At 56.0% G+C, this 55,726-nt stretch carries 47 protein-coding genes; 34 read left to right on the top strand and 13 right to left on the bottom strand.

What is annotated here, in order from left to right:
* Nucleotides 1-649 precede the first annotated feature (649 nt).
* The 16 genes from rpsH (at nucleotide 650) to lpdA (ending at nucleotide 10,998) form a co-directional block, all read left to right on the top strand.
* Nucleotides 650-1,051: a 30S ribosomal protein S8 gene (gene rpsH / locus QZR17_RS05485; RefSeq protein ID WP_025081669.1), complete on the top strand. Its 402-nt coding sequence runs from the start codon at nucleotides 650-652 to the stop codon at nucleotides 1,049-1,051.
* A gap of 29 nt (nucleotides 1,052-1,080) precedes the next feature.
* Nucleotides 1,081-1,638 carry a 50S ribosomal protein L6 gene (gene rplF, locus QZR17_RS05480; protein WP_070465508.1) on the top strand — a complete coding sequence of 186 codons (558 nt, stop codon included), beginning with the start codon at nucleotides 1,081-1,083 and terminating at the stop codon, nucleotides 1,636-1,638.
* Between the two features lie 42 nt (nucleotides 1,639-1,680).
* Nucleotides 1,681-2,025 (top strand): 50S ribosomal protein L18, encoded by a 345-nt coding sequence (gene rplR / locus QZR17_RS05475; RefSeq protein WP_070465505.1) that lies wholly within the window; start codon nucleotides 1,681-1,683, stop codon nucleotides 2,023-2,025.
* Nucleotides 2,026-2,057: 32 nt separating this feature from the next.
* Nucleotides 2,058-2,564, top strand: a complete 507-nt coding sequence (gene rpsE / locus QZR17_RS05470) for a 30S ribosomal protein S5 (RefSeq protein ID WP_296164942.1) — start codon at nucleotides 2,058-2,060, stop codon at nucleotides 2,562-2,564.
* Between the two features lie 53 nt (nucleotides 2,565-2,617).
* A complete protein-coding gene (rpmD, locus tag QZR17_RS05465; protein WP_296164943.1) occupies nucleotides 2,618-2,788 on the top strand; it encodes a 50S ribosomal protein L30 in 171 nt (56 codons plus the stop codon).
* Between the two features lie 150 nt (nucleotides 2,789-2,938).
* Nucleotides 2,939-3,394: a 50S ribosomal protein L15 gene (gene rplO, locus QZR17_RS05460; RefSeq protein ID WP_297128674.1), complete on the top strand. Its 456-nt coding sequence runs from the start codon at nucleotides 2,939-2,941 to the stop codon at nucleotides 3,392-3,394.
* 39 nt (nucleotides 3,395-3,433) lie between these two features.
* Entirely contained in the window at nucleotides 3,434-4,762 is a 1,329-nt protein-coding gene (gene secY / locus QZR17_RS05455; protein WP_297128671.1) for a preprotein translocase subunit SecY, read from the top strand.
* Nucleotides 4,763-4,799: 37 nt separating this feature from the next.
* Complete coding sequence (map, locus tag QZR17_RS05450; protein WP_297128667.1) at nucleotides 4,800-5,600, top strand: type I methionyl aminopeptidase; 801 nt, start codon at nucleotides 4,800-4,802, stop codon at nucleotides 5,598-5,600.
* 77 nt (nucleotides 5,601-5,677) lie between these two features.
* The gene (infA, locus tag QZR17_RS05445) at nucleotides 5,678-5,896 is read left to right on the top strand and encodes a translation initiation factor IF-1 (RefSeq protein WP_070465486.1); all 219 of its coding nucleotides are present in this window, start codon (nucleotides 5,678-5,680) and stop codon (nucleotides 5,894-5,896) included.
* A gap of 152 nt (nucleotides 5,897-6,048) precedes the next feature.
* Nucleotides 6,049-6,165, top strand: a complete 117-nt coding sequence (gene rpmJ / locus QZR17_RS05440; RefSeq protein WP_018106937.1) for a 50S ribosomal protein L36 — start codon at nucleotides 6,049-6,051, stop codon at nucleotides 6,163-6,165.
* Nucleotides 6,166-6,282: 117 nt separating this feature from the next.
* Complete coding sequence (rpsM, locus tag QZR17_RS05435) at nucleotides 6,283-6,663, top strand: 30S ribosomal protein S13 (protein ID WP_070465484.1); 381 nt, start codon at nucleotides 6,283-6,285, stop codon at nucleotides 6,661-6,663.
* An 18-nt stretch (nucleotides 6,664-6,681) separates the two neighbouring features.
* The gene (gene rpsK / locus QZR17_RS05430; RefSeq protein ID WP_018106935.1) at nucleotides 6,682-7,068 is read left to right on the top strand and encodes a 30S ribosomal protein S11; all 387 of its coding nucleotides are present in this window, start codon (nucleotides 6,682-6,684) and stop codon (nucleotides 7,066-7,068) included.
* Between the two features lie 251 nt (nucleotides 7,069-7,319).
* On the top strand, nucleotides 7,320-7,919 hold the full coding sequence (gene rpsD / locus QZR17_RS05425; protein ID WP_070465481.1) for a 30S ribosomal protein S4: 600 nt from the start codon (nucleotides 7,320-7,322) through the stop codon (nucleotides 7,917-7,919).
* A gap of 43 nt (nucleotides 7,920-7,962) precedes the next feature.
* On the top strand, nucleotides 7,963-8,958 hold the full coding sequence (locus QZR17_RS05420) for a DNA-directed RNA polymerase subunit alpha (protein WP_296164101.1): 996 nt from the start codon (nucleotides 7,963-7,965) through the stop codon (nucleotides 8,956-8,958).
* 8 nt (nucleotides 8,959-8,966) lie between these two features.
* The gene (rplQ, locus tag QZR17_RS05415) at nucleotides 8,967-9,479 is read left to right on the top strand and encodes a 50S ribosomal protein L17 (RefSeq protein ID WP_297128663.1); all 513 of its coding nucleotides are present in this window, start codon (nucleotides 8,967-8,969) and stop codon (nucleotides 9,477-9,479) included.
* Nucleotides 9,480-9,624: 145 nt separating this feature from the next.
* Nucleotides 9,625-10,998 carry a dihydrolipoyl dehydrogenase gene (gene lpdA / locus QZR17_RS05410; protein WP_297128661.1) on the top strand — a complete coding sequence of 458 codons (1,374 nt, stop codon included), beginning with the start codon at nucleotides 9,625-9,627 and terminating at the stop codon, nucleotides 10,996-10,998.
* A gap of 81 nt (nucleotides 10,999-11,079) precedes the next feature.
* Here the strand turns inward: lpdA and QZR17_RS05405 are convergent, their stop codons facing one another.
* A complete protein-coding gene (locus QZR17_RS05405; protein WP_297128658.1) occupies nucleotides 11,080-12,606 on the bottom strand; it encodes a calcineurin-like phosphoesterase family protein in 1,527 nt (508 codons plus the stop codon).
* Between the two features lie 286 nt (nucleotides 12,607-12,892).
* Here QZR17_RS05405 and QZR17_RS05400 point away from each other — a divergent pair, with 286 nt between their 5' ends.
* Nucleotides 12,893-16,069, top strand: a complete 3,177-nt coding sequence (locus QZR17_RS05400) for a carboxypeptidase-like regulatory domain-containing protein (RefSeq protein WP_307983355.1) — start codon at nucleotides 12,893-12,895, stop codon at nucleotides 16,067-16,069.
* Between the two features lie 791 nt (nucleotides 16,070-16,860).
* Here the strand turns inward: QZR17_RS05400 and QZR17_RS05395 are convergent.
* Both QZR17_RS05395 and QZR17_RS05390 read right to left on the bottom strand, forming a co-directional pair.
* The gene (locus QZR17_RS05395; protein ID WP_297128653.1) at nucleotides 16,861-19,158 is read right to left on the bottom strand and encodes a TonB-dependent receptor; all 2,298 of its coding nucleotides are present in this window, start codon (nucleotides 19,156-19,158) and stop codon (nucleotides 16,861-16,863) included.
* 67 nt (nucleotides 19,159-19,225) lie between these two features.
* On the bottom strand, nucleotides 19,226-19,672 hold the full coding sequence (locus QZR17_RS05390; protein ID WP_297128650.1) for a type I restriction enzyme HsdR N-terminal domain-containing protein: 447 nt from the start codon (nucleotides 19,670-19,672) through the stop codon (nucleotides 19,226-19,228).
* A 37-nt stretch (nucleotides 19,673-19,709) separates the two neighbouring features.
* On the opposite strand from QZR17_RS05390, the gene holA reads away from it, so the two are divergent.
* Nucleotides 19,710-20,759 carry a DNA polymerase III subunit delta gene (holA, locus tag QZR17_RS05385; protein WP_297128648.1) on the top strand — a complete coding sequence of 350 codons (1,050 nt, stop codon included), beginning with the start codon at nucleotides 19,710-19,712 and terminating at the stop codon, nucleotides 20,757-20,759.
* A 34-nt stretch (nucleotides 20,760-20,793) separates the two neighbouring features.
* A complete protein-coding gene (locus QZR17_RS05380) occupies nucleotides 20,794-21,396 on the top strand; it encodes an NUDIX domain-containing protein (protein ID WP_297128645.1) in 603 nt (200 codons plus the stop codon).
* Nucleotides 21,397-21,414: 18 nt separating this feature from the next.
* Here QZR17_RS05380 and QZR17_RS05375 read toward each other — a convergent pair whose 3' ends face one another.
* The gene (locus QZR17_RS05375; protein WP_297128642.1) at nucleotides 21,415-21,732 is read right to left on the bottom strand and encodes a DUF4298 domain-containing protein; all 318 of its coding nucleotides are present in this window, start codon (nucleotides 21,730-21,732) and stop codon (nucleotides 21,415-21,417) included.
* Nucleotides 21,733-21,831: 99 nt separating this feature from the next.
* Here QZR17_RS05375 and QZR17_RS05370 point away from each other — a divergent pair, with 99 nt between their 5' ends.
* The 15 genes from QZR17_RS05370 (at nucleotide 21,832) to QZR17_RS05300 (ending at nucleotide 45,240) form a co-directional block, all read left to right on the top strand.
* Nucleotides 21,832-22,566, top strand: a complete 735-nt coding sequence (locus QZR17_RS05370; protein ID WP_297128640.1) for a tRNA threonylcarbamoyladenosine dehydratase — start codon at nucleotides 21,832-21,834, stop codon at nucleotides 22,564-22,566.
* The gene (locus tag QZR17_RS05365; protein ID WP_297128637.1) at nucleotides 22,563-23,270 is read left to right on the top strand and encodes an ABC transporter ATP-binding protein; all 708 of its coding nucleotides are present in this window, start codon (nucleotides 22,563-22,565) and stop codon (nucleotides 23,268-23,270) included. Before QZR17_RS05370 ends, QZR17_RS05365 begins: the two co-directional genes overlap by 4 nt.
* The gene (locus tag QZR17_RS05360) at nucleotides 23,254-23,934 is read left to right on the top strand and encodes a helix-hairpin-helix domain-containing protein (protein WP_297128635.1); all 681 of its coding nucleotides are present in this window, start codon (nucleotides 23,254-23,256) and stop codon (nucleotides 23,932-23,934) included. The genes QZR17_RS05365 and QZR17_RS05360 overlap by 17 nt, the downstream gene beginning before the upstream one ends.
* A gap of 142 nt (nucleotides 23,935-24,076) precedes the next feature.
* A complete protein-coding gene (locus tag QZR17_RS05355) occupies nucleotides 24,077-25,498 on the top strand; it encodes a C69 family dipeptidase (RefSeq protein ID WP_297128631.1) in 1,422 nt (473 codons plus the stop codon).
* 259 nt (nucleotides 25,499-25,757) lie between these two features.
* Entirely contained in the window at nucleotides 25,758-27,140 is a 1,383-nt protein-coding gene (locus QZR17_RS05350) for a TolC family protein (protein WP_297128629.1), read from the top strand.
* A gap of 14 nt (nucleotides 27,141-27,154) precedes the next feature.
* Nucleotides 27,155-28,180, top strand: coding sequence for an HlyD family secretion protein (locus QZR17_RS05345; protein WP_297128626.1), 1,026 nt, complete (start codon nucleotides 27,155-27,157; stop codon nucleotides 28,178-28,180).
* A gap of 11 nt (nucleotides 28,181-28,191) precedes the next feature.
* Complete coding sequence (locus QZR17_RS05340) at nucleotides 28,192-29,361, top strand: ABC transporter permease (RefSeq protein WP_297128623.1); 1,170 nt, start codon at nucleotides 28,192-28,194, stop codon at nucleotides 29,359-29,361.
* The gene (locus QZR17_RS05335) at nucleotides 29,351-30,559 is read left to right on the top strand and encodes an ABC transporter permease (protein ID WP_297128619.1); all 1,209 of its coding nucleotides are present in this window, start codon (nucleotides 29,351-29,353) and stop codon (nucleotides 30,557-30,559) included. Before QZR17_RS05340 ends, QZR17_RS05335 begins: the two co-directional genes overlap by 11 nt.
* A gap of 919 nt (nucleotides 30,560-31,478) precedes the next feature.
* Entirely contained in the window at nucleotides 31,479-32,069 is a 591-nt protein-coding gene (locus QZR17_RS05330) for a DUF3575 domain-containing protein (protein ID WP_297128617.1), read from the top strand.
* A gap of 6 nt (nucleotides 32,070-32,075) precedes the next feature.
* Nucleotides 32,076-33,545: a DUF3868 domain-containing protein gene (locus tag QZR17_RS05325; RefSeq protein ID WP_297128615.1), complete on the top strand. Its 1,470-nt coding sequence runs from the start codon at nucleotides 32,076-32,078 to the stop codon at nucleotides 33,543-33,545.
* 49 nt (nucleotides 33,546-33,594) lie between these two features.
* Nucleotides 33,595-35,166 (top strand): Mfa1 family fimbria major subunit, encoded by a 1,572-nt coding sequence (locus QZR17_RS05320; RefSeq protein WP_297128610.1) that lies wholly within the window; start codon nucleotides 33,595-33,597, stop codon nucleotides 35,164-35,166.
* Nucleotides 35,167-35,317: 151 nt separating this feature from the next.
* Nucleotides 35,318-36,304 carry a FimB/Mfa2 family fimbrial subunit gene (locus QZR17_RS05315; protein WP_297128608.1) on the top strand — a complete coding sequence of 329 codons (987 nt, stop codon included), beginning with the start codon at nucleotides 35,318-35,320 and terminating at the stop codon, nucleotides 36,302-36,304.
* A gap of 5 nt (nucleotides 36,305-36,309) precedes the next feature.
* Nucleotides 36,310-38,946 (top strand): BACON domain-containing carbohydrate-binding protein, encoded by a 2,637-nt coding sequence (locus QZR17_RS05310; protein WP_297128606.1) that lies wholly within the window; start codon nucleotides 36,310-36,312, stop codon nucleotides 38,944-38,946.
* A 27-nt stretch (nucleotides 38,947-38,973) separates the two neighbouring features.
* On the top strand, nucleotides 38,974-42,102 hold the full coding sequence (locus QZR17_RS05305) for a hypothetical protein (protein WP_297128603.1): 3,129 nt from the start codon (nucleotides 38,974-38,976) through the stop codon (nucleotides 42,100-42,102).
* A 30-nt stretch (nucleotides 42,103-42,132) separates the two neighbouring features.
* On the top strand, nucleotides 42,133-45,240 hold the full coding sequence (locus QZR17_RS05300) for a BACON domain-containing carbohydrate-binding protein (protein WP_297128600.1): 3,108 nt from the start codon (nucleotides 42,133-42,135) through the stop codon (nucleotides 45,238-45,240).
* A 660-nt stretch (nucleotides 45,241-45,900) separates the two neighbouring features.
* Here QZR17_RS05300 and rny read toward each other — a convergent pair.
* The 9 genes from rny to pheT all read right to left on the bottom strand — a co-directional run bounded on the left by rny (nucleotide 45,901) and on the right by pheT (nucleotide 55,524).
* Nucleotides 45,901-47,511, bottom strand: coding sequence for a ribonuclease Y (gene rny / locus QZR17_RS05295; protein WP_297128598.1), 1,611 nt, complete (start codon nucleotides 47,509-47,511; stop codon nucleotides 45,901-45,903).
* 18 nt (nucleotides 47,512-47,529) lie between these two features.
* A complete protein-coding gene (locus tag QZR17_RS05290) occupies nucleotides 47,530-47,895 on the bottom strand; it encodes a cell division protein ZapA (RefSeq protein ID WP_297128595.1) in 366 nt (121 codons plus the stop codon).
* Nucleotides 47,896-47,946: 51 nt separating this feature from the next.
* Complete coding sequence (locus tag QZR17_RS05285; RefSeq protein ID WP_297128593.1) at nucleotides 47,947-48,270, bottom strand: hypothetical protein; 324 nt, start codon at nucleotides 48,268-48,270, stop codon at nucleotides 47,947-47,949.
* A 17-nt stretch (nucleotides 48,271-48,287) separates the two neighbouring features.
* Complete coding sequence (fabD, locus tag QZR17_RS05280; RefSeq protein ID WP_296164433.1) at nucleotides 48,288-49,172, bottom strand: ACP S-malonyltransferase; 885 nt, start codon at nucleotides 49,170-49,172, stop codon at nucleotides 48,288-48,290.
* 233 nt (nucleotides 49,173-49,405) lie between these two features.
* Nucleotides 49,406-50,407, bottom strand: a complete 1,002-nt coding sequence (locus QZR17_RS05275) for a D-alanine--D-alanine ligase (RefSeq protein ID WP_297128590.1) — start codon at nucleotides 50,405-50,407, stop codon at nucleotides 49,406-49,408.
* Nucleotides 50,408-50,419: 12 nt separating this feature from the next.
* On the bottom strand, nucleotides 50,420-51,493 hold the full coding sequence (locus QZR17_RS05270) for an RluA family pseudouridine synthase (protein ID WP_297128587.1): 1,074 nt from the start codon (nucleotides 51,491-51,493) through the stop codon (nucleotides 50,420-50,422).
* A gap of 42 nt (nucleotides 51,494-51,535) precedes the next feature.
* A complete protein-coding gene (locus tag QZR17_RS05265) occupies nucleotides 51,536-52,255 on the bottom strand; it encodes a PASTA domain-containing protein (RefSeq protein ID WP_297128585.1) in 720 nt (239 codons plus the stop codon).
* A 23-nt stretch (nucleotides 52,256-52,278) separates the two neighbouring features.
* Nucleotides 52,279-53,022, bottom strand: a complete 744-nt coding sequence (locus QZR17_RS05260) for a YebC/PmpR family DNA-binding transcriptional regulator (RefSeq protein WP_070466459.1) — start codon at nucleotides 53,020-53,022, stop codon at nucleotides 52,279-52,281.
* A 36-nt stretch (nucleotides 53,023-53,058) separates the two neighbouring features.
* On the bottom strand, nucleotides 53,059-55,524 hold the full coding sequence (pheT, locus tag QZR17_RS05255; protein WP_297128581.1) for a phenylalanine--tRNA ligase subunit beta: 2,466 nt from the start codon (nucleotides 55,522-55,524) through the stop codon (nucleotides 53,059-53,061).
* Nucleotides 55,525-55,726 lie beyond the last annotated feature (202 nt).

The raw sequence follows: 55,726 nt of genomic DNA, 5'->3' as shown, positions 1-55,726 counted from the left end.
AATCCCCCTTTCAACACCCTCACCCACCCAGCACATCAAAATGCGAATTAGCCGTTTCCAAGGGACTCATCCCCGGTGTCAAGAAGTCCAGCTGGTGATCCCCTCCCTGTAGGGAAGATCCGGTCTGCACCATAAAGACCCAGAGGGCCCCCTCAGTCACTACGACTGTGGGGGCCCTTTTCTTGTTTTTTGGGGGCGGACAGGTCATACGAGTCGGGCAGGTCAGGAAGGGTCGGCCGGGTAGGGCAGGCCAGGCGGGTCGATCAGGAGCTTCCCTAATACCGATATTAGTCGCGCCTAATATCGGTATTAGAGATCTCTAATATCGGTATTAGATTTCGCCCATAGCGAGGCCGGTAGGAGAGGTCTCATGAGCGCCTTAGGGAGACTTGCCCGGCGGTGCAGCGTATGCTTTCCCCATGATTTCTCTCTGAGAAAAGAGGGTGGGGATTGTACTATGTCGGTGATTTTGTGTATCTTTGCCTACTTTTCAGAGTGAAAAGGCTATACGAGGTCGGGTAACGCCTACTCCATCTATCCCCTGTGGGACGGCTGTTGACGGGCATATCCGGTGCTCTATTGTTAAATATTGTCCGCTTGTGATCCCCACTAACTCAGGACACGAGTGGATCAATTTAATGAGTTACTTATGACAGATCCAATTGCAGACTATCTGACAAGATTGCGCAATGCAATCTCTGCACGCCACCGCGTGGTGGAAATCCCTGCCAGCAACATGAAGAAGGAGATGACCAAGATCCTCTTTGAGAAGGGTTATATCCTTAATTACATGTTTGACGACGAGGATCCAAAGCATCAGGGCACGATCAAGATCGCCCTTAAGTACGATATGGCGACCAAGGCTCCGGCCATCAAGTCGCTACGTCGCGTCTCTCGCCCGGGTCTCCGCCGCTATGTCGGTGCGAACGACCTCCCCCGAGTCCTCAATGGTCTCGGCATCGCCATACTATCCACCTCCAAGGGGGTGATGACCAATAAGGATGCAGCTGATCTCCACATCGGAGGTGAGGTGATCTGCTACGTCTACTAATACCTAACTCTAAGAAGAAGATATACATCATGTCAAGAATCGGAAAGCTTCCCATAGCCATCCCGGCCGGAGTAGAGGTATCTATCAAGGACAACGTCGTCACCGTAAAGGGACCCAAGGGTACCCTGACCCAGGACTATGACTCCCGTCTCACCGTAGAGGTGAAGGATGGTGAGGTGCATGTCACCCGCGCTACGGACAGCATCGAGGAGCGTGCTCAGCACGGACTCGTACGCTCGCTGATCCACAATATGGTCGTCGGTGTATCCGAGGGCTACACCAGGACTATGGAGCTCATCGGAGTCGGCTTCCGTGCTGAGGCACAGGGTCAGCTCCTCACGCTCTCTCTCGGCTACTCTCACCCCATCTATCTGATGCTCGCTCCTGAGATCCAGGTGGAGGCTAAGATGGAGCGCAATAAGGCTCCTCTGGTCATCCTTTCCAGCTGTGACAAGCAGCTGCTTGGTCAGGTGTGCGCCAAGATCCGCTCCTTCCGTAAGCCGGAGCCTTACAAGGGTAAGGGTATCAAGTTTGTCGGTGAGACCATCCGTCGCAAGTCGGGTAAGGCAGCCGCTGCTTCTAAGTAATGCATGCGCCTAAGTCAAAACATCAAGTGAAGAGAGAGAAGTATGATTACTAAAAGAGAAAGAAGACTCAAGATCAAGAAGCGCGTCCGCAAGCACATCTCCGGCACGACCGAGAGACCGCGCCTGTCGGTATTCCGCAGTAATCGCCAGATATATGCTCAGGTGATCGACGATACTACCGGTAAGACTCTTGCTGCCAGCAGCTCCCTCAAGATCGCCGAGAAGGCGCCCAAGGGAGAGATCGCTAAGCAAGTCGGTAGCGACGTCGCCAAGAAGGCTATGGATGCCGGTGTCAAGACTGTCGTCTTCGACCGTAATGGTTACCTCTACCATGGTCGTGTCAAGGAGCTGGCTGATGCCGCTCGCGAGGCAGGGCTTGTCTTTTGAGATATCGATCACACGAACTATTGCATAAAGATATGAAGAGAGTAACCTCTACTAATAATATAGAGCTCGAGAATCGTCTCGTAGCCATCAATAGGGTCTCCAAGGTCACCAAGGGTGGACGGACGTTCTCCCTCGCTGCCATCGTCGTGGTAGGTGATGGTAAGGGTGTCATCGGCTACGGTCTCGGCCGCTCCAACGACACCTCCACCGCTATCACCAAGGGTACCGATGCTGCTAAGAAAAACCTCATCCAGGTGCCGGTCTTCAAGGGGACCATCCCTCACGAGGTGAGTGCCCGCTTTGCCGGTGCTGAGGTGCTCCTCCGCCCTGCATCTGAGGGTACCGGAGTGGTTGCCGGTGGTGCTATGCGTGCCGTACTCGACATGGTCGGAGTGACCGACGTCCTCTGCAAGAGCAACGGCTCATCCAATGCCCACAACGTCGTCAAGGCCACCATCCTCGCCCTCTCCAAGCTGAGCAGCCCCCTGGACATCGCCCGTACCCGTGGTATCTCCGTCGAGAAGGTATTCAAGGGCTGATCTGAGAGCGAGAAGTCTCTCGAGTACGATTATTACTAAGGAATAATAAGACGATGAAAATCAAGCAAACACGTAGTCGCATCCGCACTACCAAGGCGCAGAAGGACGCTCTTAATGCTCTGGGCCTCCGTAAGCTCAATCGCATCATCGACGTCGAGGATACGCCCGTCAATAGGGGCAATCTTCGCATCGTCCGTCACCTCATCGAGGTGGTGGAGGAGTGATCCGGTAGCTCTACGCGGAGAGGACCCCTTTACTCTCTCCCTCACAGATGCTCCCCACAGCGGGACGCCGGGGGACATAAGGAGTAGGGCGGAGCTCTCCACGATAGCGACACGTCTTTTAATCGATATATAAGTATTACAACATAAGTCATGGATTTATCATCCCTAAAACCGGCTGACGGAGCCACTAAGGCTCGCAAGCGCGTAGGCCGTGGTACCGGATCCGGTCTTGGAAATACCTCTACCCGTGGTACGAAGGGTGCCAAGAGCCGCTCAGGCTACTCTAAGAAGTTTGGCTTCGAGGGTGGTCAGAATCCTCTGCAGCGTCGTCTGCCGAAGGTCGGCTTCAACTCTCCCAACCGTCGCGAGTATACCATCATCAGTCTGAGTGACCTCGCCCAGCTCGCTGAGCAGAAGGGTCTCACAGAGATCACTCCGGAGGAGCTCAAGGCTGCCGGTCTCATCAAGAAGTCCGCCACCGCCCCCGTCAAGATCCTTGCCAATGGTGAGCTGAGCCAGAAGCTTACCATCCGCGCACATGCATTCTCAGCTACTGCCAAGGAGGCCATCGAGAAGGCCGGCGGTGTGGCTGAGGTGCTGTCCTGATCTTTTGCTCCTCACATTTCACCCTAAGACACTTATCCCATGAAGTTTGTAGAGACGATAAGAAACATCTGGAAGATTGATGACCTGCGCCAGCGTATCCTGACGACACTGTGGCTCATCGTCCTCTATCGTCTTGGCACTACCATCGTCCTCCCCGGTATTGATCCGTCGACGCTTACGGCGCTGCATGATCAGACACGCGGCGGACTGATGGCACTGTTGGACATGTTCTCAGGTGGTGCGTTTAGCAATGCATCTGTCTTTGGACTCGGTATCATGCCGTACATCTCTGCCTCTATCGTCGTCCAGCTTATGGCGATGGTAGTGCCCAGCATCCAGAAGATGCAGCGCGAGGGTGAGAGTGGTCGGCGTAAGCTGGGACAGTGGACGAGATACCTTACCATCATCATCCTGCTGATCCAGGGCCCGGTCTACCTGATCAACCTGCGTAATCAGCTCGCCACCGTCGGTGTAGCTATGCCTTCGACCTTCTGGTTTTACTTCCGGAGTACGGTCTACATGGCTGCCGGCTCGATGATGACCCTCTGGCTCGGTGAGCGCATCACGGAGCGTGGTGTAGGTAATGGTGTCTCCTTTATCATCCTCGTGGGTATCCTCGCACGATTCCCCTCTGCCATCGTGAGCGAGTTTGTACTTCGCTTCAATGTCACCGGAGGTCTCTTCGTCTTTATCCTCGAGCTCCTACTCCTCCTGATCGTGATCATCGGTGCTATCCTGCTGGTGCAGGGGACCCGCCGTATCCCGGTGCAGTATGCCAAGAGGACCGTCGGCAACCGTATGTATGGTGGCGCTCGTCAGTATATCCCGCTGAAGATCAATGCCGCCAACGTGATGCCGATCATCTTCGCTCAGGCGATCATGTTTATCCCGCTTACCTTCATCGGCTACGGGAATAATATCTCGCCCTTCTGGCAGCAGTTTATGCAGGGCTCCGGCTTCTGGTACAATTTCATCTTTGCTCTCCTGATCATCGTCTTCACCTACTTCTATACCGCAGTGACGATCAACCCCGGTCAGATCTCTGACGACCTCAAGCGGTCAAATGGGTTTATCCCCGGTATCAAGCCCGGTAAGGCGACCAAGGAGTACATCGATGACGTGATGAGCAAGATCACCCTCCCCGGTGCCATCTTCCTCGCCATCGTGGCCATCCTCCCCGCCTTTGCTCGCCTGATGGGTATCGACGCACAGTTCTCGCAGTTCTTCGGCGGCACCTCTCTGATCATTATGGTCGGTGTGGTCCTCGACACACTGCAGCAGGTGGAGGGTATGCTCCTACAGCACCACTATGACGGACTCCTTGAGGGCACTCATATCAAGGGCCGTAACGGCAATATGTACCACTGATCTCAAGAGAGATAGAATCCACTAACGACTGACACTGATGATTCGACGCAATCACATTATCCTCAAGACGCGCGAGGAGATCGATAAGCTCTATCTCGCCAATCAGCTCAATAGCCGCACCCTCGCGGAGGTGGCTAAGCACATCCGACCGGGCGTCAGCACGGCGGACCTGGATAAGGTGGCGCACGACTTTATCATCAGTCATGGTGGCTACCCGGCTTGTCTCGGATATGAGGGCTTCCCGGGAAGCATCTGTGTCTCGGTCAATGAGATCGTCGTACACGGCATCCCCAGCCCCGACGCTATCCTCAAGGAGGGCGACATCATCACGGTGGACCTCTGCACGGAGCTTGGCGGCTTCATCGGCGATAGCGCCTTCACCTTCCCCGTCGGAGAGATTGACCCCAAGGTGGCTGATCTGCTCAATACGACCAAGGAGGCACTCTACCTCGGCATCGATCAGGTAGAGGTGGGCAAGCACATCGGAGACATCGGCGAGGCGGTGCAGAAGCACTGCGAGGCGAAGTTTTACGGTGTGGTCCGGGAGTTTGTCGGCCACGGCATCGGTCGTGGCATGCATGAGGATCCCAATGTGCCCAACTATGGGCACCGTGGGACCGGTCCCATGATCGAGGAGGGACTCTGCATCTGCATCGAGCCCATGATTACCCTCGGTAGTAAGAATGTCTTTATCAGCAATGACGGCTGGACGGTCCGCACTAAGGACCGTAAGCCGGCCGCTCACTTCGAGCACTGCATGGCGGTGGTCGACGGACGAGCCAAGCTGATGAGCAGCTTCGACTACATCTACGAGGTGATCGGTAGGGAGACCTTCTGAGCTGAGGACTTGCAGGAGTCGAGAGGATTTCTTATCATTGAGAGATACATTTTATAATACATCAAGGAGAAAGCATAATGGCAAAAGAACCAGCAATAGAGCAAGATGGTGTCATCGTAGAGGCTCTGTCCAACGCTATGTTTAAGGTAGAGCTGGACAATGGGCACGAGCTCACTGCACACATTTCCGGCAAAATGCGCCTGCACTACATCCGCATCCTCCCCGGCGATCGTGTGAAGGTGGAGATGTCCCCCTATGATCTCACCAAGGGTCGTATCGTCTACCGGTACAAGTAAGTCTCTTATTGTGAGTAGGCGATTTTGACCTATATGTAGCTCCGGAGGCTTGGAGTGGACCTCGAGAGGGTCAGTCCGGGCATCGAACTATTACCAACACTAATCATTGGCGGGGACAAGGGTTGCCGCCTGAGACTATAGCAGAGAAAGAGATGAAAGTCAAAGTTTCTATCAAGAAGCGTGACGACGACTGCAAGTTTGTACGTCGCAAGGGACGCCTCTACGTCATCAACAAGAAGAACCCTAAGTTTAAGATGCGTCAGAAGTAATCCCTCGGAGACGCACTCGAGAGAGTGTGGTCCCCGTGGATTATAAGGACGAGTATCTTGAGCAGATGGTATCTTAGTCTACTAAGACACATCCAATCATTTACGTTTTTATAATATATGGCTATAAGAATAGTAGGTGTAGACTTACCGCAAGACAAGCAGGGACAGATCGCACTGACCTACATCTATGGCATTGGCCGCAGCGCAGCTCGCACCATCCTCGACAAGACGGAGGTGCCGCGTGAGACCAAGGTCCAGGACTGGACAGACGATCAGGCTGCCGCTATCCGTGAGTACATCACTGCTAATTACAAGGTCGAGGGAGACCTCCGCAGTATGCAGCAGATGGACATCAAGCGCCTCATGGATATCGGGTCATACCGCGGTATCAGACACCGTAATGGTCTTCCCGTACGTGGACAGAAGACCAAGAACAATGCTCGTACCCGCAAGGGACGCAGGAAGACGGTCGCTAATAAGAAGAAGGCGACCAAGTAACACGGTCATCTATAGTTTATGGCAAAGAATCAAACAGCCAAGAAGAGAAAGGTCCAGGTCGATGCCATCGGTCAGGCTCACATCCACTCTTCTTTCAACAACATCATTATCACCCTCACCAATAATCAGGGTCAGGCTATCAGCCAGTCCTCTGCCGGTAAGATGGGCTTCAGGAGCTCTAAGAAGAACACCCCCTACGCCGCTCAGATGGCTGCCGAGGATGCTTCCAAGAAGGCTCACGATGCCGGTCTCCGCAAGGTGACGGTCTACGTACAGGGTCCCGGTAACGGTCGCGAGAGTGCCATCCGCACGATCAATAACGCCGGTATCGAGGTGATGGAGATCATCGACGTGACGCCTATGCCTCACAATGGCTGCCGTCCTCCCAAGCGTCGTAAACCCTGATGATGAGATCTGAGAGCGATCAATGACCACGTGTCATCGTCTCAGGTATCCCTCATAGATAAGTGACGGCATAGTGTAGATAAGAGAAATGCCCCTGTAGGAGTCGCGCACCTTACCCTCCGGTAAGCTGGTGCCTCTGCCACTCTGGCGGAGTGATAGATACAGGGACGACGCGCAGCACTGTACCGGTCCCTTGGAGGATCCCACCGATCGATCTCATATAATCCACACACAATAGTTATAGATAAGTCATGGCAAGATATACAGGTCCTAAAGCTAAGGTCAATCGCAAGTTTGGCGAGCCTGTCTTTGGCAATGTCAAGAGCAAGAAGACAACACCTCCCGGAGAGCACGGAAACTCCCGTCGCCGTAGGGCATCCGAGTATGGTAATCAGCTGCGCGAGAAACAGAAGGCAAAGTACACCTATGGAGTGCTGGAGCGTCAGTTCCGCAACTACTACAAGAAGGCGTCCAGTATGCCCGGTGTACGTGGCGAGATCCTCCTCCAGTTGCTGGAGCAGCGTCTCGACAATGTAGTATTCCGTCTTGGTCTCGCTAAGTCTCGTGCTGCAGCTCGTCAGCTCGTCAACCACCGTCACATCGTCGTAGACGGCAAGGTGGTCGACATCCCCTCCTACTCCGTACAGCCCGGCCAGGTCGTCGGCATACGTGAGAGAGACAAGAATCTTGAGATCATCCGCGAGGCGGTACAGAGTCTGGGTCACAACCAGTACTCCTGGCTCGCCTGGGATGGTGCGGCACAGGCAGGTACCTTCCTCCACGTGCCCGAGCGCGCTGATATTCCTGAGAATATCGTAGAGCAGTCTATCATCGAGCTGTACTCTAAGTAATAATTGATCCTTTCCGACTTTCGAGTCATTTAATAGCAGTGATATGGCTTTACTAGTATTCCAAAAACCAGACAAGCTGGTCTTCACGGAGTCGACACCCACACATGGGAGAGCAGACTTCAAGCCATTGGAGCCCGGATACGGTCTTACCATTGGCAATGCTCTGCGTCGTATTCTCCTCTCCTCGCCCGTGGGCTTTGCCATCAATTCCATCAAGATCTCCGGCGTGGCTCATGAGTTTGCCACCGTGCCGGGAGTTGTTGAGGATGTGACAAATATCATTCTTAATCTCAAGAAGGTCCGCTTCAAGCAGACCATCCAGGGTGAGGACGATGAGCAGGTGACGATCAAGGTCAGTGGAAAGGATAAGAAGCAATTGACAGCAGGCGATATCGCCCCGCTATCCAATTTCGAGGTGATCAATAAGTCGCAGGTCATCTGCCACCTCGACAAGTCAGCCTCCTTTGACCTCACGCTCTTCATTGACAAGGGTCGCGGATGGGTCTCCTCTGACGATATTGCCGAGTCCTTTGATGACCCGGAGCGTATCGCCATCGATGCGATCTACACCCCGATCCTCAATGTCAAGATGAGCGTCGAGAATACCCGTGTGGGTCAGAAGACTGACTACGACCGCCTGATCCTTGACATCGACACCGATGGCTCGGTGACGCCCAAGCAGGCGCTCGTGGATGCGGCTGATGTCCTGATCTCTCATCTCCGACTTTTCCACGATGAGACGATCGAGTACGATCTGGAGACCGAGGAGGGTAGCGATACCTTCGACGAGGCCACCATGCGTCTCCGTCAGCTCCTGAAGACAAAGCTCTCTGAGGATATGCTGTCCGTCAGAGCGCTCAATTGTCTTCGTGCTGCCGGCATCGATACGCTGGGGGACCTGGTCGCCTTCTCGGAGAGTGAGCTGCTTAAGATCCGAAACTTCGGCAAGAAGTCTCTCAATGAGGTCTACGCACTCCTCGATGAGCTCAAGCTCACCTTCGATATGGATGTCGCCAAATACAAACTTGATAAAGACTAAGTAGCATAATGAGACATAATAAGAAATTCAATCATCTCTCCCGCACCAGCAGTCACCGCAAGGCTTTGCTCTCCAATATGGCTGCCTCGCTGATCATGGAGAAGAGGATTGTCACCACCCTCGCTAAGGCCAAGGTACTCCGTATGCACGTAGAGCCGATGATCACCCGCGGTAAGGAGGACAACCTCAATAATCGCCGTATGGCATTCCGTGACCTCCAGAATAAGGAGGCTGTCACTGAGCTCTTCACGGTGATCGCACCCAAGGTGGCTGACCGTCCCGGTGGCTACACCCGCATCATCAAGCTGGGTCGTCGTCGTGGTGATGACACCATGACCTGCTTCATCGAGCTCGTGGACTTCAATGAGGTCTACACTCAGAAGGGCAAGACCAAGGCAACGGAGGAGAAGACCGCTAAGAAGACCCGTCGCTCTCGTCGCAAGAAGAGCGAGGAGACCGCTGAGGCTGCTCCCGTAGAGGAGGCCAAGGTCGAGACCCCCGCCGAGGAGGAGACCAAGTAAGGTCACTTCTATATATAAAGTCAATGGAGACGTACCCCGCTCGTGGAGTACGTCTCCTTTTTTTGTACCCCATTACGCGGAAAATGGGTAACTTGCCGGTGTATGTAATGACAAGACCATATCCAACTATTTCTAAAAAAATACCATGACCTACGATATCGCAGTCATCGGCGGTGGTCCCGCCGGATACAATGCAGCAGAGTATGCTGCCGGGAAGGGGAAGAAGGTGGTCCTCTTCGAGAAAGGCAATCACCTCGGCGGCGTCTGCCTTAATGAGGGCTGCATCCCCACCAAGGCTATGCTCCACTCCGCCCACCTCCTTGAGAAGATCAGCAATGCTGATAAGTACGGCATCACCGTTGATGGTGACGTCACCGCCGACTACGGCAAGATCATGACCCGCAAGAAGAAGATCGTCCGCAAGCTGGTCGCCGGCGTCAAGCAGAAGCTCCTCAAGTCCGGCGTCGAGATCATCGATGGTCTCGCAGTCCTCGACGGAGAGACCGATGACGGCAAGATCCGTATCCGCTGCAACGACACCGAGTACACCGCCACCGACGTCCTCCTCGCCACTGGTAGTGAGGTGAGCATCCCGCCCATCGATGGCATCGCAGAGACCGAGTACTGGACCTCCACCGAGGCACTCAGCGCCCCCGAGCTCCCCAAGTCGATCCTCATCATCGGCGGCGGAGTCATCGGGATGGAGTTTGCAGGCTTCTACTCCGCCATGGGCGTCGATGTGACGGTCGTGGAGATGATCCCCAAGATCCTCGGCCCGATGGACTCTGAGGTCTCCTCGCTCCTCCAGCAGGAGTACGAGAAGGCCGGGGTAAAGTTTTACCTCCAGGCTAAGGTGGTCTCCCTCCATACTGGAGCCGTCACCATAGAGACCTACGAGGGTCAGCGAGAGGTCCTCGAGGCAGAGCGCATCCTCCTCTCCACCGGTCGCCGACCCATCACCGAGGGGCTGGGGCTGGAGACGCTCGACATCGAGATGAACCGGCGTGCCATCAAGGTCGACAGTCACATGCGCACCTCTCACAAGCACGTCTACGCTGCAGGTGACTGCGTCGGTGGCATCATGCTCGCCCATGTGGGTTACTACGAGGGCGAGGTGGCCATCCGCAATATCGTCGATGGTGCCGATGAGGAGGCTCGCTACGACTCCATCCCCTCAGTCATCTACACCAGCCCCGAGTTTGCGAGCGTGGGAGCCAGCGAGGATGAGCTGCAGAAGGCTGGCACCGACTACAAGGCTCTCAAGATCCCGATGACCTTTGCCGGACGCTTCATCGTAGAGAATGAGCGCGCCACCGGACTCTTCAAGATCCTCTACCATGCCGAGACGAAGAAGGTCCTCGGGGTGCAGATCTATGGTGACCCCGCCTCTGAGATCATCGCCATCGGCGGTCTGGCGATCACTGAGGGCATGACGCTCGATGAGCTCCGCCATCAGATCTTCCCCCATCCGACGGTTGCTGAGATCTTCCACGAGGCTGCCTATATGGCTGAGGACTGATTCCCCCTATATTCTTACAGTTGCTAAGGCAGAGAGATCGTCGCAAGACAATCTCTCTGCCTTAAGTTTTGGTGTCAAAGGTCAGCGCTTTATAGATCGAAAAGTGGTCTCCGACATATACTCACGACCATAAGAGTCTATCGTGCGGACCTTGATGATATGCTCACCGGGAGTGGTCTTGCGAGGAAGCCCTGCACTCCAGATATGTGAGCAGATAATAGGATTATTGGGTCGCCGACCGTCCTTAAGTGTATCTCGCTCCTCATCGTACTCCATCACCATTTGAGCGTAAGATGGGTCAGGCAGCAGCACCTTGGTCATAGGTCTCCATTCACCTCCATCAATCGAGTACTCCACGATGTCACCCACACGTCCCATGAAAATATTTGCCGTCAGTATGCCTCTCCCGTCGTCCGCGTCTACGACCCTCGTATTGTATAGTCTCATCCCCATACTAGGATCAGCACCCTGCACCTCATATCTAAGCTTGTAGTCTGTCCCATTGACATCAATATAAGCGAAGCCCCTTGGGGTCCCGTCCCGCATAGTGCCGTCAGGACACTTAGGATCTGCATGGAAGTCACCTGACCACCAATCGCCACAGACGGTGCCGACATTATACTCATGGAGAGGCTTGACACCATACCAGCCCTCTTCGGGACCAAAGAAGTGGTGCATCTGATAGTGGGTGTGAGCAGAGAGAAGGAGGACGTTCTCGAAGGGCCTCAATAGCTCAAAGAGCTGACTCCGGTCCCGAGTGTTGAATGAGTCTCCCGACTCATTAAAAAGTGGGATATGCTGGGCGATGATCACAAGACGATCGTGAGGTACATGTTTGAGATCGTTCTTGATGAAGGTTAGCTGGTCCTCTCTGTATCCACCCCAATATTGTGACTCCCCTTTTGGGTCCGGGAAGAGGATATCGTCTAGGACTAAGAGATGCACCTTGCCATAGTTTACGGCATAGTTCTCAGGTCCTAGTACCGCACGGAAGGTCTCCGAGGCTAGACTGTCGTCCGCAACGTCCTGATTGTGGTCATGATTTCCTATCACGTGATACCAAGGAAGACCAATCCTGTCTATGGCGCCCTTATAGTCTGGGAGGAGGTCGAGGACATTATTGACCAGATCTCCTAGGGTGATCCCAAAGGCTGCCGACCTGGTGCCCTCAAGCTCATCGATCACACTTCTCTGCAAATACTCGACTTCCTTCTCATTGGAGACCTGTGTGTCCCCGAAGAGGAGTACACTGAAGCTATTCTCCTCAGTGGGATCAGCGATGAGACCGAAGTCTACTGACCGAGGCAGTGGACCGGTCGGCTTAATCCCCGTATACTTCAGCTTCTTCGATGAGCCCTTCTCGCTGTGGACGTAGTAGGACTTAGACTGTCCCTCTCCGTCTGCGAGAAAGCGATACCCCTTCGGCTTGATCACGAAGACGACACCTGATGGACCCATTGGCAGGTTATAGGCGCCATCTGAGGAGGTGAGTACCACCTCTCTGCCGTTGGATACCGGGATGCCGGATAGACCCCTTTCGCTGCTGTCCCTGAGGGCATTGATATTCCTATCCTCATAGACGAAACCGCTTACGTTCTGACCCCGCATTGTGATGGAAGCGAGTGATAGGAGTGTTACTGTTACCGCTAGGATTGATCTTTGGTGTGACATTGTTTAGAGTTTGAAATGATTAGACCATATTTACGTATTGCAAAGGTGCCAATACACTTTGACGATCTGCCTACAAATCTGTGACGATACGGATACTCCTATACTAATTTTGTATTTGCCTCTCTCTGTGACAATTCTTATGTGTTTTGAGATTAGTTCGTAAACAAATCGTCATACGCATCGTCTATTTTTGTCCTCGAAATGGATAAAGTCCGTAAAGAAAATGACAAGTAAGATGACTCTACAAGCAAATCTCAGGCTCAGGGAGCTTTTGCTCCTATTGACTTCAGTACTCTTGCTCAGCGTGTGTCTCCACACATTGAGGGCACAGACTACCCTTGCTACTATCAGTGGGATGGTGTATGATGAGGAGGATCTGGCACTCCCGGGTGCTATCGTCAGGCTTCGGAATGAGTCTACCGGATTTCGGCAGACCACGGCGACCGGAGCAGACGGGAGATATCTTTTCAGGGAGGTCCCCCTTGGGGGTCCCTACGTAGTCTCCGTATCCTATGTGGGGTATAAAGACCTGTTCAAGAATGGGTATACCCTCAATCAAGGGAATGCATTGAGTGTGGACTTCCACTTTGGCAGTCACTCTGTCAACCTGGATGGGATCACCGTGGTTGCCAATTCGCTCAAGAACGAACTTCCCAATGTAGGGGCTGCCACATCCATCTCCACTGGAGACATCGCTCTGCTGCCGGTCGAGGGGCGAAATTTTACCGGACTGATGGAGCTCTCGCCCCTGACGAGCGGAAGCAGCCTCGCAGGGCAGCTCCAGAGCTCTACCAATTACACAGTCGATGGTATGACTTCCAAGAGCACCTATTCCTCAGGTACAACCAATAGGGGACCTTACTCCATCTCTATGGAGGCGATCCGTGAATTTGAGATCGTCACTAATCGCTATGACGTTACCTTTGGGCGATCAGGAGGAGGTACCGTCAGTACCGTGACAGAGTCTGGGACAAATGATCTGCGAGCAAGCGCATTCACTTTCATACGTCACAATGTGCTAGCAAGTCCCTTCGATGCCTCGGGCAATGATCGTACGAGTGAGTATTCTATCTATCAGTATGGTGGGTCAGTAGGAGGTCCGATCATCCGTGACCGGCTGCACTTCTTCTTCGCCTGGGATCATCAACGGGATGCCAGACCCCTTAGGATTGCAGATATTCACAGTGTTGACGAGGAGCGCCGGTATAGTGTCTCGCAGGAGACGCTAGATGCATTTCTCGATATTGCCCGGACCAAGTATGGGGTCGGCGAGGGAGCTCAGTTTGGCTCCTTCGACAAGATTCGTCACTCTGATGCCCTATTCGCACGACTTGACTTTCAGATCAATGAGGACAATCTCCTCACGGTAAGAGATAATTTCGTCCGTGACTTCAATCGTCGAGGAGTCGGTGATCGAGGATACAATATCAACCTCCTAGAGGTCTACGGGAGCCACTTATCGATGGACAATAACCTTATGGTCCAGCTCCGGAGCAAAGTCGGGGCCTCGATGACCAACGACCTGAAGCTTCAGTACCTCCACGTCTTGGACCATGGCACTCCGGGGGAGGAGCTCCCGAGAGAGAATATACCTAGAGCTATAGTTGAGAATGTCGTCTCCACCGTAGATGGCAAGGAGGTCCGCAAGGGGTTCCAGATCGGAGGACAGCGGTACTTACCAGAGAAGTTCAGCGATGATGTTCTTCAGTTGGTCGACAATTTCTATATTGATCGTGGACCTATGCAGTACCTTGCAGGAGTCGACCTAATGTACACCCATATGTCCTCCCTCATTACGAGTGAGCAAAACGGTGTTTTCTACTTTTCTGGTCTGGACGACTTTAGAGACATAAAGCCCTACCGTTTTGCTCGAGAGGTCCCCCTGGTGGACGATCCTACAGTGCGACAGGGAATACTTTTTGCTGCTATCTACGGTCAAGTGACAGCACAGATAGGAGGGGGACTCACCCTGATGGGAGGCCTGAGAGGTGAAGGCACTTTTTACTTCAATAAGCCTGCCCACAACCCTCTCATCAAGCAGGAGCTTGGGCTCGATACTGACAGAGGCGTCCGCAGTCTCCTCCTGCAGCCTCGTATGCAGCTCACATGGGATATCGGAGAGAGAGGCACCGACTTCTTGCGTTTCGGGACGGGGCTCTTCGGCTCAGCCATCAATAACTACTCTATGATTAATAATCTTCTCAATGATGGAACCAAAGTTGGTGCTGTAGATATCAGGCAGGATCTGCCGGTGCCCGACTTCAAGGGTTATCGTCAGGATCCCTCCACAGCTCCTGGTCGGGAACTACCGATGGTCTCTACGATTAATATGAATAGCCCCCATGTGCGTGTCCCCTATGTCATCAAAGCCAATCTCTCCTACTCCCACTTCTTCTCCAATGCGCTCAAGGTCACAGCGACCCTTTACGGCTCTTGGACGAGGAATAACTACTTCTACGTTGATCGCAACATGGTGGAGAAGCCCTTCTTTACCCTCTCTCAGGAGGCCGGTAGAGGAGTTTTTGTTCCTGCTGAGACGATCAAAGGTGGACGACCTGACTGGAGAGAGGGACGACTCAGCCCCAGGGTTGGTCGTGTCCTCGAACTCATCAGTGAGGGACGGGTCAATCAGTATGCACTAGTCCTTGATGCTGTCTGGCACTACTACAGAGATGGTGTACTCAATGTCAGCTACACCCTCGGCGATACACGGGACAACACCTCATACAACGGAAATGTCGCCAACTCTGCCACCCTGTATTACCAGGTAGTGGATGATCCTCGCGATCTCTCGCGGATGAATTACTCCAATAATCACTTCCGCCATAAGGTCGTCGCCTATGGAGCCTTACCTTCTATCTGGGGAGTGTCTGTAGGTATGCGCTTTAGCGGGATCGCCGGGCAGAGATACTCTATGACGGTCAATGGTAATGTCAATGGAGACTTTGTCGACAGCAACGACCTCGCCTATGTCTTTGATCCCGACGCCCCAAGCACCCCCAATGAGATCGCAGATGGCCTCACTGAGATCCTCAATAATCCCGAAGTAGATCCAGGGTTCAAGAAGTATCTCAAGAGTAGCTTCGGTAAGGTCGCCGAGCGCAATGGAGGGGAGCAGGGATTCTATGGAACGCTTGACCTCCGCCTCACCAAGGACTTCAAGGTCTACAGAGACCACCACATAGAGCTGTCGCTTGATCTATTCAATGTAACTAACCTTCTCAATAAAGCCTGGGGAGTGGATAAGAGACTGGGGAGCACTGTCGCCCTCTATAATATCAAGGGTTTTGACCCTGTCACTAAGGCTTATCAGTATCAGGTTAGACCCAATGCTGGTATGCCCTTTTACTCCGGTAATCCATGGCAGATCCAGCTCGGAATACGATACCGCTTTAGGTAACTCGTACCTAGGACTATCTTCCTTCGGGGCACTTCGGCGCAGACCCGGGGTGTCCTTTTTTTGTATGATGGGCATGTCATACATCTGTGGTGAAAGTCCACTCGGGGTGTAGTTGCCAACGAACTCCATAGCGACTTGCAATTCTCAAGGGGTGACCCTTGTGAGAGAAGAAGCAATAGCGAACTCGTGGCCTGACGAACAGAAACCTAATACAAAAGTGTATCAAGCGGACAAGCTGTCCAAAGACAGTTAAGATCCAAAAGGCAACCGTAACCTTGACGCGTCAATTAGGCAGATAAACGATGAAAGATGTAAGGCTTATCCCGTGAGGTCTCGGCAGTCCATTGAGGATAGTAACAACGAATGTCGAGGAGTCAGCAGAGGTCGAAGTAGCAGTTCTCGAGCAGGATAAGACGAAGGACAGACGTTAATCAAGAATGTATGTTCCGATGTTATTGCTGACGGGTGGCAACGGTCAAAATGTCAATGCTAGCGACCACAAAGAGCTAAGCACGCATGCATCGGAAGCGGCAATTAAGAGAGACGGAAGATAAAACTAATCGAATATGATTAGACACTCTTTGAAAAAGAATTAAACCGCCGAATGCCAGACGGCACGTACGGTGGTGTGAGAAGGAAGGAAACGAAAGTAGGTCAGAAAACTTTTGCTTCCCAAATGACTCGCTCTTTATGCCCTCTCTACAGTCGATCCCATTGCCATCAGTCCCTTTTTACCTTAGTATACCTCTCGCTAATACCGATATTAGACTTGTCGCTTCCCGCAGGCTGTCTCAGAGCCGATTGCGCTCGGAGGACTTGACGGTCGACCGGTGCTGCTTGTTTTCCTTGGAGCTAAAGCGCCATGTGATCGTCGCACTGATGTACGATAGGTCTTGATCCTCCACCTGTGCGAACCCTATGTCCCCTATCTGCGTGGCGTACCTGCTGATGTGCTTCCGCAGTGGGTCGTGCCACTTGAGCGTCAGGTCAAGTCCCTTACTCGGCAGGGAGCCGTGGATGCTGAGGTCTATGTAGTGCACCGGCTCCACAAGGAATATACCGGAGTAGCCCTTGCCGACATAGGTATAGTCCAAGCTCATATCCACGTGGTCGAGAATCAGGCTGTTGCCCAGGTGGAGGTATGGCTGTGGTCTGCTCAGTCGCTTCACTTCATCTCCGACCCTTACTGCGGCTGAGCTGCCGAAGAGTCCGAGCGAGATATTCGGGTTGTAGACTCCGTATCTGTGATTGAAGTTGGCTAAGAGGGAGCCGCTCCAGTAGTCCCCCTCAAAGTTGTCCCACGAGTTAATGAATCGATGTCGGTCAGTCGGATCGGTCCTGTAGGTGACGAAGATCGGATCCTTGGTGCGGGTCAGCTTTCCGCTCACGTAGAAACTCCTGACAGACGCGACGTACTGCAGTGTGGTCTTGAGCTGTCTCTTGAGGTCGGGGTTGCCTACCTGACTATTGTACTTATTGAGGTAGTAGGTGCTGTTACTGAGCTGTCCGAGGGAGGGTCTCAGAGCAACGGATCGGATGCTGAGATTGTGAGACCATATCCCGGAGGAGAAGGAGAGGGCGAAGTAGGGAAGTATATTTCCATAGCTTGCGACCTCGCCGGTCTCTGACATCTCTGTACGCTGGTACTCGTATCGCAGTCCCCCACTTAGTGAGACCTTGTCGAGGGAATGGGTATACTCTGCATAGAGGGCATTCACTGTCTCGTCGTATCCGGCCTCCTTGTCTGTCATACGGGGGAGTCCGGTGGTGGTCGCGGAGAGATGGATGAGATTGACCTCGTCCCCCACCAGTAGGTTGCCGTGCTCACCGAGACTATAGTGGACCTGACCGATACCTGCCAGCAGTCGATACCTGCTGCCATTGGTGGTGGTGACCCGGCGAGAGGTCTCGCCGGGGGTGCTCTCATCGACAGACTGCTGGCGATCCGCCCGAGTGTCGAGGTAGTCGGCTGAGAGGTCTACCCTGAGCCGCTCCGATAGGGTGTATCTCCCGGTCAGAGTGACCTGGCTCTGAGATCCTCTCTGGGATAGAGAGGAGTGTGAGCTGCTTGTGAGACGCCGCGTGCCGGACTCCGAGATCTCATACGATGCATCACCGAGGTCTTGCATATGGTAGCTGTCCCGACTGCCGTCAAGCGTCACTTCCCATCTCTTACTTGGTCGGTACGAGATGCCGGTCCCCATCGACAGGGTGTTCATATAGGTTTTGCTGAGGAGGAGGGTTCTCATATCCTCTCGCGGAGGTGCCCATTGGGTATAGGTCATGTCCTGACGAGCAGCTCTGCCAAATCTATTGTATTCCAAGTTGCCGAAGAGACTCACCCGGTCATTTTGGTAGGCGAGGTTGCACCACTCTCGGTGGGAGTTGAGGTGGTTGCGCGTGTAGCTTGCACCGAGTGTGGAGGAGAGCCCTTGGAGACGCTCATTACTCTGTATCTCGACGACCGCGCCCGTTGTGCCGGGATACTTCACTCCGGGATTGGTGATCAGGGAGACGGACTTTACTCGCTTAGGGTCCAGCTGCCTGACTTCCTCCATGCGACGTACTTTTCTCCCATTGATGTAGTACGTCACGCTTCCTGACACGAGAGACCGGAGGCTGCCATTATCGTCCACTATGCCGGGGAGCGTGAGGAGCAGGTCTTTCATGGAGGCTTTAGTCGCGAGGATTGTCCCCTCCACAGACATGCGTAAGCCGCCGGAGGTGGGGCTGAGGCTCTTCCGCTCACCGATCACCATGAGATCGTCAAGGAGGGACGGATCAGCGACCAGTGGGATCACAAGTGTCGATGTGGTACTCTCCACGCATCTGTAGGAGGCTTGGTATCCCAGCGAGGAGATGCGTAGGAGGGCAGGCAGGCTCACCCCGTCCAGCGTGAAGCGCCCCATCTCGTCTGCAACCAGCCCGTCTATGACGGTGCTGTCGGAGGGGTTGCAATGGGCGATGGTGGCGAAGGAGATACCCGCTCCCGTCTCATCCACCACCTTGCCGGCTATCGTATGATCTTGGGCGATTGCCGGGAGGGAAAGTATGAGGAGGAGTAGGCTTAGGGCAAGTTGTCTTTTCATGGCGTACATGGTGATGATGACAGACTTATTTTGTGCCCCAAAGATACTTTTTTTACAAGAGCCTATGTCAGGGACAGTCTCTCCTCGTGAGGGTGAGGAGCTCGGGGTAGGAGGGGAGGCGGGCGAGGAGGCGGGTCTCCTCGCCGTCGTAGCCGACGAGGTAGGCGTAGATCTCTCGCCCATTGGTGATCACCAGCACGGGGACCCGGAGGACTGAGTTGTACCTGTAAATCTGCTCCAGCACCGCATCTGAGAGGCGGATGGAGGGCGCCTTGTACTCGATGATCATCAGCGGCGACCGGTCAGGGGCGATGACGAGTGTGTCGCAGCGACGGGAGAGCTTCCCTACGCGCAGCGCCACTTCATTGCCCATCAGCTCGTGCGGATAGCCCAGCTTGTCGATCAGGTGGCGCACGATCCCCTGCCTGACTCCCTCCTCGGGGGTCAGCGCCACCTCCTTCCGCCGGAGGGGGTCGTAGACCATTGGTCGCTCGCTCGCTCTACTTTCCGTCATAAAGGGTATATTTGTCTCAGAAGTCATCACTACCGCCATGCCCTACACTAAAGAGCCACAGAGTGTCCTCGCCGCGATCGACTCCACCAAGGAGCCGTACCGCATCTACCTGCTTACAGGAGAGGAGGAGTACTTCATCGACAAGATAGAGAAAAAAATCGAGGCCACCTATATGCCGGAGGAGGCGAAGGACTTCAATTACACCCTCCTCTACGGCACCACGGCGACGCCCTCTCAGCTCCTCACTGCAGCACGGCGCGCACCGATGATGGCGAAGTACACCCTCACGGTGGTCCGGGAGGCGCAGGCGATGATGCAGGGTGGAGGAGGATCGCTCATGGAGGTGCTGGGCAACCTCGTTGATCACCCGGTCCCCTCGTCCATTGTGGTGCTCTGCTTCAAGGGCGGGAAGAAGCCCGCCCGCACCCTCAGCGTGATCAAGAGCCTGACGAAGTCGGTGGGGCTCTACGTGGAGTCGCCCGAGATCCGGGACTACCAGATCAGTGGCTACATACGTCCCCTCGCCCTCGAGCACGGGCTGACCCTCACGCCGGAGGCGGTGCAGGTGGTGGCGGAGCATATCGGGACCGACGTCACCCGACTGGATAGCGAGCTGGCGAAGCTGGCACTCGCCCTTCCCTCAGAGGTGCGCGCTCAGGTCACTCCCGAGCAGGTGCTCACCTACACGGGGCTCAATAAGGAGTACACCGCCTTTGACCTCAAGCGCGCCCTCGCCCGTAAGGACCGGCGGCAGTCGCTCATCATCGCCCGCTCACTCTCGGAGGACAGCAAGCGGGTGCCGGTGCAGATGATCATCCCGACGCTCTTCTGCTACTTTGCCGACCTGCTCACCGCCTATTATGCCCCTCAGCCACGTACAGAGCAGAGCGTGATGGGCTACCTCGGTATCAGCTCTTCCTTTTTCGTCAAGGACATCATGCTCGGGCTGCGGAATTATCCCGCCCGCCGCGTCGTCGAGATCATTCACGCCCTGCGCCACTCGGACGCCAGGAGTAAGGGGATGTACAGCGACCAGGGCGATCCGGATGAGATACTGCTGGACCTGGTGCTGCTGATCCTCAATTGATACAACCTACCAAGCGAGTCATATAAAAGTTATTATGGAGAAGAAAAATGTAATCACCACTCCTGCAGGGGCTGCCGCTGAGCATCCTCTGGAGCTCTTTGCCCACTGTCCCAAGTGTGGCAGCCCTCACTTCACGGTCGTCAATGCCAAGGCGAAGAAGTGCGAGGACTGCGGCTTTGAGTACTACGCCAATGCGCAAGCTGCCTGTGCCTGCTTCATCACCGACCTGATGGACAATATGCTCGTCGCCGTGCGCGGCAAGGAGCCTGCCATCGGTACCTACGATCTGCCGGGAGGCTTTGTCGATATGGATGAGACCGGTGAGGAGGCGATGGCGCGTGAGCTGCGGGAGGAGACCGGCATCGATGCCTTTGGCGGCCTCCGTGGAGGGATCCACAGACCACCGAAGTACCTCTTCTCTCTCCCCAATCTCTACCTCTACTCCGGGATGACGCTCCACACGCTGGACCTCTTTTACCACCTCAAGGTGGAGTCCCTCGTGCCCTATGTGGATCAGGCGGGAGACGACGTCGCCAGGCTGCTCATCGTCCCGACACGCGAGATCGTGCCGGCAGACTTCGGCCTCCGCTCCATCCGCCGGGCGGTGGAGATGGTGCGAGAGGAGCACTACTTCTGATCCCGGTCCGAGGGGAGGCTAGGACTCCAGCGCGGCAAGTGCGGTGCGGAGGAGCTCCTTAGCCAGCTCCTGCCGGTCGCTGATGTAGTCGTACACCGCATCCTCGGAGAGGACGCCACGGATGAGATCATCAGGGAGCTCGCCCCTCTCGTCCGCCTCGTAGTCCTCCATCCAGTCGCCACCCTGGTAGTACTCCTCGAGGATGCGAGAGTCCTCAAGGGCCTCTCTCCACTGCTTGCAGGCGGCGGAGAGTCGGGCTGTTGTCTCGACGCAGCGGTCGAGGCGCTCCTCCATGATCCGGATCCGCTCTACTCTTTCTCTTGTCTTTGTGTCCATTTCTATTCCATCTAGTGTGATAGTCATCTGTCGCAAAGTTCCGAATAAAAGCAGACCTACGCCCTATGAAGCGGTGGAAAATCGCTACCTTTGAGACCTATGAAAGAAGAGGATCATACATTTGACCGGCTGAGGTTGCTGGTCGGGGCGAAGGGCTGCGAGCGACTCTCGAGAGCGCACGTGCTGGTGCTTGGGCTCGGGGGCGTCGGGGGCTTTGCTGCCGAGATGGTCGCCCGGGGTGGAGTGGGGCAGATGACTATCGTCGATGCCGACGTGGTGACCCCGTCCAATATCAATCGCCAGATCATCGCCACGCAGCCGGTGATCGGTCAGTCCAAGGCCACCCTCTGGCACGACCGCCTTCTCTCGATCAATCCTGCCCTGCGGCTGGAGGTGATCGCTGAGTATCTGCGGGATGAGCGTATGGAGGAGGTGCTCTCGGCAGCCCCATACGACTTCGTCATCGATGCCATCGACACGCTGGCGCCCAAGGTCTTCGCCATCGCTTATATGCAGCAGCACGGGATCCCCTTCGTCAGTGCTATGGGGGCGGGTGCCAAGACCGACCCGACGAAGATCCGGGTGGCACGCATGGATAAGAGCTTCAATGACCCGCTCGCCAAGATGATCCGCAAGCGGCTGCGCCACCTCAGGGTCAAGCTTGACTTCCCCGTAGTCTTCTCGACTGAGATACCAGTGGAGGAGGCCATCGTCCTGACGGAGGGGGAGCAGAATAAGAAGTCCACCCCCGGCACCATCTCCTATATGCCACCGATGGTGGGGGGCTACTGCGCCTACGTGGCGCTTGATCACCTATTACACCCTGAGTCATGAGCAGCACACCAACTGATGCACCCCTGATGGAGGTGCGGGATATCTACAAGAGTTTCGGTCGGCTGGAGATCCTGCGGGGCATCAGCCTCGAGCTCCATCGGGGAGAGATCCTCGCCATCGTAGGTGCCAGCGGGGCGGGCAAGACGACGCTCCTGCAGGTGATCGGCACACTCGATGCCCCTGATCGGGGGGAGGTGATCATCGGGGGCGAGCGGCTCTCAGCCCTCTCGGGGGACCGGCGTGCCGCCTTCCGTAATCGTCACCTCGGCTTCGTCTTCCAGTCTCACCAGCTGATGCCCGAGTTTACCGCTGTGGAGAATGTCGCCATCCCAGCGATGATCAGCGGTAAGAGCCGTCGCGAGGCGATGGCTGAGGCAGGTGAGCTCCTTCGCCGTCTCTCCCTCGGTGATCGGCTAGACCACCGCCCGGCGGAGCTGTCGGGAGGAGAGAAGCAGCGGGTCGCCGTGGCGCGCGCGATCATCAATCACCCCGAGATCGTGCTGGCGGATGAGCCTACCGGCGCCCTCGACAGCGTCCGCAAGCGTGAGCTCCTCGAGCTCTTCCTCCGGCTGCGCGAGGAGGAGGGACTCTCCTTCATCGTCGTGACGCACGACCGGGAGACGGCGGAGATCGCTGATCGGTCGCTCCTCCTGAGTGATGGTCGGATCGTAAGCGAGCAGGGTGGCGATGTGGCTCCGATTTAATAAGAGCGACCGGGTGGTCCTCATCCTCCTCGTCGTCCTGATCCTCTCCTACGTGCTCTACTCCGGCGTGACGGCGAAGGGACTCCCCGGTATGACCGAGATGCCGGACACCATCCCACCACTGCAGCCGGTGGTCGACACACTGCCTCCCGCTACTCCCACTGCACCTGAGGCGAAAGGGGAGAGCGAGAGTACCCACGCTCCCATTCGCACCGACCGCTATCCCGGTCCTCCGCCCGAGTCCAAGCGGGCAGAGGCGTACCTCCCCAAGCTCAAGCCCGGCGCCACCATTGACCTCAATAGCGCTGACACGACGCTCCTCAAGCGCGTCCCCGGCATCGGTAGCTCCTTTGCCCGCCGCATCGTCAAGTACCGCGACCTCCTCGGCGGGTACTACGTGGTGGAGCAGCTCCAGGAGGTCTACGGCATGGACCGGGAGCGATACGATGCCATCCACCCCTACTTCACGGTAGGGACAGCGGTCAGGACCCTCACCCTCACCATAGACAGCATCAGCTACCACCCCTATCTCTCGTGGCGCCACAAGCGCACCCTCCGCAGGCTCTTAGAGGAGGAGCAGCCCCTCGACTGGTCGCACCTGATGGCCACCGGAGACTTCACCCGCGACGACTCCCTCCGCCTCGCGCCCTACATGCCCTTCTGAGAATAGGCTTTCAGAAAGATTAAGGGAAAAAGGTGGGTGAGCCACGCCTTTTTCCCTACATTTGTTGGGTTGCGAGATCGCAGGGCGGTCTTCGCGCCAAGTGACATCAATCATTTTTACACAAAAACCATATACTTATCTCATGAAAAAACAAACCAAGCGCTATCCCTCCGAGTGCACCACCATCATCGTCGGCAAGGAGCTGATGGAGGACGGATCGATGATCGCCGCCCGCTCCGAGGACTGGGACGCCATGGTGGCAAAGAATCTGGAGATCTTTGAGACCACGGAGAATGGCCCGGAGGAGTTTATCGCCAAGGAGACCCCCTTCCGCTGCAAGCTCCCCAAGCGTCGCATCGGCTACTCCGCCCTCTCCCCCTACCACCTGCACGGCGAGTGGGGAAGTGCCGGCTTCAATCGCGAGGGCGTCGGCATGAGCGCCACGGAGAGTATCTTCAGTAGCGAGAAAGTGCTGCAGTACGACCCGCTCGTGGAGGATGGTCTGGCGGAGAATTCGGTCTTCAATATCGTCCTCCCCTACATCACCACAGCGCGTGAGGGCGTAGAGCGTCTCGGCTCACTGATCGAGAAGCACGGCATCGCTGAGGGCTTCGGCATCAGCTTCATCGACGAGCACGAGATGTGGTACCTCGAGACCGCCTCCGGTCACCGCTGGCTCGCCACCCGCATCCCCGAGGACAAGTACTTCGTCTCCGGCAACCAGAGCCGCTTCCGCGACTACGACCCCAAGGATAAGGCCAATTACCTCGCCTCCGAGGACCTGATCGACTTCGCCAAGGAGCACCATCTCTATGAGGGCGACTTCGACTTCCACGAGGCCTATGCCCGGGATGAGAAGCTCGACACCACCTACAGCTACCCGCGCGTATGGTACCTGCAGCAGATGTACACCCCCTCTAAGAAGCAGGACGTGACGAAGAACGACTTCCCTGTCTTCCTTAAGTCGGATAAGAAGCTCACCCTCTGCGACATCAAGAAGGGCTTCCGCTCGCACTACAACGACACGGAGCACGATCCCTACCTCCACTGCAACCCCAAGGAGCCGTGGCGCCCAATCTCGATCTTCCGCACCACACAGACCCACATCCTGCAGCGTCGCCCCGGCCTCCCCAAGGAGATCGGTCAGATCGACTATATGTGTGAGGGAATGGCAGCGCTCGGCATCTTCCTCCCGCTCTACGAGGGGATCAAGTCTTACCCCGAGGCGTACCGCATCGGCGGTGGTGAGTCGTGCAATAAGTCGGCGTACTGGAAGTTCCGCCACGTCCAGATCCTCGGCATGACCGACTACAATCGCTACGCCCCGGTGATCCAGGAGACATATGCTCAGCTCGAGGAGGAGATCGCACAGCGACAGAAGGAGATGGAGCAGGAGTACCTCGCCATCTACAAGGATCGCCCGCTGGCTGCACAGGACCTGCTGCAGAGGTTCTCCGATGGTATGCTGACCCGCGCCCTCGAGGTGACGGATGAGCTGACGGAGCGCCTCTTCACGCTCATCGCCCTCCACATCGGCGAGACCTACGAGTTCCACGGCGCCTGATCGGCAACTAACTAAGTCCTAATAGCGGGGAGCCTGTGGCCGATGCATCGGTCGCAGGCTCCCCGACTATTGTATGGCGTCTTGTGTCCCGGAGTGAGATCCTAATTGGGCGACCCCGGGTGACCGGGTAGGAGTGGGGAGAAAATTTCGGATCTTGATTTAACCTTTTGCACAGATGTGCATCTGAGTTCCGTATCCGTTCCCCGATTTGCTGACAATTGGCGGGGTGGATCATTTACCAGAGATGATGAGTATTGATATGAGAAATCTGAAGCGTGTCCTCGAGGTCCTTGTCCTGACGATGCTGGCGACTCCTGCCCTTCTTGCTCAGGAGCCGGTCTACTCGCTGGAGGACTGTATCCGTATGGCGACCGAGAGTAACGAATTGCTGAAGGCTGAGGAGCTGAAGGTCGATGCAGCCAAGGCAAAGAAAGGTGAGGTGGGGGTCAACTTCTTCCCCAAGGTCTCCCTCGGTGGGGTCTACTCCCATATAGAGGAGCCTCTCCAGCCGATCGACTGGGACCATGCGCTTCTCGGGCTGGGGCAGTACCTGCCGGAGAGGATCAAGGATAAGACCGCCATCGACCTCGGTAATACGAGAGTGGGGACGGTCTCCTTTGTGCAGCCGATCTTTATGGGGGGTAAGATCTTTAATGGCTATAAGATGGCCTCCTCGGCGGTCGACCTTGCCGGTATCATGGTGGAGACGAAGGAGCGAGAGCTGGAGCTGAGTGTGGAGGAGACTTACTGGCAGGTGGTCTCTCTCTCGGGTAAGCTGGAGCTGGCGACGAAGCTCACCTCTCTCCTTGACGAAGCGGTGGAGAATGTGGACCTGGCGGTCAAGGAAGGAGTGGCCACTGAGGCAGATGCGCTCTCCATACGGGTCAAGCAGAGCGATGCCAATCAGTTGCGGCTCAAGGTGGAGAATGGTCTCTCCCTCTCCAAGATGCTGCTTGCCCAGAAGTGTGGCATCGAGCTGGAGAGCCACTACCGTCTGGCGGACGAGGTGACGATCGATGGGGCCCGTGATGAGGTCTCACAGACGCCTATCCTCCTCTCTGATCAGGAGATCGCCTCCGGCATTGCGGCACGACCTGAGGTACGGGCGCTCGAGACGGCGGATAAGATCTTTGCGGCCAAGGAGCGGGTGGAGCTGGCGGACGCCCTCCCCAAGCTGGTCCTCCTCGGTGGCTATACCACCATTAACCCCAATCTCTTTGCCGGGATGCAAGATGAGTATGGTGGCAGCTGGCATGTGGCACTCGGTCTGCAGATCCCCCTCACGGACATCTATACGGGGATAACGAAGCGGAAGGGTGCCGCCGTTGAGCGGGAGATCAAGCAGAGACAACTGACGGATGCGAGGGAGAAGATCAATCTCCAGATCCATCAGCTCCTCCTGACCAATCAGGAGGCGTACAAGCAGCTCTCCGCTGCCCGGCTCAACCTCAGCAGTGCCGATGAGACCCTCCGGCGGGCTCAGCTGGGGTACAAGGAGGGGGTGATCCCACTCCTCGGACTGACGGAGGCTCAGACCTCCTGGTCCGCTGCTTACGACCGATATATCGACGCTGCCATCGCACTGAAGTCCAGTGAGAGCAAGATCAGGCACTACGTCCCCACGGCACGCTTTGTCAAATAATAGTATTTAGGATAATGGTACAGACAGAAGAGAAGAGCTCCCTCTCAAAGGAGCTGAGACATAAAATGGTGGTCACCATCGTCACCACCCTCATCGTTATTGCTCTGGTGGCACTTGCCGGATTTGTCTTTTTCTCCCCCCGGGAGTCGGAGGTGATCGGGCATGTGGAGGTGGATGAGATCCGCATCTCCGGTAAGGTGCCGGGTCGTATCTCGGAGTATCTCGTGGAGGAGGGGCAGATGGTCCGTAAGGGCGATACCTTAGTGCGCATCTACTCGCCTGAGGTCTACGCCAAGCGGGAGCAGGCGGAGGCTATGCGTGCCTCGGCCCAGGCGCTCAATCGCTCCCTCTCCGGCGGCAGCCCCGCAGAGGTGCAGGAGGCCGCCCATCAGATGTGGCAGAGTGCCAAGGTGACCCTCGAGGTGGCTCAGTCCAGCTTCCGTCGTGTGGAGAATCTCTACAAGGAGGGTGTCGTGTCGGCACAGAAGTATGATCAGGCGCGGGCGCTCGTAAAGTCTGCTGAGGCTGCGGAGGCTGCGGCTAAGAACCGCTACGAGCTCTCCCGCAAGGGGGTCCTCTCCGATCGCACAGGTGCCACCCAGGGGCTGGTAAGCAATATGGATGCGATGCTCAAGGAGGTGGATCTCTACGTACAGGAGGGGGCGCTCACATCGCCCCTCGATGGTCGCGTCACCGATATTGTCCCCCACGTGGGTGAGCTGGTCGGCACCGGGTCTCCCGTGATGAATGTGGCAGATCCCACCTCGTGCTATGTGGTCTTTGCTCTCAGCGAGGATCGTCTGCCGGGCATCCATAGAGGCACTACGCTCCGGGGGACGATCCCCGCACTTGGGGGTAAGGAGTGCACCCTCAGGGTGGTTCATCTCAAGGATATGGGGATCTACTCTGTCCGCAAGGCGAAGAAGCCTACGGGGCAGATAGACTTCCGCACCTTTGAGGTAAAGGCGGAGCTCATCGATGACATAGAGGATCTGGAGCCGGGGATGAGTGTCGTTATCGATAGGTCTCACCTAAAGTGAAACATCGTCTCGTGAGTACATCCTCTCCTTTCCTCAGAGTGATGCAGCGTGAGTGGAGGCTGGTCTCCACCCACTCGATCTACTTTGCAGGGATGATCGTGGTGCCGATGTTCTTTGCTGTCTTCCTCCTTACCCTTATGGGTGAGGGGCTGCCGGGCGATCTGCCGATCGCTGTCGTGGATCTGGATAATACGTCCAATACGCGGCGGCTGGTGGACAATCTTGACAGCTTCTCCGAGAGCCACGTGGTGCTGAGGACGGCAAACTTCACCGAGGCACGTGAGCTGATGCAGCAAAATGAGGCTTTTGGCATCCTCGTCATCCCCCGAGGATTCACCGAGAAAGTCTCCTCCGGCAAGCAGCCCACCATCAATTATTACCTCAATTACCACTCCATCATCGGCGGAAACCTGAGCTATAAGAACCTCCGCATGATCAGCGAGATGGCTAATGGGGCCGTGGGGCTCCAGATGGGGACCCTGATGGGCAAGACGGAGACGGAGATCATGGCCAATGTGATGCCGATCGTCGTCAAGGATCAGATCAAGGGGAATAAATGGCTCAATTACTCTGTCTACCTCAGTAATATCCTCATCCTCGGGATCATACAGCTGCTGATCATGCAGGTGACTGCCTACGCTGTCGGTGTGGAGATCAAGGCTGAGTCTGCCCAGGAGTGGCTGGAGACCGCCGGTGGTAGCATGCATATCGCCCTTGCCGGGAAGCTGGCTGTCCATACGCTCATCTGGCTGGTGATTGGGTCAGCCTGTCTCGGGATGCTCTACACCTTCTGTGGCTTCCCCCTCGCCAATGGCTGGGGACCTATGTTGCTTGCGCTCTTGCTACTGATCCTTGCGGCTGAGGCGCTGGGCGTTTTCTTCATCACCCTCGTCCCGATCCTGAGACTCGGAGTGAGTCTCGCGAGTCTCTTCGGCGTGCTGACCTTCTCTATTGTCGGCTACTCCTTCCCTCTCGATGCGATGTACTCTCCCTTCGTCACCCTCTCTTACCTCTTCCCGATGAGGTATTACTATATGATCTACACCGATCAGTCGCTCAATGGTTTTCCCCTCGCGCTGAGCATCCCCTACTACCTGGGGCTGGCAGCCTTTGTCCTCCTGCCGCTGCTCTGCAGACGCAACCTCAAGCGTGAGCTCTTAGAAGTGTCTTATGTCCGATAATAAGTGGCGGCGGAGACTCTCCCTCCTCCATACCGATACCAAGGCGATCTGGCGAACGGAAATCAATGCGATCAAGGGGGACGCCGGTGTGCTGCTCTTCTTCTTTTTCGTCCCGATCGTCTACCCCTTCCTCTACGCAGCCTTCTACAATACCGAGGTGGTCGAGGAGGCAAAGCTGGTCATGGTCGATGAGGACAATAGCGCCCTCTCTCGCGAGTACATACGACGGGTGGATGCCTCGCAGGAGGTGGATGTGGTGGCTGTCGTCCCGACGATCGAGATGGCTGAGGAGATGATCATGGATCGGGATGCCTATGGCTATGCGCGGATCCCGAGGGACTTCCAGGCCGATCTCTATAGGGGCGAGGACCAAGTCCATGTGGAGCTGATGAGCCTCGGGAATGTGCTGCTGTACTACAAGAACTATATGGTGGCGCTCAATAATAATGCCCTCCAGATGGGTGGGGAGATCCATGCGGAGCGTGCCGGGAAGTCGACCAAGGCGCTGACCGACATAGAGGTGCGCCCGGTCTATCAGGACGGGAAGGGGTACTACAATCCCGTGGGCGGCATCGGTACCTTCCTGATGCCACCGATACTGATCCTGATCCTCCAGCAGACGCTGATCATGGGGATATGTATGCTGGCGGCTACAGCAAGGGAGAGCAATGACACGCACTACCTCATCCCGTCGACGATCCATGGGCCGATGCGGATGGTGATTAATAAGAGCATCATCTACTTTGTCCTCTACCTGCTCCTCAGCATCTGGGTGCTCTGCATCGTGCCGTACTGCCTGCGGATCCCTATCCTGACGGACCCGCTGAGGATGCTGATCTTTATCATCCCCTACCTGCTGTCGGTGGTCTTTATGTCGATCGGTCTCTCCTTCCTCTTCAAGAGACGTGAGGTGGTGCTGATCTACATCGTCCCGCTGTCGCTGGTCTTCTTCTTCCTCACCGGCGTGGTGTGGCCGTGGCAGAATATCCCCGCCTTCTGGAAGGCTCTCGCCTACTTGGTCCCAAGTACGCATGCGGTGCAGGGGTATATTGCCCTGCTGGGTACCGGTGCCTCCCTCTACGACATCCTGATACAGTGTAGGGCTATGTGGGTGCTGACGGCGCTCTACTTCACGATCGCCTCCATCGGCTACTACTACCAGTACCGCCATGGGCACCGGCGGAGGGACCCTGCGTGACTGCCCCCTCTTCCTTATGGGAAATTCTTTTACCGATATTAGTCGCGCCTAATATCGGTAAAAGAAATCCCTAATACCGATAAAAGAATTTCCTAATACCGATATTAGATGCACCCCTCTCTATGGGAGGAAAAAGGGGCATGCCGCAACCAAAAGTGGATAGATAAGGAGCCCCGGCCGCCTCATGCTGATGGCCCCTGAGGGCAATAAAAGAAGAGGGTGCGCCATCCCATACGGATGGCGCACCCTCTTCTCATATGGAATAAGCCCCATGGTCCCGGGAGAGGAGCCCTGTGAGGGGCACTACGCAGCCCCCACCGGGAGGCGCACCAGTAGCCTCTCTACCGGCAGCAGGCGACCCCCTTCATGGGACGCATATATATATATGTATCGACTGCGTCCCGGTGGTTACCAGCCTCGGTGATGCTTGATTTGTATATACGTGTTACTAATAAGTTGCGGCTCATATATCCATTTTGTCAAAAAATAGGCCCTGATGGAATTTATGGATTTTTCCATCGGTATTTGGGGTTCTTCACTTAACGCAATCCCCGATGGGGACAAGGTTTTAGGGTTACATAAAAAGTTGTGTTCCTTGCTGGAGCTACTCGGTTGTTTGTGAAAGTGAGATAAATATGCGACCTGTGGGTCGCGGAGAGATATATTAGTGTCTTCTTCCATTAATGTAGATTTTTTTTTCTATCCTAATGGATGAATGATTAAACAGATCTCTGCTTTTTTGATTCAACTTGAATTACTCCCTACTTCCGTAAGGTAACTCTCCTGCCGTAAGGGTGTTTCTCGGAAATATCTGTTGTGATCAAGGTTAGGATAATTGTCATCAGCGACACCAGGTACCCGCTTCTCTACTTGAGGCTGTACAAGGTGGTCGGATGATCTATGCGAGTTAGTAAAAAAGATGAGAATAATCCACGTGTATCGACTTGCGACTCTCCTCGGGGTCCTCACTGCTCTCTTGATCGGTAGCAGGGCGGATGCTCAGAGGGTAGCCCTCAAGACCAATCTCCCCTACTTAGCTGCCACAAGTCCCAATCTTGGGCTCGAGCTGAGGGTGGGGCGTCACTCCACGATCGACCTCGGTGGCGGGATGAGCCTTTGGAAGTTTGACGAGGCGACGACCCTCAAGCACTGGCTCGTCCAGCCGGAGTACCGCTACTGGATCTGTGAGCCTATGAATGGTCACTTCGTGGGACTTCATCTCCACGGCGGTCAGTACAATATAGGTGGGATCAATATCCCGATCGGACGGCTCAAGAAGCTCAAGGAGGAGCGGTACCAAGGCTACTTCTACGGAGCCGGTCTCAGCTATGGGTATCAGTGGGTGCTGTCGAGTAAGCTCAATCTCGAGGCTTCCCTCGGGGGCGGATATGCGCGGATCTGGTACGAGCGCTACCCCTGTGCTGCCTGTGGCAATAAGTTTGGCGAGGGATTTTACAATTACTGGGGCCTCACGCGCGCCACGCTCTCACTCGTTTACTTCCTTAATTGATAGATCATGAAACGCAGACTACTCTATATCACGACCACACTCCTCTTGCTCCTCGCACAGACTGCGATGGCTCAGGAGGTACTTGATATCACTCGCGCTGAGTCCGGTGTCACGGATGGGAAGATGGTGGTCTCCTTTGACCTCCATCTCGATGAGGTGGAGCTGAGACCCAATGACCTACTTGTCCTCACCCCGATCCTTACAGACGAGAGCGGGACGGAGAAGGTCCGGCTGCCGCAGATCGTCCTCTCCGGCAAGACCCGCTATAAGGTGCTGAAGCGGACAAAGGACTTCCGGCACCCGGTCCCCTACGATAAGCACCCCTACTATGAGGATATGCGGGACAATGGTCGGCCCCTCTCCATCAATTACTCTCAGGTAGTACCTCTCCAGTCGTGGATGCGTAAGGGGCAGCTGAGGCTGATCTCTGCCCTGACCGGGTGTGCGTACTGCGACAAGGAGACCCTCACGAGGACCATCATCGACCGTCTCGTCAAGGAGCCCTACAAGCCCGACTATAAGCTCACCTATATCGTCCCGGAGGCTGAGCCGGTCAAGGCGAGAGCTGAGGAGCACACCGCGCAACTCAATTTCGTCGTCGCCAAGCACGACATCGTCAGAGGGCTCGGCAATAACGCCCTCATCCTCGATGAGGCCGATAAGATCCTCGGTGACCTTATGGGAAATAAGGACCTCACGCTGACGAACCTGCAATTCACCGGCTGGGCCTCTCCGGAGGGTAATCAGAGCTACAATCAAGCTCTCTCCGAGCGACGTGCCCACAACTTTGCTGACTATCTCATCCAGCGACATGGTCTGGATCGGTCCCGTGTGCGTATCGTAGGAGGCGGTGAGGACTGGAGGGGCGTCCGCGACTTAGTGGCGGACTCCTACCTCGCTGACCGGGATCAGGTGCTGCGGATCATCGATAGTGGCATCGACTATGACGCACGGGACGCTCGGCTCCGCCAGCTCTCTCGGGGAGCGACCTACACGCAGATGCTCCAGGAGATCTATCCCAGGGTGAGGCGTACCGTCTACCGCATCGCCTATGAGGTGCGTGCCTTTGACGTGGAGGAGGCCAAGGAGGTGATCAAGAGGGATCCCAAGCTCCTTTCACTCAATGAGATGTACCTCGTTGCTCAGACCTATGCACCGGACAGCCCTTACTTCAAGGAGGTCTTTGACATAGCAACGCGCATCTACCCGGATCAGCCCATAGCGGTCAACAACGCCTCCGCTGCCGACATCGAGGGAGGGAACTACGAGGCCGCCATCCACCGGATGCAGAAGATCAGCGGGGACGCTCGGGTATGGAATAATATGGGTGTCGCCTACGCCAGGTCCGGCAACCTCGAGACGGCCAGGCGCTACCTCGAGCAGGCGACCCAGAGGGGCGATCAGCTCGCCAAGCACAACCTCGAGGAGCTCGATAAGGTGATCGAGGACCAGAAGGAGAGACAAAACCAAGACTAAATTGTATCATTTCATAAATCTTTTCCATTTTCACAATTACACAAGTAGTATGAGAAAGAACTTCACTGCCGTTGCACTGCTCTGCGCCACCCTTATGGTGGGCATGACTGCCTGCAACAAGAGTAACCAGGGACCTGAGGTCCCCCAGGCAGGGGAGAGCAGCTATGCTGTGCTCTCCATCTCCCTGCCTACCGCCAATAGCTCCAGGGCTAATGTTGGCGATAAACACCAGGGTGAGACCTATGACGGCACCGTCGCTGAGAATAAGGTATCATCAGTGCTGGTAGGCTTCTACAAGGCCGGTACTTGCGCCGCTCGTATCGATCTTAATGCGACTCACGATGGTGCGACTACCGGCAAGTTTACCGGAACTGACGTCGCCACCACCTCTACCGGCTACAAGCTGGTGACCAAGGCGGTCAAGGTCCCCAAGATCGCTAATACTGACAGCTACGACGTCGTTGTCTTCTTCAACCCCACCGAGGAGGTGAAGGGACGAATCAATAAGGGCGCCAGCATAGAGGACCTCAAGAGATTCTCTAACTATGATGAGGCCAAGGTGATCACCGCCAATGGCATCATGATGAGCAATGCCAAGGGTATCGTGAATATCACAGGAGACAAGCTCTTCGATACCAAGGAGAAGGCTGAGGAGGCTGCTGCCGAGAAGGTCTCCGTGCAGGTAGAGAGAGCCGTCGCCAAGGTCTTTGTCAATCCTACGATCACCAATGATAATGCTTCCGGCTCTATCGCCGGTGCCAAGCTGAAGCTCTTGGGCTGGCAGCTCGATGTGACCAACCTGAAGTACTTCCCGATGCGTGTGATGGATCAGAAGATCAAGGCTAATAGTGTAGGTAGCGCTGCTGCCGAGCTGGAGGCTGAGACAGCCGCGTCTGAACGTGTCGACTCTTACGCTAAGGACCCGAACTTTGATGCTGCTACCACCACCATCGATACCAATAACTTCGAATACCTCGCAGGTCTGTCGACTCTGCCGACTTTCTATGAGGCCGGCTATGATGATGATAAGGGGCACTATGTGGCAGAGAATACGATGGCTCCCGATGCTCAGAAGCTTCGTGGCACCACCCTCGTTGTCTTTAAGGTCAAGGTGACTCCCACGATCAATGGTGCTGAGGTGACAAGCTACGTTGTCTACAAGGGTGTAGCCTATACGGTGGACGACTTCACGAAGCGTGTCACTAAGTCTGCCAACACGAGTGACGCGGATAATGGTATGCCCACCGGCTTCGCGGCTGCAGTCGCTGCGTTTGCAGATGGTTCTGCCACCGGTGTTGATGCTCTCAATGCTAAGATTGGCAAGGGCAAGGCATTTAAGGACGAGGCGAGCGGTATCAGCCTCTATGTTGGTGGAGTAAATTACTACCATATGCCTATCCGTCACTTCACCAACGAGCAGCAGGCTGCTCCTATGCAGTATGGTCGCTATGGCTTGGTGCGTAACAACATCTACAAGCTCACCATCAACTCTATCAAGAACTTTGGTGATCCTGAGGTAGTGGAGCCCGGTGATGAGAATGATGACCCCGAGACACTCTTCATCGCTATGTCTGTCGAGCTGCTGCCGTGGCTTGTCCGCGAGAGTGGCTACGATCTCTGATCCCAAGCGGGAGACTTTTATGACATCTAAGTGATCCAAGAGCTGATGATGTCACCCCGGAGACGGTTGATCCTGTCTCCGGGGACCAATAGGAAATCTAATTATTCACTGAGAGAAGTAAGGGAGGGACTGCCTCTGCCTGCATGATAATATGAAGAGTATACATCACCTAATGATCTGCCTGCTGGCAATTGTGTCACTGGGACTGACAGGCTGTGATAGGATGATCTACAGCGATCTCGAGCCCTGTCTCTTAGAGGTGAGCTATAGGTACGACTACAATCTTAAGTTTGCCGATGCCTTCGCCTCTCAGGTGCCCTCTGTCGACCTCTTTATCTTTGATGATCAGGGTAGGGCGGTCGCTACGCCCCTGAGAGTGGAGGGGAATCCCTTTGCTCAGGACTTCAGCCACCCGCTGCAGCTCCAGCCGGGTAAGTACACCCTTGTCGCCTGGGCGGGTCTCACTGACAGCTCTTATGCCCTCAGCAACATTAGGGATCTTGCACAGATGAGGCTGGCCATCAAGAGCAGTGCCGGCATCTCCGACAAGGCGCTCGACCACCTCTGGCACGGGATCGTCCGGCGACTGGAGGTGAAGGGGGTGCCCGGAGAGCGGGTCGTGATCCCTCTCGTCAAGGATACCAATACCTTCCGCGTGCAATTAGTCACCACGGGCGCGGGCGTGGATCTCGACCCAAATAGGTACGAGGTGACGATCGCCTCTGCCAATGGGCTCTTGGACGGAGATAATAGGATCGTCCCCGGTGATGCCATCACGTATCGTCCCTACCTCAGCGAGCGAGGTCGACTCTCCATAGCTGAGGATAAGCAGGCCGTCGGACTCACCTGTGAGCTACGTACCGGGCGCTTGTCGGAGAATAGCGATGAGCGGCTCATCGTCACCGATAAGAAGAGTGGGAAGAAGCTGATCAACGTCAAGCTCAAGGAGCTGATCCAATTCCTGAAGCTGAGCGAGTACGGCAGTATGCCACTCCAGGAGTACATGGACCGGCAGGATGAGTATGTGGTCAGCTTTGTCTTCACCACCTCGGGTCCCGCATCCGATGTGGACTTCCAGTCCTTCTCGATCTACATCAATGGCTGGCTGATCCGGGAGCAGGACGTATCTGCAGAGTAAGTGAGATGGTTACAGACTTTAGTCACAGAATAGTTGCGACGACGGCACGTCGTCCGGTGCTGATCTCCCTCATCGCACTCCTACTGGTGGCACTCCTGTCGGGGTGCAGCAAGTCACGGAGCAACGACGAGCCGATGATGGCCACCGGATATATGGCGATGAGCCTGCGCTCCATCAATATCCCCGGTGATCAGGAGACGACGATCAAGACAGTCCGTCTCGTCATCGCCAAGTATCCGGGTGGCGAGGTGGTCTACAATCAGTTACTGACCTGGAATAATGGGAGCCTGACTCCTCCTGCGAACATCAGCACCGCAGCTCTCTCCGACCCGATCGAGCTACGGTCGGTCTCTACTCGATATGACTTCTACCTCTTTGCCAATGAGGAGTCGATGCCGCAGAGGGATCAGAGCATCCTGCAGGGTGGTCTCGACAATGCCATCCGCTTCCGAGACTTCGAGCCGATCCCCTTCGCAAAGTCGGAGATCACTACCATTGGGACCAGTAAGCCACTGATCTCCGTCGGTGTGGTATCGAGGAAGTCTCTTCAGGGTAATGGGACCAAGGATGCCCCTGAGGTGGTCAAGGCGACACTAGTGAGGAACATCTCCAAGCTCACCCTCGCAATCTATCGCAAGAAGGACTCCCCTGAGTCTACGGCGAAGCCTAATGTCAAGGTGACCGGCTTCGAGCTGATCAATATACCCAATCAGTATCCTCTCTTCTTCTCGGGTAAGGCCTACGACGCAACGACCGGCACTTGGTCCTCGGGGCGGGTCAATGTCTCCATCAGTGACTACAATAAAGGGGCGGAGGAGGCACTATATACCTCCGGCACCTACTACCTCCCCGAGCATCTGCTTGCGAGAGGTGGTACCGACTACGCCGCACTCAAGGTCTACTACACCACAGGTGCTACCGGTACGGAGCTGAGCAACACCTACTACCTCGATGCAGGGGACGTTAATGAGATCCGCAGTGAGATACTTGACCACATCAATGCGGCCACGGTAGATCTCAATGACATTGACATATACTCCATCTTCCGTAGTCTGCACTACAAGGTCCGGCTCAATATTACTGACCAGCGCGTCAAGCCACTGCTCGATATTCACCTGCAGCCGTGGCTACCGTCGATGCAGAATGTTGAGTACACGGACCCTCTCTTCAATAGCTCCAAGGATGTCGTCGAGCTCAATTACGAGGAGGGCTCCTCAAATACCGTGCAGCTGCTCAATAACTTTGAGAGTGGATCCTTTACCTGGAGTGTAGAGGGTGACCCCGACTGGCTCGAGGTGATCCCTCCTGCCGGGGCGGAGAGTGGTCATGTGGCTATGGATGGCACGCCGGTCCTCTTCACCTTCCGAGCCACGAGCGCCAACGAGACTTGGTATAGTGCCGATGGTAAGCCTCACGATGAGGAGCGGGAGGCGGTGATCACCTTTACTCCACAGAACTATGACCACCCTGTGCGAGTGGTGGTACACCAGCGGGCAAGGAAGCTGATCCGGCCTAAGAGACGCTATGTCTGCTTCATAGGAGAGGGGGGCTCGGTGGAGATCCCGGTGGAGAGCTTCGGTAGGCAGTGGGGTGCCACCGTGGTGACCAATTACTCGACTACCGCAGACAATACCGGCTGGGTCAAGGCGGAGAAAAACGGCACGGGGAGCGTCAAGATTACCGTCGACAGTACCAACGACACCGATCTGATCCGCTATGCTGAGGTGAAACTCTATGACGGCACCGGAGAGAGCGCCTACATCTGGGTGGAGCAGGGTAATTACAAGCCTGTAAGGGTGACCGAGAATGGTGCCAATCTTATCATCCTCGACCGCAACCTCGGGGCGATCAAGAGCGCGTCGAATAGAGGGGCGTGGTTTACCAACTCTGAGATCACCAATCGTGAGCGAGTGGAGCGCAATGGCTTCTACTACCAGTATGGCCGCACTCCGGACGGATACCACCTGCTCGGCGTAGACCTTGTCTACGGCACCATCAAGCGCTCTATCCCTATCACTGAGTGGAAGATCGATCCCTACTATCGACCCGATGGTCCGCTTAAGTGGGCCGACTTGGGGACCGAGCAGATCAATGGGCACTACTCGAGAGATGACCAGCATGGACTCTTCATCGCTTCTGATGAGACCGATGAGGGCGATACTCCCGATGTGGTCAATAGCTGGTTCTACTTCTTTGACTCCACTGTCCCTCGTCCCTCCTGGACCAATGCCGATGGGACCAAGAGGAAGGGGGTGGATCCCTGCCCTGAGGGGTATCGCATCCCGAAGCTGGAGGAGTATGGGAGGATCTTCCCGAAGGATAGAAATGCCGATGGCTTCTCTCGTCTGCGGGTGAGCCATGGTGTCTGGATCAAGGGCGCGGACATAGCCACCTCTACGGCGCGCGACATCTACTTCCCGATCTCTCCGAGGAGAAGCGAGCGCGGTACCCTCAGTATTCGCCAGTGGACCATAGACGATGACGTAGAGAATACCTCCTACTACGGGACGTCCAATGGGGCGACAGATAACTACTGCAATGCCCTCTTTTTGTCTTGGTACGATGATGGGAAATGGTTGTGGGATCAGAATAAGCCCATCAGCTACGGCTCCGGTGTCGTCATCCGATGCATCAAGGAGTGAAGTGATAAACAAGTGAATGAGTTCGCTATGAATAAGATATATACCCTTGTCCTACTCCTACTCTCTCTCCTCACACTGGGAGGCTGCCGAGACCCCCGTATGGAGGGCGATGAGTTGGCGCAGGGTCGCGAGGTCACGGTGATGATCAATATTCACCTAGCAGAGAGTCAGTTGCTTTTGCGTGCCGCACCGGATGCCCCCTCTGGAGAGACGGATGAAGAGAAGAAGGTCGACTCACTCTACTACATCCTCGCCAAGCCGGATGGCACCATCATCGGGTCACCGGTACAGATAAATCAGAGCAATGGCCTGAAGAAAGTGAGCGACACGGAGTATCAGTACCCTATCGCACTGACAGCGGGGGTAAGCTATAGGATTGCGGTGATTGCCAATAAGAAATTACCTGCCACCTTCCGCCCCACGACGCTTGTCCAGCTCAGGAGTCGCCTCGTCAGCTCCGGCACGGGTCTTCCCTCGACACCCCTCCTGATGTATGGTGAGGTGAGTGCGGAAAATGTCCAGACATACACCAATATCCGGGCTGAGCTGCAGCGAAGCGCCTTTGCTGTCGACATTATCTCCACCGCAAGAGCTGAGGATGGATTTGAGCTGGAGGACGAGTGGTATCTCTACAATGGAGAGACCAAAGGCTACCTGCAGCAGGATGATCCCACTTCAGTTACCGGCTACACCTCCGCCCCGGCAAATAGCGGTAAGCTCTCCACTGGGCAGAGGGTCTACAGCTACCCAAAGCGGGTAGAGAACGACCCGACCAAGGAGGCGTACGTGATCTTCAGGGGACGGTATCATGGTGTCAGCTCCTACTATCGTGTCGCCCTCAATGTCAAGGACGGCGTCCAGTCCCTTCAGCATGGTCGCCACTACCGGCTCAATGTCGTCAAGGTGATCGGTGTCGGCTACAATACCCTCGAGGAGGCTGTGGCCAATACCGCAAATAAGATTGTAGTCTTCACGGTCGCCGACTGGGATATGACCAATAGTAGAGAGGTGGTATTCTTCGACAACTACTACATCTCCGCAGGTCGGGTATTCTTCGAGTACGATGCCATCCAGCAGCAGCGCTCCACCACCATAGAGACCAATGTCCCCTCTCTGGTGCTGATCCCTCCTGTGGACAGGAAGAATGCTCGGGACCCGGAGCACCCTCGCTTCGAAGAAGCCACTTGGTCGACGATGTCCCTCTCTCCGGACGGGGGGGGTACGGACGTCATCGGTGCCGGTGGATCTCGGCGCTATCGGCTAAATGTCGGCTGCTTCCAGAATAATAGTAATGAGCAACGCGATGCGTACGCCTTTGTCCGGGCGGAGGGGATCCATACCGATGACCTGAAGCTCCGTATCGACGTGCGACAGAGGGCTGATCAGATCTACTACTCCGATGCACTCAATATGTCTGTGAGCCCGACTGACTTCTTCTCGGACAGCGGTGAGGCGGAGGAGTTTAGGTCCCACGTTATGCTCCCCATCGAGCGACAGTCATGGTCTGTCAGGGACGTCCTTTTCTACGTCCCGGGGAAGGGGTACGTGTCCGTCCGTGAAAAGAATGCTGAAGGGGAGCCGGTCCTTAGTGGTGACGTTAAAGACGAGTACGAGTTCATCGAGTCGGTCACTCTCCCCAATGGCAAGAAGTGGGACTTTGACGAAGCCTTTGCCTCCAAAGATGAGGCGTACTTGGTCTCTACCATCGGTGCGGGTGACGTTGTCATCAAGACCAAGAAGATGGCTAAGGCTATGCCTCGTGCTGCCAAGGTAGTGATCCAGACCGGCTTCTATAATTACTTCTTCAACACGATCTACGTGACGCAGGACTTCAGCTTTGACTACAAGATCACCTACCCGGAGGACTATCCCGGAGATATGAAGCGTGATCGCTATGTGATGGAGACCGATATGCAAAGCAAAGAGCCGTCGGTCTTCTATGTCGATGTCACCAGTAACTGCTCCTGGAGTGCCGTGGTGACTCCGGCGGGAGCCTCCTCGTGGATCAAGGCCGATCCAATCTCATTCAGCTATCCGGCGACTGAGGGCTACGGGGCGGAAAAGTACACCAATAGGCTGAAAGTGACGATCCAGCCCAATGAGACCACACCCCACTATGATAAGACCATGAAGGCTTTCGTCTATCCGGAGGCGAGAGCGGCTACGCTCTCAATCATCTATAAGGGGAACGCTGTGGATAGTCAGGGATCTCCCGTCCTCGAACTTGGGGGGGATCGAATAGATGTCTATCAGGGAGGCTACGTGGAGATCAATGGTAAGAGGTGGCTCGATCGTAACCTCAAGACCGGCTACCTCTTCTCCGAGGAGTTCGACCCTGAGAATAAGGGCTACCCGATGCTCTACCCCTACGCCAATCCGGTCGGTTTGCCCACCTCGGTCCATGGGGCCTATGGTAAGAGTAACCACTACCTCGCGCCGACACCGTCCAGTCGTAATGCCGGAGGAGACTATGGAGACGACGGGCTCTTCCCCTGCGGTGCGCCACAGTCCGGCTACTATGCGGGAAACTTCTTTGAGAGTCATCCCGAACTATTCTACTATCGCTCTAGAGAGCTAAAGTATACAGTGTACCAGCTCTTTTGGTTCGGGAGCTATACCGGAAATTACCAGAATTACTCCTTCGACTGGAACAAAGCTACAGCTCAATACAATCTGGAACCTCTGCAGGTAGGATACACGCTCAATCCCTGCCCACCGGGATGGGGTCTCCCCACGCAGCAGGATATGAGTAATCTCGTCGCTACGATGAGCGACTTCGGAGGCGGTCAGTATGGTGCCCCCAATGCGTTCCCCTGGGATAGCCACTCCGAACTCACCTACACCTATGGGGATATGGGTGTCAAGAATAGTGGCTGGAGGACCTGGATCCCCGACAGCCAGCATCGTGACGATCGCCAGGCAACACCCTTCTTTCTGCCGGCAGCCGGGGCTCGTCTGCTTGCGTGGAACTCTACTGACCTCTCGGGGGCTATAGGGTACTACAAGCAAGCTGAGAAGGATCCACTCCAGCCTGGTGATGCAGATAATATGCTGCAGGCTAGCTATACCATGATCGTGACGCCATCCAGAGTGCAGATGGGCATACAAAATGCCGCTGAGAGTGCCTCGGTACGCTGTGTGAAGCTTGGAGAATGACAAAGGAAGTAAAGAAGGACTATGAGAAGTATGATATCCAGTGATATATGGTCCCGCTCGAGTCGTTGCTTGGGGACGCTGGTGATGCTGCTCCTTGCTGTAGCATGCACTCAGCAGAGAGAGACGGCCGAGGAGCTTGTCGCCTCTCACCAGAGCACCAAGGTGCAGATCGACTTTTCCGTACCCCGATTTGGCAAGTCTCGGGTAGGGGGTACACCTTCACTCAAGTCTGTCGAGGGGGGGGACTTCGAGAATGAGGCTACGGTGAAGAAGATCTACCTCTTCTATGCTCCCTCGACCGACCCGGCAGCTCCACTCACCAGGGTGGTTCTCGACTATAGTAGCTCACCTGTCATCTCCGGTCTCTTCTCCACACGGCTGGACCTCAGCGAGGGGGCCTACGACTTCTATGCTGTGGCCAATCCCACCGCCTCTCTCGAGGCTGACTTAGGAACGGTGACCACGAGGCAGGCTCTGAGTGACATGGTGGTGACCATCTCAAAGAGTGAGGATGAGCTCTGGGCCCCATTTATTATGTATGGTGAGGCAAAGAGCGTAACCATATCCGCCACTGAGCGAGTGGCTATGAGACTCCAGAGGTTAGTCTCACAGATAGAGGTGGTAATGAGTGACAAGCGGTTCACGATCGCCTCAGCGCAGCTCTACAATGGCGCCAAGAGCTGCTATCTATCACCGCACAGAGACGATGTCACCGGCAAGAGTCTTACTCCCGACTCCGGGAAGAGGTATAATGGGGTACAGGGCTCACTGAGTAATGACAGCAGCGTGGCACATCTCTTTACCCTCGAGTACTTCAGCTACGACAGGACCAGTGACTCAGAGGACACTAACCCCGCCAACGACCAGTCGATCTACTTGATCCTCCACCTCTTCAAGGGAAAGACGGACTGGGGCTACTTCCGGATAGACCCTGCTGACTACAGAGGCGAGCAACTTATATCCCGCAATAGTCTGTACACTATTAATATCAAGGAGGTGAGGGGTGAAGGGTACTACAAGGTCGAGGAGGCTAAGGCCAATAAGGCTACCAACCTCGTGCTGGAGTATGCTCAGGACGCCGACAACTTTATCTCTAAGGATGTGGGGGACTACCGGTATGTCAAGTTTGACGGTCAGTACTACCTCGCCATGGAGGATCGAGATCTGCAATTGGTGAAGGACGGTCGGACTGATCCCTTTCTTCTCAAGACAAACGCCCCTAATCCTGAGATACAGACAAGAGTAGTCTATGTCGATCCGGCAGTGTCGGATCCTCTCTATGAGGATTGGCTGACAGTGGAGGTGAGTAAGGACGGAAACAGCGGTCTGCCCAATGGACTTAATATTACACGTACAGCACTGCCTGACTATGCGAATATGGAGGGTGTAGGGAAAAGATCTCCCGTCAGGAAAGCGATCATCTGTGTGATTGTGGTAGGTCGGCCCAATCTCTATACGGAGATACCGGTCTCACAGCAGCCGGATGATGGGTACTTCGATAACCTTGATGCTGATCCCTCGCTCCATGTCAGCAATGGCGCACAGAGAGAGGTCTTCTACTCCACCATCGCCACCACTTTCCCGGACACCTATTGGTACATCAACAAGATCTATGACTCCAAGGGTGTCGATCTCCTCGACCCCGATCTCCCCGAGGAGGACAAGTGGATCCATATCACACTGGATACGAAGCCTTCGTATGTGGATAATGACTTAGGTCGCCCCATATATATGGGACCCTCCTCGCTGACGATCGTGGCGGATGGCTTGACAGAGGGCTCCTTCTACAGGGAGGGATACATTGAGCTGAAGTTGTCGCCCTACCATAGGGACTACCCCACCAGGTCTGTCACCATCCGAGTGGTCTCCGGTCTGGGGCTGGACTATCGGATCACCTATCCCGATAGCGAGCCTAAGAAGCCCTTCATGGAGCGATCCACGAGAGTCATCGAGAGCAGTCTCTATCAGAGGCAGTCTCAGACCTACTCCATCGATGTTAGCTCGACGATGAAGTGGGAGGTCAAGGCCTCGCACGACTGGATCACTATTACACAGCCGACCTTTGACAAGGGGTCCTACAATAGTACCTTCACCGTCACTCTCCCGCCAAATAATCAGGGGGAAGAGATCGGTGGGCTCTATCCTGCGCGCGAGGGATATGTCGATATCATCGGGGACCAGTTCTTCAAGCGCATTATGGTCTATCAGGGGGGGTATGTCCGGATAGGCAAGGAGATCTGGATGGACCGCAACCTCAAGGTCTCACGCTTCGTCGGAGGGTCACGCAATTGGAATCGCTATGTCATCAAGACGGACCGGTATAATCAGGAGCTCCCGCCTCGCGACCTGCTCTATGCTTGCGCTGTCCCGATAGCCCAGCCGGGAGATGAGCCGGTGATCTATGCCTACGGGCGATCTTTTGACAAGTCACCCTCTGAGTGGGGGGGGAGTACCACTGTACCGACATCCACCTACGGACGTAATAAGGTCGAGTACTTCCGTTGGTCCGTAGACCCGGCACAAATTAATAGCTATGGGAATAATAAGACACGGTATTACTTTGCTGGGCGTAATGTCCCTGAGGCTAATGACGGCTACTTCTCCTGGGGAATGTACGGTACCTTCCCCGCCCAAACCTCAAATGCGAGTAGGCTTAACGATGCTTGGAACTGGTCGTACTATGTAGGTATGGCGACCAATGTGATGCAGATGCCGACAAGCAAAAGCTATAACGACCCCTGCCCCGAAGGGTGGAGGGTACCAAGCTATGCAGAGCTCTTCAGGCTCAATCGCTACCTCTCTCAGGCCCGTATCTATGCCAATGGTACCGAGGACTACCTGCCCAGTGAGGGGCTGGATGCTGCCGCTAAGGATGGTATGATCAATAACGGGGTCTTCTTCTACAACGACGATAAGGTGAGCTGCTGGTTTCCCTTCGCCGGCTTCCGTGCCATGAGTACTGACGCAGCCTTCAGCATCGTCAGCGAGGGGGTCAAGACTGCATACTGGGCAAACTTCAGCTCTGATGGTATGAATGCCTTCCGCGCTACCCTTGAGTACCAGAATGCATTCATTGAGTACTGGAACGGCAACTTCTCCAATCCGGTCCGCTGTATCCAGAACAATACTATCGAATAATCGCTATTCTGATGCGAGTACATCAGTAAACTAAGCTTCATATATGTGTATACCAATATCCTCTTAGACACAGGATATTGATATAATCAAGGAGAGTGTGCTCGTGATGGGTACACCCTTCTTTTTGGTACCCTCTCGCTGATCATCAGTTGATCCGAGAGGTCGGACACGAGCGACGGCACCCCGACGGGGATGCACGCTCCCTATGCATCGGCCATCCTTACGCCTGCCGGTGTACCATCTATTAGATGGCCCCATTTGCGCCCCTCGGGACAGGCTCTGGCGGTGAGACGACGACGAGGCAAGCCGGCTCTCTGAAGAGACGATATAAGTGGGGAAATCCTAATACCGATATTAGTGATCACTAATATCGGTATTAGGCGACACTAATATCGGTATTAGACTTACGCGAGAACGACCCCTCCCCAAAAGGTCCCCCCCCCCTGGGGTGCACCATCCGACCTCGATTGGAGATGGGAGGCGGAGCGGCACCTCGGTAGGGGGCGTTTATCATAGCTGTAAAGATCAGGTACGTCCCCCCCTCCCCGAGCCCCCTATCGACTATAGCTATTGTGCTGCGGTCTTCTGTAGCTTCAAAAAAAAAAGAGGGTGCGCCATCCCATACGGATGGCGCACCCTCTTTTTTGGGGTGGTGCCGGATTACTTGGCGTAGGAGACGACGCGTCGCTCCCGGATGACGGTGATCTTGACCTGCCCGGGGTAGGTGAGCTCATCCTGCACTCGCTCAGCGATCGCATTGGAGAGCTCGACGGTGCCGGCATCGTCGACCTTGTCGGCCCCGACGACGACGCGGAGCTCGCGACCTGCCTGGATAGCGTAGGTCTTGATCACTCCGGGGTAGGAGAGGGCGAGGTCCTCAAGTGCCTTAAGTCGCTTGATGTAGGCCTCTGCTATCTCGCGCCGTGCTCCGGGTCGTGCGCCACTGATGGCATCGCAGACCTGGATGATGGGGGCGATGAGGGTGCTCATCTCGATCTCATCGTGGTGGGAGCCGACGGCATTGCAGATGTCCGGCTTCTCCTTGTACTTCTCGCAGAGCTTCATGCCGAGGAGGGCGTGAGGCATCTGCGGCTCCTCGTCTGCCACCTTTCCGATGTCGTGGAGGAGTCCGGCACGGCGCGCCTTCTTGGCGTCCAGTCCGAGCTCCGAGGCCATGACGGCACAGAGGTTGGCGGTCTCGCGGCTGTGCTGGAGGAGGTTTTGCCCATAGCTGGAGCGGTATTTCATCTTGCCGACGAGGCGGATCAGCTCGGGGTGCATGCCGTGGATGCCGAGGTCGATCACGGTTCGCTCGCCGGTCTCCATGATCTCCTCCTCGAGCTGCTTCTCAGTCTTCTCGACCACCTCCTCGATGCGGGCGGGGTGGATGCGTCCGTCCTGCACCAGCTCGTGGAGGGACAGGCGTGCCAGCTCTCGGCGGACGGGGTCAAAGCAGGAGAGCAGGATCGCCTCAGGGGTGTCATCGACGATAATCTCGACACCGGTGGCAGCCTCGAGGGCGCGGATGTTGCGTCCCTCACGACCGATGATGCGCCCCTTGATGTCATCGTTGTCGATGTGAAAGACGGTGACCGCATTCTCGATAGCGGTCTCGGTGGCGATGCGCTGGATGGTCTTGATGACGATCTTGCGCGCCTCGGCATTTGCCTTGAGCTTCGCATCATCGATGATCTCATTGGTCATGATGGCGGCGCTGGACTTGACCTCGCTCTTGAGGTGCTCCATCAGTTGCGCCTTGGCTTGCTCCTTGGTAAGACCGCTGGTCTCCTCGAGCTGCTCAAGCTGGCGGAGACGTAGCGCCTCGAGCTCGGCCTCCTTGGCCTTATTGAAGTCGATCTGCTTCTTGAGGTTGACTCCCTCCTCCTCTATCGCCTGTGAGCGGCGGGACATGTCGTCCTGGAGCTTGGTGAGCTGCTCCTCGCGCTTCTTGAGCTTGTCCTCGATGGACTGGAGTGAGGCTTGACGAGCCTGTACTTCGTCTGCGAGCTCGGCCCTGCGCTTTAGGAATTCTTCCTTGATCTTCAGGAGCTTGTCTCTCTGGAGCATCTCGGCATCCTCTCTCGCCTTGGCCATGTACTCGTCTCGAGTGACCTTGGCCTGGTCGAGGTACTCCTGCCGAGCCTCTTTGGCTTTGGCGATCTCGTTTTCATAGAGCCTCTGAGCATGGCGCTCGTTCTGCTTATTGAGCAGAATCCAGCCCGATGCCAGTAGGACTATGGCGACGATGATCGCAATTATTATGGGACTCATATAGTGGTATGTCTTTATCTAAGTGTTGTCTCTGGGGGAGGTCTGTGTACTCAGACCATCAAGTGCCTGATCAAGGTCCCTTGAGAGCTTGGCGAGTCGTCCCTCGTAGTCGGCGTGCTCTTGCTGCTGCAGTAGGCGGTACTTGTCGCGACCGAGGTGGATGGCAGCGTAGGTGAGTGCCTCGATGGTCGTGAGGTCGTACTGGGACCTGTACTCGTCAAGGAGGTGATTGAGCTCCTTGGCGGCTGCTCTCAGGGTGGCCTCCGCCTCCTCCTCACGGGGAATGGTGACGGCCATAGGTACCTCCCCCACGCGGAGGTTGATCACGCGGGTGAGAGTGGGTACAGGCGTCTCTGCCTGCATATCCGGGGATCTGTCAGGCATGACGGCTGTGGAGCGTTGGGTGGTAGGTAGTGAGTACGGTGTCAGTCGGAATTACTTGACGTGGGTCTCTAAGAGGCGAAGTACATCGTCCACGGTCTCCACGAGATCATCGATCTCTGCGTAGAGGCCCGCTGCAGACTTGCGTACATCCGGGTCATCGGCTGCGATGGGCGCCCTGAGGGCGAGCTTCTGCTCCAGTCCGTCGGCTCTTGTCGTCTCCTTGGCTAATAGACTACGGAGCTGACCATTCTGGTCTCTAAGCAGCTCCACCTCCTGCCGAAGCGCTTGGTAGCGCTCTATGAGGTAAGACGTCCTTAGCTCTACGCGATGGAGGGCATCCCCCTCGTGGGACCGATGACCGGTACTCTCTGACACGGGTGCGGAGTGAGAAATCAGCCCTCTCGTCCCTCTACCGTGACGCTTCGGTCGATGCGGCGGATAAGCCCCTGCAGGGTGTTACCCGGGCCAAACTCGATGAAGCGATCCGCTCCGTCAGCGATCATGCGCTGTACCGTCTGAGACCAGAGTACAGGGGCGGTGAGCTGCTTGACTAAGTTGCTCTCGATCTCCTTGGGGTCGGTGTGTGGCTTGGCGTCCACATTTTGGTAGATCGGGCAGCGGGGGGTCTGGATGTGCGTCTGGTGGATCGCCTGCTCAAGCTCCTGACGAGCCGGCTCCATCAGTGGGCTGTGGAATGCACCACTCACCTTCAGAGCAATGGCTCGCTTGGCTCCGGCCTTCTTCGCCTCCTCGATGGCTTGATTGACTCCATCGATGGAGCCGCTGATGACCACCTGCCCGGGGCTATTGTAATTGGCAGGTATGACCAGCTTGTCCAGGATATTGGCGCAGATCTCCTCCACCTCGGCGTCCGGAAGACCGATGATAGCCGCCATCGTCGATGGAGCCTCAGCGCAGGCCTTCTGCATAGCCACGGCACGCATATGTACGAGTCGGACAGCGTCCTCAAAGGAGAGCGCCCCGGCGACAGCGAGGGCGGTAAACTCTCCCAGAGAGTGACCGGCCACCATGTCGGGCTTCTCCTCAGAGCCGAGGACAGCTGCGGAGATGTAGGAGTGGACGAAGACGGCAGGCTGAGTGACAGCGGTCTGCTTCAGCTCCTCCTCCGTGCCGTCAAAGATGATCTTACTCAGACCGAAGCCGAGGATCTCATCCGCACGATCAAAGAGGCGCATCGCCTCAGGATTATTATCATACATGGCCATGCCCATGCCTATGTGCTGGGATCCTTGGCCTGGAAAAACGTATGCTAGCATATGATTGTATGTATCGTTAAGAATAGGGTTTCTAAAAACTACTCCCACAAAGATAAGTAAAAGAGAGGAGTATCGGAAGACTTTTCTGTCGCTTATTTTCTGAGAAGACTCCCTCTCCAGACTCTATTTGACCGGGAGGAAGAGATAGGACTATCGGCTGAGAGGAATAGCCAAAAAAAAGGCTACGTCTCATGTGAGACGCAGCCCCGGATGACTTGGCGGAAGAGCCTCCTCTACCGGCGTGACCGGTGGTAGAGGAAGTCGATGATCCCCTCGAGGACCTTCCCCGGCACGAGACCGGCGGCACGGATCTGCTGGGGGATGAAGCTGGTAGCTGTCATCCCGGGTGTGGTATTGACCTCCAGCAGCACGGGAGTGCCGTCGCTCTCGATGAAGTAGTCCACCCGGATGATGCCGGCGGCCCGTAGGTGGCGGTAGATCTGGTGGGTCAGCTCCTTGACACGCGCTGTCGTCTCCTCAGGGATGCGGGCCGGCGTGATCTCGTCCACGGCGCCATTGTACTTGGCATCGTAGTCGAAGAACTCGCTCTTGGGCACCACCTCGGTGATCGGCAGGATGTGGATCCCCTCGGCGTCCTCGTAGGCGCCACAGGTGATCTCGGTGCCGGTGATGAGGGACTGGATCATCACATCGCCACTCTCGGCGAGTGCCTTATCTATCGCCGGTTGCAGCTGCTCTCGCTCGGTGACGTGCGTCGTAGCGATGCTGGAGCCTCCGTTATTGGGCTTCACGAAGCAGGGAAGCCCCGGCTCTCGGAGCAGGTCATCGATGTCGATTCGGTCGTACTTGGTGAGCCGGACAGCCGGGGCGATCTTGATCCCAAAGGTGGAGAGGTAGCGGGCGCAGACGTACTTGTCGAAGGTGAGCGCACCGATCAGCGTCGGGCAGCAGGAGTAGGGGATCTGCAGCATGTCGAGGTAGCCGGTCAGGTGCCCGTCCTCGCCCGGTGTGCCGTGGATGGTGATGTAGGCGAAGTCGAAGCGAACCTTGCGACCTGTCTCGGGGTGGACAAAGGAGAAGTCTCCCTTGTCGATCTCAGGTGTGTCCTCGAGTCCGAGGACTGTCCAGTGATCACGCCGTATCAGTACCGGGTAGATCTCGTAAGGGCTGTCGGAGAGAAACTTCATCAGCCCCTCCTGGCTCGACAGGGAGACGGTATACTCGCCACTGTAGCCGCCGGCGATGAGCGCAATCTTTAGTTTTTCTTGATCCATAATGAGATGTGATCAGAGGTTCTCTACATTGCCGTCGTCGACGTACTTCCGCCACTTCTCGATGAGGGCGGTCATGTCGGGCGGTAGCGTACTCGAGAAGTCCATCTGTCGCTTAAGTATGGGATGAAAGAAGCCCAGCGTCTGCGCATGCAGTGCCTGCCTTGGGCAGATGGCGAAGGCATTCTCCACAAATTTCTTGTAGCTGGCGAAGCGATTACCGCGGAGGATCTGATCCCCACCGTAGACGGCGTCATTGAAGAGCGGGTGCCCCTCGTGGGAGAGGTGGACACGGATCTGGTGCGTGCGTCCCGTCTCGAGGCGGCAGCGTACCTGGCTGAGGTAGCCGAGGTACTCCTCCGTGCTGTAGTGGGTCACGGCCGTCTTACCCACTTCGCCCTCGTAGGGAAAGGGTGCCATCCTCGTCCGGTCACGAGGGTCGCGAGCAATGTTGCTCCTCAGCACGCCCTCCGCCGGGTCCATATGTCCCCAGATCACCGCCACATACTCGCGCCGGGTGGAGTGGTCAAAGAATTGCTTCCCGAGTGCACTCTTCACCTCCGCGGTCTTGGCGATCACTAGGAGTCCGCTGGTATCCTTGTCGATACGGTGGACCAGCCCTATCGCCGGATCATTGACATCAAAGTCGGGGTCATTCCGCAGGTACCAGGCGAGGCCATTGAGGAGCGTCCCGTCCCAGTTGCCGTGCCCTGGGTGGACCACCAGTCCCGCCGGCTTATTGACCACCAAGAGCCAGTCATCCTCGTAGACGATCTCGAGAGGCATCTCCTGGGGCGTGATCTCGAGGGTCATCGGTGGACGCTCAAGCCGCATAGAGACGCGGTCGAGAGGCTTGACCTTATAATTGGACTTTACCGGCTCGCCGTTGACGAAGATGAAGCCGGAAGAGGCTGCCCGCTGGATGCGACTGCGGGAGATCTTAGGCATCATATTGACGAGAAAGCGGTCGACCCTCAGAGGCTCCTGCCCCTGATCTGCTGTGATGGCGTAGTGCTCGTAGAGCTGGTCAACCTCCTCATCCTCCTCGTCTACCGGCTCCGGCTCGGTCGGTAGGTCTCTTTCGGTCATTTACTGTAAGGCGTATGCTGGTGTGACTGGACCTCTATCAGCTCAGAGCTCCGGCAGATCCTCCCCATCGGGCTCCTCAGCCTGTCCGATCCTCTGGAGTGCCTCCGCGACCTCGCGGTCCACAGCTGTGGTGTCGGCATCGTAGAGGCTGTCAAGAGAGGAGGTCGAGGTGATCGAGAGGACGAGAGGGGTATTGAATGGTAGCTTAGTGCCCGGCTGGATCACTTGACCGGTCTGACGATCGGACACCTCCACCGCGAGATCATTGTATCTCCCGGGGACCATCTTGATCGTCACATCGACAAAGCCTGCCGACCTGAGGGCAGCTTGAGCACGGCGTCTCGAGGTGTCGTAGACAGCAGGCATCACCACCTGCTCCACGGTCGTGGTATTGGTGGTCAGGAAGATCGTGCGGTGCTTCTTGATGATCGATCCCGGACCGGGAGAGGTCTTCAGGATCACACCGGGTGCCATCCCCTCCGTATAGATAGAGTCGACGATCTCGAGGTCCAGGTCCATGGACCGCACCGCCGTCTGCGCCTCCGTCAGGGTCATGCCGGAGAGATCCGGCACCTTGGCCGCCTCGCCATGGTGGGTGTAGACATCGAGGAGATAGAGAGCTCCTACGATGATAAGCGCCCCCACGACGACCATGGCCAGCAGGTTTAGCAGCGTGATCCTGACAGCGCGTCCTGTGCTCATCGTCCGCTTTTTCTCCTCCGTCCGATCCTCTGTCTCTCTGTCCATCTCCTCCTCGCTCATAATGCCGTCGGTATCGTCCTTACTTACTCCTCGTCGTCGCTGTCGTCCTCAGCCATGTCGGAGAAGACGTTCTGTACATCATCGTCGTCCTCGATCTTGTCGATCAGAGTATTGACCTCCTCGCGCTCCTCGGGAGTGATCTCCTTCGTCATCTTGGGGTCGCGGATGAAGTCTGCCGACTGGATCTCGAAGTCCATCCCCTCGAGTGCTGTCTGCAGGGTGCCATTGACGGCAAAGTCTCCCGTCACCGTGTAGCCGTCGTCCGACCTGGAGACATCCTCCGCACCGGCGTCGATGAGCTCCAGGAGTAGCTCCTCGGGGTCGTACTCCTTGCCCTCCTCCTTGGGAGTGACAGTGAAGACTACCTTGTGGTCAAAGAGGAACTCTACGCTACCATTCACACCGAGGCTCCCACCGTACTTGGTGAAGTAGCTCCTGAGATTGGCCACCGTGCGGGTCGTATTGTCGGTCATGGTCTCCACGAATATGGCGATGCCATGCGGAGCATAGCCCTCGTACGTGACGGTCTCATAATTTGCCTGATCCTTGTCCGTCGCTTTCTTGATGGCGCGCTGGACATTCTCCTTGGGCATATTCTCCTTCTTGGAGGTCTGGATGAGTACGCGCAGGCGGGGGTTGGTGTCCGGGTCGGGACCTCCGTCGCGGACCGCCACGGTGATCTCCTTGCCCAGCTTCGTAAATGTACGGGCCATATTGCCCCAGCGCTTCATCTTACGCGCTTTTCTGTACTCAAATGCTCTTCCCATGATTATTGTCAGTAACTATAGTCTCGGTCGACCGTTTTATCGGAGAGTCGCTCCGGTAGCGTGCTCGATTTGATTGAAAATTTTCTGCATTGTCTTCTCGATCGCCTTATCGCTCAGCGTCTTGTCCGGGTCGAGGAGCTCAAAGGTGACGGCGTACGACCGCTTGCCCTCGGGCAGGGTCTTATCCTCGTAGACGTCGAAGAGCTCGACGCTCCTCAGTAGCTTGGGCTCAGCCTTCTCAGCGGCCTGCTTGATGGTCTCAAAGGTGACACTCTTGTCGACGAGGAGGGCGAAGTCGCGCTTGACGGAGGGGAAGCGGGGGATGCTCGTCGCCTTGGTCAGCCGACCGAGGACGCGGTGGAGCAGGACGTCCCACTTGATCTCAGCGAAGTAGACCGGCACGTCGATGTCGTGCATCGTCGTCAGCATCTCCCGGTCGAGGAGTCCCCAGCGGGCGAAGACCTCCCCGCCCTTGAGTGAGAGTACCTGGCACTTCTCGAAGAGTGGATCGTCCTCCCTCTGCTCGCTGCTGATCTCTCCGGCATTAACGCCCATACGGACCAGAATCTGCTCGAGGACTCCCTTGAGCTCATAGACCGAGATCTCCCGCTCGGGGGTGATCCAGTTGCCGGTATCGGTGTCCCCGGTCATCCAGAGTCCGAGACGGAAGCTCTCGTGGAAGCCTCGTAGCGGGTTTTCTTCCTTCTCGTCGACGCGGGTGTAGGTGTTGCCAAACTCGAAGAAGCGGATATTTGTTGCCTTGCGATTGAGATTTCGCTCGATCGACTCCAGTCCGCCGTGAACCAATGTCTGACGAAGCGTGGAGAGGTCGGCAGAGAGGGGATTGATCACCCTCACCGCTTGCTCGGAGCTCTTCTCGTCGCTGTAGTAGGACTCCTTGGAGAGGGAGTTATTGAGGATCTCGAAGAATCCCGCTCCCACTAATTGCTCGCTGATCACCTGCTGGTAGCGGACGCTCTGATCCTGGTAGGAGGGAGCGCCCATCGTCAGCGTCAGTCGCTGGTCCGGGGCCTGGTAGGTATTGTACCCGTAGATGCGGAGGATCTCCTCGATCAGGTCCACATCGTGTGTCACATCGTATCGGTAACGGGGTACCTCCACGTGGATCCCCTCCTCGTCCTCACGGGTAATGGTGATCAGGAGCGACTCGAGGATATTGCGCACCTGAGCCTTGTCGATCTCGAAGCCGATCAGACCATAGAGGCGCTTCCAGGAGAGGTCGATCGTATAAGGTCCCACGGGACTGGGGTACTCGTCGTAGATGGCACTCGCCACCTCGCCCCCTGCCACCTCGGTGATCAGGTCGACGGCACGCCGGAGGGCGTAGGGGATCTCATTGGGGTCCAGCCCTCTCTCGTAGCGGAAGGAGGCATCTGTATTGAGCCCATGCCGACGAGCTGTCTTGCGGACGTAGGTGGGGTGGAAGGTGGCACACTCGAGGAACATATTGGTCGTCTCCTCGGTGATGCCGGAGTCCTTCCCGCCGATCACGCCGGCGATGCAGATCGGGTCGGCGGCGTCTGCGATCACCAGATCTCTCTCCGTCAGCTCGTACTCCTTGCCGTCCAGTGCGGTGAGCTTCTCCCCCGCCTTAGCGAGCCGGACATGTACCTCGCCCCCCTTGACCTTATCGAGGTCAAAGGTGTGAAGCGGCTGTCCGATCTCCATAAGGACATAGTTGGCAGCATCGACAACGTTATTTACCGGGTGGACGCCCATCGTCTCAAGCGCCTCGCGAAGCCACTTGGGTGATGGTCCGACCTTCAGACCGCGAACTACCACTCCCGCATAGCGCGGGGCAGCCTCCGGAGCGTCGATATGGAGACTCACGGGGTGTCCCTCTCCCTTTATCTCACTCACCTCGGGCTTATGGAGTGCTGTCCTGAGTCCGCGCGACCGGAGGTAAGCGTAGAGGTCGCGGGCGACACCATAGAGGGAGGTGCCGTCGACGCGATTGGGTGTGATGTCGATCGTGATCACCTGATCAGAGTGTACGCCGAAGTAGTCTGCCGCCTCGGTCCCGGCGGGGATGTCGTCCGGCAGTACCATAATCCCGTCGTGGGCGCTGCCGAGCCCGATCTCGTCCTCTGCGCAGATCATACCGAAGGAGTCCTCCCCGCGCATACGGCCCTTCTTGATCGTAAAGGACTCCTCGCCATCGTAGAGTGTGCAGCCTATGGTGGCTACCACGACGGTCTGTCCGGCAGCGACGTTGGGCGCCCCGCAGACGATCTGCAGAGGTCCGTCCGGGCTGTACTTGCTACCGAGATCCACCGTGGTGATGTGGAGGTGGTCAGAGTTGGGGTGCGGGACACAGGTGAGGACCTTCCCGATGACGAGACCGCGCAGTCCGCCACGGATCGACTCACGCGTCTCCACGCCGTCTGACTCCAGACCGGTTGATGTCAGGATGTCGCTGACCTCCTCAGCAGTGAGGTCATGGTCGACATACTTCTTGAGCAAGTTGTACGATACGATCATTCTTTTTCTCTCAATATATATGTGTGTCGCTTGGCGTCATCCTCGTCTAAGGTCGATGGTACACGGCACAGGATACTCAGTATAATGGGACCACAAATTTAGCCCTAATTCCGCCCAATCACAAAAGCCAGCCTCATCGGTCCATCTGGCTAATTCGCATTTTGATGTGCTGGGTGGGGGAGTAAAAAGAGATTACCTTTGT

The organism is uncultured Porphyromonas sp. (assembly GCF_900541275.1).
In the GTDB taxonomy this organism is placed as follows: Bacteria; Bacteroidota; Bacteroidia; order Bacteroidales; family Porphyromonadaceae; genus Porphyromonas_A.
This window is presented reverse-complemented; position numbering and strand designations above follow the sequence as displayed.

Bases quoted from the DNA above. Each gene is read 5' to 3' on its own strand.
- rpsH (WP_025081669.1), top strand. From the start codon at position 650: ATGACAGATCCAATTGCAGACTATCTGACAAGATTGCGCAATGCAATC.
- rplF (WP_070465508.1), top strand. From the start codon at position 1,081: ATGTCAAGAATCGGAAAGCTTCCCATAGCCATCCCGGCCGGAGTAGAG.
- rplR (WP_070465505.1), top strand. From the start codon at position 1,681: ATGATTACTAAAAGAGAAAGAAGACTCAAGATCAAGAAGCGCGTCCGC.
- rpsE (WP_296164942.1), top strand. From the start codon at position 2,058: ATGAAGAGAGTAACCTCTACTAATAATATAGAGCTCGAGAATCGTCTC.
- rpmD (WP_296164943.1), top strand. From the start codon at position 2,618: ATGAAAATCAAGCAAACACGTAGTCGCATCCGCACTACCAAGGCGCAG.
- rplO (WP_297128674.1), top strand. From the start codon at position 2,939: ATGGATTTATCATCCCTAAAACCGGCTGACGGAGCCACTAAGGCTCGC.
- secY (WP_297128671.1), top strand. From the start codon at position 3,434: ATGAAGTTTGTAGAGACGATAAGAAACATCTGGAAGATTGATGACCTG.
- map (WP_297128667.1), top strand. From the start codon at position 4,800: ATGATTCGACGCAATCACATTATCCTCAAGACGCGCGAGGAGATCGAT.
- infA (WP_070465486.1), top strand. From the start codon at position 5,678: ATGGCAAAAGAACCAGCAATAGAGCAAGATGGTGTCATCGTAGAGGCT.
- rpmJ (WP_018106937.1), top strand. From the start codon at position 6,049: ATGAAAGTCAAAGTTTCTATCAAGAAGCGTGACGACGACTGCAAGTTT.
- rpsM (WP_070465484.1), top strand. From the start codon at position 6,283: ATGGCTATAAGAATAGTAGGTGTAGACTTACCGCAAGACAAGCAGGGA.
- rpsK (WP_018106935.1), top strand. From the start codon at position 6,682: ATGGCAAAGAATCAAACAGCCAAGAAGAGAAAGGTCCAGGTCGATGCC.
- rpsD (WP_070465481.1), top strand. From the start codon at position 7,320: ATGGCAAGATATACAGGTCCTAAAGCTAAGGTCAATCGCAAGTTTGGC.
- QZR17_RS05420 (WP_296164101.1), top strand. From the start codon at position 7,963: ATGGCTTTACTAGTATTCCAAAAACCAGACAAGCTGGTCTTCACGGAG.
- rplQ (WP_297128663.1), top strand. From the start codon at position 8,967: ATGAGACATAATAAGAAATTCAATCATCTCTCCCGCACCAGCAGTCAC.
- lpdA (WP_297128661.1), top strand. From the start codon at position 9,625: ATGACCTACGATATCGCAGTCATCGGCGGTGGTCCCGCCGGATACAAT.
- QZR17_RS05405 (WP_297128658.1), bottom strand. From the start codon at position 12,606: ATGCGGGGTCAGAACGTAAGCGGTTTCGTCTATGAGGATAGGAATATC.
- QZR17_RS05400 (WP_307983355.1), top strand. From the start codon at position 12,893: ATGACAAGTAAGATGACTCTACAAGCAAATCTCAGGCTCAGGGAGCTT.
- QZR17_RS05395 (WP_297128653.1), bottom strand. From the start codon at position 19,158: ATGAAAAGACAACTTGCCCTAAGCCTACTCCTCCTCATACTTTCCCTC.
- QZR17_RS05390 (WP_297128650.1), bottom strand. From the start codon at position 19,672: ATGACGGAAAGTAGAGCGAGCGAGCGACCAATGGTCTACGACCCCCTC.
- holA (WP_297128648.1), top strand. From the start codon at position 19,710: ATGCCCTACACTAAAGAGCCACAGAGTGTCCTCGCCGCGATCGACTCC.
- QZR17_RS05380 (WP_297128645.1), top strand. From the start codon at position 20,794: ATGGAGAAGAAAAATGTAATCACCACTCCTGCAGGGGCTGCCGCTGAG.
- QZR17_RS05375 (WP_297128642.1), bottom strand. From the start codon at position 21,732: ATGGACACAAAGACAAGAGAAAGAGTAGAGCGGATCCGGATCATGGAG.
- QZR17_RS05370 (WP_297128640.1), top strand. From the start codon at position 21,832: ATGAAAGAAGAGGATCATACATTTGACCGGCTGAGGTTGCTGGTCGGG.
- QZR17_RS05365 (WP_297128637.1), top strand. From the start codon at position 22,563: ATGAGCAGCACACCAACTGATGCACCCCTGATGGAGGTGCGGGATATC.
- QZR17_RS05360 (WP_297128635.1), top strand. From the start codon at position 23,254: ATGTGGCTCCGATTTAATAAGAGCGACCGGGTGGTCCTCATCCTCCTC.
- QZR17_RS05355 (WP_297128631.1), top strand. From the start codon at position 24,077: ATGAAAAAACAAACCAAGCGCTATCCCTCCGAGTGCACCACCATCATC.
- QZR17_RS05350 (WP_297128629.1), top strand. From the start codon at position 25,758: ATGAGAAATCTGAAGCGTGTCCTCGAGGTCCTTGTCCTGACGATGCTG.
- QZR17_RS05345 (WP_297128626.1), top strand. From the start codon at position 27,155: ATGGTACAGACAGAAGAGAAGAGCTCCCTCTCAAAGGAGCTGAGACAT.
- QZR17_RS05335 (WP_297128619.1), top strand. From the start codon at position 29,351: ATGTCCGATAATAAGTGGCGGCGGAGACTCTCCCTCCTCCATACCGAT.
- QZR17_RS05330 (WP_297128617.1), top strand. From the start codon at position 31,479: ATGAGAATAATCCACGTGTATCGACTTGCGACTCTCCTCGGGGTCCTC.
- QZR17_RS05325 (WP_297128615.1), top strand. From the start codon at position 32,076: ATGAAACGCAGACTACTCTATATCACGACCACACTCCTCTTGCTCCTC.
- QZR17_RS05320 (WP_297128610.1), top strand. From the start codon at position 33,595: ATGAGAAAGAACTTCACTGCCGTTGCACTGCTCTGCGCCACCCTTATG.
- QZR17_RS05315 (WP_297128608.1), top strand. From the start codon at position 35,318: ATGAAGAGTATACATCACCTAATGATCTGCCTGCTGGCAATTGTGTCA.
- QZR17_RS05310 (WP_297128606.1), top strand. From the start codon at position 36,310: ATGGTTACAGACTTTAGTCACAGAATAGTTGCGACGACGGCACGTCGT.
- QZR17_RS05305 (WP_297128603.1), top strand. From the start codon at position 38,974: ATGAATAAGATATATACCCTTGTCCTACTCCTACTCTCTCTCCTCACA.
- QZR17_RS05300 (WP_297128600.1), top strand. From the start codon at position 42,133: ATGATATCCAGTGATATATGGTCCCGCTCGAGTCGTTGCTTGGGGACG.
- rny (WP_297128598.1), bottom strand. From the start codon at position 47,511: ATGAGTCCCATAATAATTGCGATCATCGTCGCCATAGTCCTACTGGCA.
- QZR17_RS05290 (WP_297128595.1), bottom strand. From the start codon at position 47,895: ATGCCTGACAGATCCCCGGATATGCAGGCAGAGACGCCTGTACCCACT.
- fabD (WP_296164433.1), bottom strand. From the start codon at position 49,172: ATGCTAGCATACGTTTTTCCAGGCCAAGGATCCCAGCACATAGGCATG.
- QZR17_RS05275 (WP_297128590.1), bottom strand. From the start codon at position 50,407: ATGGATCAAGAAAAACTAAAGATTGCGCTCATCGCCGGCGGCTACAGT.
- QZR17_RS05270 (WP_297128587.1), bottom strand. From the start codon at position 51,493: ATGACCGAAAGAGACCTACCGACCGAGCCGGAGCCGGTAGACGAGGAG.
- QZR17_RS05265 (WP_297128585.1), bottom strand. From the start codon at position 52,255: ATGAGCGAGGAGGAGATGGACAGAGAGACAGAGGATCGGACGGAGGAG.
- QZR17_RS05260 (WP_070466459.1), bottom strand. From the start codon at position 53,022: ATGGGAAGAGCATTTGAGTACAGAAAAGCGCGTAAGATGAAGCGCTGG.
- pheT (WP_297128581.1), bottom strand. From the start codon at position 55,524: ATGATCGTATCGTACAACTTGCTCAAGAAGTATGTCGACCATGACCTC.